68 protein-coding genes and 1 pseudogene (1 of these 69 cut by a window edge) are annotated in these 54,508 nt (G+C 52.2%); 16 read left to right on the top strand and 53 right to left on the bottom strand.

The genetic code is table 11. The features are described 5' to 3' along the window. From rlmN to AAAU26_RS14375, 17 genes are all read right to left on the bottom strand, one after another. A protein-coding gene (gene rlmN, locus AAAU26_RS14455) for a dual-specificity RNA methyltransferase RlmN (protein ID WP_158394543.1) crosses the window boundary here: on the bottom strand, window positions 1–579 show its 5' portion. 462 nt of this gene lie to the left of the window's left edge; the window shows 579 of its 1,041 coding nt (coding positions 1–579); the start codon lies at window positions 577–579; its stop codon lies off the left edge, out of view. A gap of 15 nt (window positions 580–594) precedes the next feature. Beyond that, on the bottom strand, window positions 595–1,923 hold the full coding sequence (gene rsmB / locus AAAU26_RS14450) for a 16S rRNA (cytosine(967)-C(5))-methyltransferase RsmB (RefSeq protein WP_227618535.1): 1,329 nt from the start codon (window positions 1,921–1,923) through the stop codon (window positions 595–597). After that, a complete protein-coding gene (gene fmt / locus AAAU26_RS14445) occupies window positions 1,920–2,840 on the bottom strand; it encodes a methionyl-tRNA formyltransferase (protein ID WP_227618539.1) in 921 nt (306 codons plus the stop codon). Before fmt ends, rsmB begins: the two co-directional genes overlap by 4 nt. After that, the gene (gene def, locus AAAU26_RS14440) at window positions 2,840–3,376 is read right to left on the bottom strand and encodes a peptide deformylase (protein ID WP_149793466.1); all 537 of its coding nucleotides are present in this window, start codon (window positions 3,374–3,376) and stop codon (window positions 2,840–2,842) included. Before def ends, fmt begins: the two co-directional genes overlap by 1 nt. Before the next feature lie 24 nt (window positions 3,377–3,400). After that, a complete protein-coding gene (gene priA / locus AAAU26_RS14435; RefSeq protein ID WP_227618540.1) occupies window positions 3,401–5,662 on the bottom strand; it encodes a replication restart helicase PriA in 2,262 nt (753 codons plus the stop codon). A 13-nt stretch (window positions 5,663–5,675) separates the two neighbouring features. Continuing rightward, a complete protein-coding gene (gene gmk / locus AAAU26_RS14430) occupies window positions 5,676–6,248 on the bottom strand; it encodes a guanylate kinase (RefSeq protein WP_207675960.1) in 573 nt (190 codons plus the stop codon). A gap of 3 nt (window positions 6,249–6,251) precedes the next feature. Then, the gene (locus tag AAAU26_RS14425; RefSeq protein WP_015563972.1) at window positions 6,252–6,515 is read right to left on the bottom strand and encodes a DUF370 domain-containing protein; all 264 of its coding nucleotides are present in this window, start codon (window positions 6,513–6,515) and stop codon (window positions 6,252–6,254) included. Between the two features lie 21 nt (window positions 6,516–6,536). Beyond that, window positions 6,537–7,415 (bottom strand): YicC/YloC family endoribonuclease, encoded by an 879-nt coding sequence (locus AAAU26_RS14420; RefSeq protein ID WP_158397204.1) that lies wholly within the window; start codon window positions 7,413–7,415, stop codon window positions 6,537–6,539. A gap of 382 nt (window positions 7,416–7,797) precedes the next feature. Continuing rightward, window positions 7,798–9,201: an oxaloacetate decarboxylase subunit alpha gene (locus AAAU26_RS14415; RefSeq protein ID WP_158394549.1), complete on the bottom strand. Its 1,404-nt coding sequence runs from the start codon at window positions 9,199–9,201 to the stop codon at window positions 7,798–7,800. Window positions 9,202–9,217: 16 nt separating this feature from the next. Further along, window positions 9,218–9,601, bottom strand: coding sequence for a biotin/lipoyl-containing protein (locus tag AAAU26_RS14410; RefSeq protein WP_149793471.1), 384 nt, complete (start codon window positions 9,599–9,601; stop codon window positions 9,218–9,220). A gap of 46 nt (window positions 9,602–9,647) precedes the next feature. Next, complete coding sequence (locus AAAU26_RS14405; RefSeq protein WP_158401789.1) at window positions 9,648–10,967, bottom strand: carboxyl transferase domain-containing protein; 1,320 nt, start codon at window positions 10,965–10,967, stop codon at window positions 9,648–9,650. Window positions 10,968–11,115: 148 nt separating this feature from the next. Next, window positions 11,116–11,952 carry a pseudouridine synthase gene (locus AAAU26_RS14400; protein ID WP_158401788.1) on the bottom strand — a complete coding sequence of 279 codons (837 nt, stop codon included), beginning with the start codon at window positions 11,950–11,952 and terminating at the stop codon, window positions 11,116–11,118. Between the two features lie 254 nt (window positions 11,953–12,206). Further along, the gene (ytfJ, locus tag AAAU26_RS14395) at window positions 12,207–12,620 is read right to left on the bottom strand and encodes a GerW family sporulation protein (RefSeq protein WP_227618544.1); all 414 of its coding nucleotides are present in this window, start codon (window positions 12,618–12,620) and stop codon (window positions 12,207–12,209) included. An 82-nt stretch (window positions 12,621–12,702) separates the two neighbouring features. Beyond that, entirely contained in the window at window positions 12,703–13,425 is a 723-nt protein-coding gene (locus tag AAAU26_RS14390) for a DUF2953 domain-containing protein (protein ID WP_227618545.1), read from the bottom strand. Then, the gene (scpB, locus tag AAAU26_RS14385) at window positions 13,422–13,955 is read right to left on the bottom strand and encodes an SMC-Scp complex subunit ScpB (RefSeq protein ID WP_223385772.1); all 534 of its coding nucleotides are present in this window, start codon (window positions 13,953–13,955) and stop codon (window positions 13,422–13,424) included. Before scpB ends, AAAU26_RS14390 begins: the two co-directional genes overlap by 4 nt. After that, window positions 13,952–14,683, bottom strand: coding sequence for a segregation and condensation protein A (locus AAAU26_RS14380; RefSeq protein WP_158403292.1), 732 nt, complete (start codon window positions 14,681–14,683; stop codon window positions 13,952–13,954). The genes scpB and AAAU26_RS14380 overlap by 4 nt, the downstream gene beginning before the upstream one ends. Next, on the bottom strand, window positions 14,683–15,357 hold the full coding sequence (locus tag AAAU26_RS14375) for a site-2 protease family protein (RefSeq protein ID WP_227618546.1): 675 nt from the start codon (window positions 15,355–15,357) through the stop codon (window positions 14,683–14,685). The genes AAAU26_RS14380 and AAAU26_RS14375 overlap by 1 nt, the downstream gene beginning before the upstream one ends. Before the next feature lie 194 nt (window positions 15,358–15,551). On the opposite strand from AAAU26_RS14375, the gene rpmB reads away from it, so the two are divergent. The 4 genes from rpmB to AAAU26_RS14355 all read left to right on the top strand — a co-directional run bounded on the left by rpmB (window position 15,552) and on the right by AAAU26_RS14355 (window position 17,620). Next, entirely contained in the window at window positions 15,552–15,740 is a 189-nt protein-coding gene (rpmB, locus tag AAAU26_RS14370; RefSeq protein ID WP_005932647.1) for a 50S ribosomal protein L28, read from the top strand. 76 nt (window positions 15,741–15,816) lie between these two features. Next, window positions 15,817–15,993, top strand: coding sequence for a DUF4250 domain-containing protein (locus AAAU26_RS14365; RefSeq protein ID WP_158394555.1), 177 nt, complete (start codon window positions 15,817–15,819; stop codon window positions 15,991–15,993). A 16-nt stretch (window positions 15,994–16,009) separates the two neighbouring features. Continuing rightward, window positions 16,010–16,768 carry a hypothetical protein gene (locus tag AAAU26_RS14360; protein WP_227618547.1) on the top strand — a complete coding sequence of 253 codons (759 nt, stop codon included), beginning with the start codon at window positions 16,010–16,012 and terminating at the stop codon, window positions 16,766–16,768. An 18-nt stretch (window positions 16,769–16,786) separates the two neighbouring features. Continuing rightward, window positions 16,787–17,620 carry a sugar phosphate isomerase/epimerase family protein gene (locus AAAU26_RS14355; protein WP_227618548.1) on the top strand — a complete coding sequence of 278 codons (834 nt, stop codon included), beginning with the start codon at window positions 16,787–16,789 and terminating at the stop codon, window positions 17,618–17,620. A 130-nt stretch (window positions 17,621–17,750) separates the two neighbouring features. Here AAAU26_RS14355 and AAAU26_RS14350 read toward each other — a convergent pair whose 3' ends face one another. The 13 genes from AAAU26_RS14350 to AAAU26_RS14290 all read right to left on the bottom strand — a co-directional run bounded on the left by AAAU26_RS14350 (window position 17,751) and on the right by AAAU26_RS14290 (window position 28,462). Then, complete coding sequence (locus AAAU26_RS14350; RefSeq protein ID WP_227618549.1) at window positions 17,751–19,460, bottom strand: PASTA domain-containing protein; 1,710 nt, start codon at window positions 19,458–19,460, stop codon at window positions 17,751–17,753. A 159-nt stretch (window positions 19,461–19,619) separates the two neighbouring features. After that, window positions 19,620–20,249, bottom strand: coding sequence for a type I phosphomannose isomerase catalytic subunit (locus AAAU26_RS14345; protein ID WP_227618550.1), 630 nt, complete (start codon window positions 20,247–20,249; stop codon window positions 19,620–19,622). Between the two features lie 19 nt (window positions 20,250–20,268). Next, window positions 20,269–20,928: a cupin domain-containing protein gene (locus tag AAAU26_RS14340; protein ID WP_227618551.1), complete on the bottom strand. Its 660-nt coding sequence runs from the start codon at window positions 20,926–20,928 to the stop codon at window positions 20,269–20,271. Window positions 20,929–20,949: 21 nt separating this feature from the next. Further along, on the bottom strand, window positions 20,950–21,894 hold the full coding sequence (locus AAAU26_RS14335) for a GDP-L-fucose synthase family protein (protein ID WP_158394560.1): 945 nt from the start codon (window positions 21,892–21,894) through the stop codon (window positions 20,950–20,952). Between the two features lie 23 nt (window positions 21,895–21,917). Beyond that, window positions 21,918–22,967 carry a GDP-mannose 4,6-dehydratase gene (gmd, locus tag AAAU26_RS14330; protein ID WP_227618552.1) on the bottom strand — a complete coding sequence of 350 codons (1,050 nt, stop codon included), beginning with the start codon at window positions 22,965–22,967 and terminating at the stop codon, window positions 21,918–21,920. A gap of 143 nt (window positions 22,968–23,110) precedes the next feature. Further along, window positions 23,111–23,365 carry a hypothetical protein gene (locus tag AAAU26_RS14325; RefSeq protein WP_158394562.1) on the bottom strand — a complete coding sequence of 85 codons (255 nt, stop codon included), beginning with the start codon at window positions 23,363–23,365 and terminating at the stop codon, window positions 23,111–23,113. Window positions 23,366–23,831: 466 nt separating this feature from the next. Next, window positions 23,832–24,314 (bottom strand): hypothetical protein, encoded by a 483-nt coding sequence (locus AAAU26_RS14320; protein ID WP_227618553.1) that lies wholly within the window; start codon window positions 24,312–24,314, stop codon window positions 23,832–23,834. A 56-nt stretch (window positions 24,315–24,370) separates the two neighbouring features. After that, window positions 24,371–25,075 carry a hypothetical protein gene (locus tag AAAU26_RS14315; RefSeq protein ID WP_227618554.1) on the bottom strand — a complete coding sequence of 235 codons (705 nt, stop codon included), beginning with the start codon at window positions 25,073–25,075 and terminating at the stop codon, window positions 24,371–24,373. Beyond that, window positions 25,068–25,853, bottom strand: coding sequence for a hypothetical protein (locus AAAU26_RS14310; RefSeq protein ID WP_227618555.1), 786 nt, complete (start codon window positions 25,851–25,853; stop codon window positions 25,068–25,070). The genes AAAU26_RS14315 and AAAU26_RS14310 overlap by 8 nt, the downstream gene beginning before the upstream one ends. A gap of 49 nt (window positions 25,854–25,902) precedes the next feature. Then, window positions 25,903–26,406: a recombinase family protein gene (locus AAAU26_RS14305; protein ID WP_227618556.1), complete on the bottom strand. Its 504-nt coding sequence runs from the start codon at window positions 26,404–26,406 to the stop codon at window positions 25,903–25,905. Window positions 26,407–26,514: 108 nt separating this feature from the next. Beyond that, window positions 26,515–26,898, bottom strand: coding sequence for a recombinase family protein (locus AAAU26_RS14300; protein ID WP_217208916.1), 384 nt, complete (start codon window positions 26,896–26,898; stop codon window positions 26,515–26,517). A gap of 10 nt (window positions 26,899–26,908) precedes the next feature. After that, complete coding sequence (locus tag AAAU26_RS14295) at window positions 26,909–27,886, bottom strand: AAA family ATPase (RefSeq protein ID WP_158394567.1); 978 nt, start codon at window positions 27,884–27,886, stop codon at window positions 26,909–26,911. 378 nt (window positions 27,887–28,264) lie between these two features. Beyond that, complete coding sequence (locus tag AAAU26_RS14290) at window positions 28,265–28,462, bottom strand: hypothetical protein (protein ID WP_217208909.1); 198 nt, start codon at window positions 28,460–28,462, stop codon at window positions 28,265–28,267. A gap of 178 nt (window positions 28,463–28,640) precedes the next feature. Here AAAU26_RS14290 and AAAU26_RS14285 point away from each other — a divergent pair, with 178 nt between their 5' ends. From AAAU26_RS14285 to AAAU26_RS14245, 9 genes are all read left to right on the top strand, one after another. Next, complete coding sequence (locus AAAU26_RS14285; RefSeq protein WP_217208907.1) at window positions 28,641–29,069, top strand: helix-turn-helix domain-containing protein; 429 nt, start codon at window positions 28,641–28,643, stop codon at window positions 29,067–29,069. Window positions 29,070–29,107: 38 nt separating this feature from the next. After that, window positions 29,108–29,644, top strand: a complete 537-nt coding sequence (locus AAAU26_RS14280; RefSeq protein ID WP_217208904.1) for an ImmA/IrrE family metallo-endopeptidase — start codon at window positions 29,108–29,110, stop codon at window positions 29,642–29,644. A 20-nt stretch (window positions 29,645–29,664) separates the two neighbouring features. Next, window positions 29,665–29,955 carry a hypothetical protein gene (locus tag AAAU26_RS14275; protein ID WP_217208901.1) on the top strand — a complete coding sequence of 97 codons (291 nt, stop codon included), beginning with the start codon at window positions 29,665–29,667 and terminating at the stop codon, window positions 29,953–29,955. A gap of 14 nt (window positions 29,956–29,969) precedes the next feature. Continuing rightward, the gene (locus AAAU26_RS14270) at window positions 29,970–30,194 is read left to right on the top strand and encodes a hypothetical protein (protein WP_158394572.1); all 225 of its coding nucleotides are present in this window, start codon (window positions 29,970–29,972) and stop codon (window positions 30,192–30,194) included. Window positions 30,195–30,220: 26 nt separating this feature from the next. Continuing rightward, window positions 30,221–31,693, top strand: a complete 1,473-nt coding sequence (locus AAAU26_RS14265; RefSeq protein WP_217208899.1) for a Y-family DNA polymerase — start codon at window positions 30,221–30,223, stop codon at window positions 31,691–31,693. 11 nt (window positions 31,694–31,704) lie between these two features. Next, window positions 31,705–32,289, top strand: a complete 585-nt coding sequence (locus AAAU26_RS14260; RefSeq protein WP_158394574.1) for an SEC-C metal-binding domain-containing protein — start codon at window positions 31,705–31,707, stop codon at window positions 32,287–32,289. A 17-nt stretch (window positions 32,290–32,306) separates the two neighbouring features. Continuing rightward, complete coding sequence (locus tag AAAU26_RS14255) at window positions 32,307–32,756, top strand: YolD-like family protein (protein WP_160141190.1); 450 nt, start codon at window positions 32,307–32,309, stop codon at window positions 32,754–32,756. A gap of 668 nt (window positions 32,757–33,424) precedes the next feature. After that, the gene (dcd, locus tag AAAU26_RS14250) at window positions 33,425–34,369 is read left to right on the top strand and encodes a dCTP deaminase (RefSeq protein WP_158394576.1); all 945 of its coding nucleotides are present in this window, start codon (window positions 33,425–33,427) and stop codon (window positions 34,367–34,369) included. A gap of 2 nt (window positions 34,370–34,371) precedes the next feature. Continuing rightward, window positions 34,372–34,758 carry a nucleoside 2-deoxyribosyltransferase gene (locus AAAU26_RS14245; RefSeq protein WP_158394577.1) on the top strand — a complete coding sequence of 129 codons (387 nt, stop codon included), beginning with the start codon at window positions 34,372–34,374 and terminating at the stop codon, window positions 34,756–34,758. A 388-nt stretch (window positions 34,759–35,146) separates the two neighbouring features. On the opposite strand, the gene AAAU26_RS14240 is transcribed toward AAAU26_RS14245, so the two are convergent. From AAAU26_RS14240 to AAAU26_RS14180, 13 genes and pseudogenes are all read right to left on the bottom strand, one after another. Further along, window positions 35,147–35,473, bottom strand: coding sequence for a hypothetical protein (locus AAAU26_RS14240; RefSeq protein ID WP_158394578.1), 327 nt, complete (start codon window positions 35,471–35,473; stop codon window positions 35,147–35,149). Window positions 35,474–35,527: 54 nt separating this feature from the next. Next, window positions 35,528–36,994: a hypothetical protein gene (locus tag AAAU26_RS14235; protein WP_227618557.1), complete on the bottom strand. Its 1,467-nt coding sequence runs from the start codon at window positions 36,992–36,994 to the stop codon at window positions 35,528–35,530. A 633-nt stretch (window positions 36,995–37,627) separates the two neighbouring features. Then, complete coding sequence (locus AAAU26_RS14230) at window positions 37,628–39,046, bottom strand: dTDP-4-dehydrorhamnose 3,5-epimerase family protein (protein ID WP_227618558.1); 1,419 nt, start codon at window positions 39,044–39,046, stop codon at window positions 37,628–37,630. A gap of 56 nt (window positions 39,047–39,102) precedes the next feature. Continuing rightward, window positions 39,103–39,438, bottom strand: coding sequence for a hypothetical protein (locus tag AAAU26_RS14225; protein WP_217208875.1), 336 nt, complete (start codon window positions 39,436–39,438; stop codon window positions 39,103–39,105). A 112-nt stretch (window positions 39,439–39,550) separates the two neighbouring features. Continuing rightward, complete coding sequence (locus AAAU26_RS14220; protein ID WP_349181109.1) at window positions 39,551–39,829, bottom strand: hypothetical protein; 279 nt, start codon at window positions 39,827–39,829, stop codon at window positions 39,551–39,553. Beyond that, entirely contained in the window at window positions 39,784–40,353 is a 570-nt protein-coding gene (locus tag AAAU26_RS14215; protein ID WP_227618559.1) for a hypothetical protein, read from the bottom strand. Before AAAU26_RS14215 ends, AAAU26_RS14220 begins: the two co-directional genes overlap by 46 nt. Window positions 40,354–40,429: 76 nt before the next feature. Continuing rightward, window positions 40,430–40,861, bottom strand: coding sequence for a dTDP-4-dehydrorhamnose 3,5-epimerase family protein (locus tag AAAU26_RS14210; RefSeq protein ID WP_227618560.1), 432 nt, complete (start codon window positions 40,859–40,861; stop codon window positions 40,430–40,432). A 74-nt stretch (window positions 40,862–40,935) separates the two neighbouring features. Then, window positions 40,936–41,799 (bottom strand): AraC family transcriptional regulator, encoded by an 864-nt coding sequence (locus AAAU26_RS14205; protein WP_227618561.1) that lies wholly within the window; start codon window positions 41,797–41,799, stop codon window positions 40,936–40,938. 41 nt (window positions 41,800–41,840) lie between these two features. Beyond that, entirely contained in the window at window positions 41,841–42,839 is a 999-nt protein-coding gene (locus tag AAAU26_RS14200) for a caspase family protein (protein ID WP_158394582.1), read from the bottom strand. Between the two features lie 3 nt (window positions 42,840–42,842). Continuing rightward, window positions 42,843–43,577: an AlbA family DNA-binding domain-containing protein gene (locus AAAU26_RS14195; protein WP_217208870.1), complete on the bottom strand. Its 735-nt coding sequence runs from the start codon at window positions 43,575–43,577 to the stop codon at window positions 42,843–42,845. Between the two features lie 165 nt (window positions 43,578–43,742). Then, a complete protein-coding gene (locus AAAU26_RS14190) occupies window positions 43,743–44,186 on the bottom strand; it encodes a BCCT family transporter (protein ID WP_349181108.1) in 444 nt (147 codons plus the stop codon). Between the two features lie 35 nt (window positions 44,187–44,221). After that, the gene (locus AAAU26_RS14185) at window positions 44,222–44,620 is read right to left on the bottom strand and encodes an NAD-dependent epimerase/dehydratase family protein (RefSeq protein WP_349181110.1); all 399 of its coding nucleotides are present in this window, start codon (window positions 44,618–44,620) and stop codon (window positions 44,222–44,224) included. 97 nt (window positions 44,621–44,717) lie between these two features. Continuing rightward, a pseudogene (locus AAAU26_RS14180) lies at window positions 44,718–46,160 on the bottom strand (phage tail tape measure protein); the annotation flags it as partial. Window positions 46,161–46,438: 278 nt separating this feature from the next. Here AAAU26_RS14180 and AAAU26_RS14175 point away from each other — a divergent pair. Beyond that, window positions 46,439–47,362 (top strand): Abi family protein, encoded by a 924-nt coding sequence (locus AAAU26_RS14175; RefSeq protein ID WP_227618562.1) that lies wholly within the window; start codon window positions 46,439–46,441, stop codon window positions 47,360–47,362. A 132-nt stretch (window positions 47,363–47,494) separates the two neighbouring features. Here the strand turns inward: AAAU26_RS14175 and AAAU26_RS14170 are convergent, their stop codons facing one another. The 6 genes from AAAU26_RS14170 to AAAU26_RS14145 all read right to left on the bottom strand — a co-directional run bounded on the left by AAAU26_RS14170 (window position 47,495) and on the right by AAAU26_RS14145 (window position 49,947). Next, a complete protein-coding gene (locus AAAU26_RS14170; protein ID WP_173886593.1) occupies window positions 47,495–47,659 on the bottom strand; it encodes a hypothetical protein in 165 nt (54 codons plus the stop codon). After that, complete coding sequence (locus AAAU26_RS14165; RefSeq protein ID WP_227618563.1) at window positions 47,656–48,036, bottom strand: hypothetical protein; 381 nt, start codon at window positions 48,034–48,036, stop codon at window positions 47,656–47,658. Before AAAU26_RS14165 ends, AAAU26_RS14170 begins: the two co-directional genes overlap by 4 nt. Before the next feature lie 66 nt (window positions 48,037–48,102). Next, entirely contained in the window at window positions 48,103–48,297 is a 195-nt protein-coding gene (locus tag AAAU26_RS14160) for a hypothetical protein (RefSeq protein WP_217208862.1), read from the bottom strand. A 322-nt stretch (window positions 48,298–48,619) separates the two neighbouring features. Beyond that, window positions 48,620–49,234 (bottom strand): major tail protein, encoded by a 615-nt coding sequence (locus AAAU26_RS14155; RefSeq protein WP_217208860.1) that lies wholly within the window; start codon window positions 49,232–49,234, stop codon window positions 48,620–48,622. Window positions 49,235–49,268: 34 nt separating this feature from the next. Continuing rightward, on the bottom strand, window positions 49,269–49,586 hold the full coding sequence (locus AAAU26_RS14150; protein WP_217208854.1) for a hypothetical protein: 318 nt from the start codon (window positions 49,584–49,586) through the stop codon (window positions 49,269–49,271). Window positions 49,587–49,596: 10 nt separating this feature from the next. Continuing rightward, complete coding sequence (locus tag AAAU26_RS14145) at window positions 49,597–49,947, bottom strand: HK97 gp10 family phage protein (RefSeq protein WP_217208852.1); 351 nt, start codon at window positions 49,945–49,947, stop codon at window positions 49,597–49,599. A 27-nt stretch (window positions 49,948–49,974) separates the two neighbouring features. On the opposite strand from AAAU26_RS14145, the gene AAAU26_RS14140 reads away from it, so the two are divergent. Continuing rightward, complete coding sequence (locus AAAU26_RS14140) at window positions 49,975–50,721, top strand: hypothetical protein (RefSeq protein ID WP_217208850.1); 747 nt, start codon at window positions 49,975–49,977, stop codon at window positions 50,719–50,721. Further along, the gene (locus tag AAAU26_RS14135) at window positions 50,705–51,040 is read left to right on the top strand and encodes a ClpX C4-type zinc finger protein (protein ID WP_227618564.1); all 336 of its coding nucleotides are present in this window, start codon (window positions 50,705–50,707) and stop codon (window positions 51,038–51,040) included. Before AAAU26_RS14140 ends, AAAU26_RS14135 begins: the two co-directional genes overlap by 17 nt. Window positions 51,041–51,108: 68 nt before the next feature. On the opposite strand, the gene AAAU26_RS14130 is transcribed toward AAAU26_RS14135, so the two are convergent. The 4 genes from AAAU26_RS14130 to AAAU26_RS14115 all read right to left on the bottom strand — a co-directional run bounded on the left by AAAU26_RS14130 (window position 51,109) and on the right by AAAU26_RS14115 (window position 54,150). After that, window positions 51,109–52,617, bottom strand: coding sequence for a recombinase family protein (locus tag AAAU26_RS14130; protein WP_055302675.1), 1,509 nt, complete (start codon window positions 52,615–52,617; stop codon window positions 51,109–51,111). Between the two features lie 89 nt (window positions 52,618–52,706). Then, the gene (locus AAAU26_RS14125) at window positions 52,707–52,883 is read right to left on the bottom strand and encodes a hypothetical protein (RefSeq protein ID WP_167541534.1); all 177 of its coding nucleotides are present in this window, start codon (window positions 52,881–52,883) and stop codon (window positions 52,707–52,709) included. A 133-nt stretch (window positions 52,884–53,016) separates the two neighbouring features. After that, a complete protein-coding gene (locus AAAU26_RS14120) occupies window positions 53,017–53,286 on the bottom strand; it encodes a hypothetical protein (protein WP_015553873.1) in 270 nt (89 codons plus the stop codon). Window positions 53,287–53,727: 441 nt separating this feature from the next. Then, on the bottom strand, window positions 53,728–54,150 hold the full coding sequence (locus AAAU26_RS14115) for an RNA polymerase sigma factor (protein ID WP_172681238.1): 423 nt from the start codon (window positions 54,148–54,150) through the stop codon (window positions 53,728–53,730). Window positions 54,151–54,508: the final 358 nt, after the last annotated feature.

The following is a 54,508-nucleotide window of genomic DNA, read 5'->3' as shown; positions in this document are numbered from 1 at the left end:
GGTGGAGAGGCTGATGTTCCGCATCCCGATGTTCACGCCCTCGGGGGACGAGATATTCTCGAGAAAGCGCATGACTTCGTCGAAATTATCCAGCGGCTCCCCGATGCCCATCAGCACGATGTGGGAGATGCGCTCCCCGATGTCCTTCTGGGCGGTGTAAATTTCGGAGCATATCTCGCCCGCCTCGAGGTTGCGCACCCGGCCCGCCTGGGTCGAGGCGCAGAAGCGGCAGCCCATCCGGCAGCCCACCTGAGTGGACACGCAGACCGTGTTGCCGTAGTGGTAGCGCATGACGACGGTCTCGATGCAGTTGCCGTCGGCCATCCGCAGCAGGTACTTCACGGTGCCGTCCTTGGCCTCCTGCCGCCGCTCGATGATGGGCGCGGCGATGTAAAATGCCTCCTCGAGCTTTGCCAGCAGGGCTTTGGGCTGGTCGGTCATGGCCGAAAAGTCGGTCACGAGCTTCTGGTGGACCCAGTGGAAGATCTGCTTGGCCCGGAAGCCGGGCTGGCCCATCGCTTTCAGCTCCGCTGTCAGCTGTTCCAGCGTCAGGGAGGATATACAGCGTTTAGTCTCCATGAAAATCTCCTTTTGTCAGGAATCACGTTTCTGCATCGCGCAGAGGAAAAAGCCGTCCATGCCGGTGCGGGTGGGGACGGAAAGCGCACCCCAGTCCCCCACCGTCATCCCGGCCGGGAAGCGGATGTCCGGCGTCACCACCCGGAATTCCGGGTGTCGGCCCACGAAGGCCCGCACCTGCTCTTCGTTCTCGGCAGGGTCGATGGTGCAGGTGGAGTAGACCAGACGCCCGCCCTCTTTCAGGTGGGCGGCGGCTGTATCCAGAATGGCCGACTGGGTGGCCAATAATTCATCGTGACGCGCTTTTTCGAGGGTCTTGTAGCGGATGTCCGGCTTCTTGGCGAGGATGCCGAGGCCGCTGCAGGGGGCGTCCACCAAAATGGCATCCGCCATGGGCAGGTCGGCGTCCGGTCTGGTGCCGTCGGAGACGCGGGGCTCCACGTGGGCAAACCCCATCCGCTCCACGGCCTTTCGGATCAGCTGGACGCGGTTCTCGCTGACGTCGCAGCTCACCAGCCGCCCTTCGTCCTGCATCTCCTCGATGAGGAGCAGGCTCTTGCCGCCGGGGGCGGCGCAGAGGTCGAGGACGGTATCGCCGGGCTTTGCCTCCACGCAGAGGGCGGCAAGCTGGCTGGCCTGCCCCTCCACGTGGAAATATCCGTCCCGGAAAAGCCCGCTCTCCGCCGGACTCCCCTCGAAGCGGGCTAAGACGCTGCCCGGCAGGAGGCCCGGGGCGGCGGTCTTCGCGCCCGAGGCCAGCAGCTTTTCGCAGAGGGCTTCCGGCGTCCCTTTCAGGGGGTTGGCCCGGAGGCTGGTCAGGCCGCCGTCGGCGGTGTGGGTCAGGATGTCCAGCGCCTCGTCGGGGTAGTGTTCGTGGAGGAACGCTGCCACGTCCCGGCCCGCCGAGCCCAGCACCATCAGCCGCTCCACCTCGTCGGCGAAGACGGCAGAGCCGAGGTCATAGCCGATGGCCCGGCGCAGCACGGCGTTCACGAGGCCGGAGGCGCTGGCTTTTCGGAAGGTGCGGGTCAGCTTGACGGCTTCATTGACCGCCGCCGAAGCAGGCACCTGCATATAGCGGGCCTGCGCCAGCGCGGCGCGGAGAATTTCCCGCACCTGCGGGTCGAGCTTGGCAAGCCCTTTGGGCAAAAACTGGCTCAGGATATAGTCCAGCGTCCCCTGATGTTCCAGCACGGTGTAAAATATCGCGCTGGCAAATGCTTTATCGCGGCCTTCCAGCTTCTGGCGGCGCAGCTCTGCGTCGAGGATGAGGTTCGAAAACCCGTCCTGCTCCTGCCGCACCAGCGCCGCCACCGCCGCCGCGCGGGGGTTCGGGCCGCTCACAGGCTGTCCCCCGCCTTGAGGCGAAGACCGGCGGCGAAGGAGGTGCCGTCCATGGGCTTCTTGCCCTCCGGCACGACGTGCAAAAGCTGGACAGCGCCCTCACCGCAGGCCACGGTCAGGGGCTTGGTGGCGAGGACAGTGCCAGCGGCTTCGCCGTGGCTTTCCGCGACGCGGCACTCCATGACCTTGACCTTCTTGCCGCCCGCCGTCACGAACCATGCCCCGGGCCACGGGTTCATGCCCCGCACCCAGTTGTGGATGTGGTCGGCGCTGTCGGTCAGATGGAACTGGGCCATCTCCTTGCTCAGCATGGGGGCGGTGGAAGCGTTCTCGTGGGCCTGAGGCTCTGCCTTGAGCGTACCAGCTGCGATGGCAGGCAGGGTCTCACAGAGCACCCGTGCGCCCACGGCAGTGACCCGGTCGAACAGCTGGCCGCTGGTCTCCTCGGGGTCGATGGCAATCTTCTCGCAGGCCAGCACGTCGCCGGTGTCGAGGCCCTCGTCCATCTGCATGATGGAGACGCCCGTCTCGGCGTCGCCGTTCAGCACCGCCCACTGCACGGGGGCGCTGCCCCGGTATTTCGGCAGCAGGGAGACGTGGAGGTTGATGCAGCCGTATTTCGGCGCTTCCAGCACCGATCTCGGCAGGATGCAGCCGTAGGCCACCACGACGATGAGCTCAGGAGCCAGCGCGCGGATGTTCTCGTCCTCGCCGCCGTCCCGCAGGGTGCGGGGCTGAAAGACGGGGGTGCCGTGGGCCAGCGCCACTTCCTTCACCGGGGGTGCGGTGAGCACCTGCTTGCGGCCCACGGGCTTATCGCGCCGGGTGTAGACCGCGCAGATGTCGTGGCCCGCCTCATACAGGGCTTTCAGGCAGTCCGCCGCAATATCCGGCGTCCCCATGAACAGAATGCGCATCAGTCGTTCTCCTTCTTCTTGGCGGCAGCGGCGCGGCCCTCCTCGGTGTCCTCATAGAAGAACTCGCTGGACTCCATGATGGTGATGCCGTCCAGATGGTCGTTCTCGTGCTGGATGCAGCGGGCCAGCAGGCCCTCGGCTTCCAGCTCGAACCACTCGCCGTTCCGGTCCTGTGCGCGGACCTTGACGGCTGCGGGGCGGGTCACGGCGCCGTTGTGGCCCGGGAAGGACAGGCAGCCCTCGTAGGCAGTCTCCTCGTCCTCAGACACGGCGAGAATTTCCGGGTTGACGAAGTCGATGAACTTGTACTCGTAGTTCTCGGGAATCTCCTCCGGGGCGTCGGTGGTGTCCCACACCACGAAGACGCGGCGCAGCATCCCCACCTGCGGGCCTGCGAGGCCCACGCCGTCGGCGGCGATCATCGTCTCGCGCATATCGTCCAGCAGGGTGGCCAGACGGTCGTCAAAGTTGGTCACGGGGCGGCAGACCTTGTTCAGGATGGGGTCGCCCTCTTTTACAATGTTGCGGATAGCCATGAAGTATACCTCCAAATAATCTTATCAAATATCACCGTCAGAATGCATATCCACCACCACGGTGGCCTTGCTGGGCAGCTTTTCCTGCTCGTAGAGGCCGAGGGTCTGGCGGACAAGGTCGCGGAAGCGTTTGTCGGCGCGGCACTTGATGGTGAGCTTGTAGCGGTAGTTCTCGTTGATCTTTTCGATGTTGCCGGGGGTGGGGCCAAGCACCCGGAGGGGCAAGTCCGGCTGCTGCGCGGCCTGACGGCCTAAGAGGGCCGAGAACCGGGCGGCGGCCCGGGCCACCTCGATCTCCTTCGGGCCAGAGAAGCCCACGACGCAGAGCCCGCAGAAGGGCGGATAGAGGCCCAGTTTGCGGTAGGCGATCTCCTGCTCAAAGAAGGCGTCGTAGTCCTGCGCGGCGGCGAGGTTGAGGACGGGGTTGTCGGGGTCGGTGGTCTGGATGATGGCGAAGCCCGGGTCTTTCGCCCGGCCGGAGCGCCCCACCACCTGGGTGATGAGGCTGAACACCGTCTCGTAGGCCCGGAACCCCTGCGCAAAGAGCAGCGAGTCGATGCCGAGAACGCCCACGAGGGTCACGTCCTCGAAATCGAGGCCCTTGGCCACCATCTGGGTCCCCACCATGATGTCGTACTCATGCCGGGCGAACTTCGCCAGCAGCTTTTCGTGGGCGTCTTTGGCGGCGGTGGAGTCCTGGTCCATCCGCAGCACTCTTGCCTCCGGGAAGAGCTGGGCCAGCTCTTCCTCGGCCTTCTGGGTGCCGAAGCCCCGGTAGAGCAGCTTGCCGCCGCAGGCGGGGCAGGTCTTGGGGGGCGGGTCGAGCTGGGTGCCGCAGTAGTGGCAGAGCAGCTTATGGCCCGCCTTGTGGTAGACCATGGGGACGCTGCACTTGGGGCATTTCAGCACCTCGCGGCAGTCGTCGCACTGGGCCATAGTCTGGTAGCCGCGGCGGTTGAGCAGCAGGATGGTCTGCTTGCCCGCGTCGAGGTTGCGCCGGATGGCGTCCTCCATCGCAAGGCTGATCTCCCTCGGGTTGCCCGAGGCCAGCTCTGCCCGCATATCGACGATCTGGACGCTGGGCAGCGGGTTGCCGCCGTAGCGCTGGGTGAGCCGGACGAGCTGGGTGCGGCCATTCTGGGCGGCGTAAAAGCTCTCGGTGCTGGGGGTGGCGCTGGCCAGAAGGAGCAGGGAGCCGTTCTCTGCCGCCCGCTGCCGGGCCACCTCGTGGGCGGCGTACCGGGGCGCGGACTCGGAGCGGTAGGTGTGTTCCTGCTCCTCGTCGATGATGACGAGGCCGATGTTTTCCAGCGGGGCGAAGACGGCGCTCCGCGTTCCCACCACGATGTCGGCGCCGCCGTCCTGTATCATCTGCCATTGGAGCAGACGCTCGGTGTGATTGAGGGCCGAGTGCTGGACGGCCACCCGCCGCCCGAACTGGCTCTTGAGGCGGAGGATCATCTGAGGCGTCAGGCTTATTTCCGGCACCAGCACGAGGGCGCGGCGGCCCAGCGCCAGACACTGCTCGATGAGCTTTAAGAACACCAGCGTCTTGCCGCTGCCGGTGACGCCGTAGAGCAGCGCCGAGTGGGGGGCGGTGTCTTCGAGGCCGGGCAGCAGGGCGTCATAGGCCGCCTGCTGCTCTGCCGTCAGGGTGATGGGCTCGTTTTTCAGCGGGATAGACGAATACAGGTCGATGGATTTGTTCACCTTGCTGCATTCGACGACGCCCTTGGCGCAGAGGTTGTCCAGCACGGCTTTGGTGATGCCGTGGGCCTCCATCTCGTTCTGGGTGCGCTCTCCCCCGCTCAGCAGGGCCACTGCCGCCAGCTGCTTGGCCGTGGGCCTGGGCTTTTGCTGCAAGCTGCCCACCAGCTTATAGCTGTTCTCGGTGTGGCGGGTGAGCTGCTTTTGGAGCACCGGCGTCACGCCGTCCGCCGCGAGGGCGGGCTTATACTGCGCCCCATAGGGGATGACCGCCTTGACGGCCTCGTAGTAGGTGCAGAAGGTGTGCTCCTTGAGGAAATGCACCAGCCGCAGCAGCTCCGGCGTCAGGCAGGCCGAGGCGGGAGCTACGTCGAAGAGGTACTTGAGCTTTGCGTGTTCCGGCTCTTCGTCGCAGGCCAGCACCACGCCCATCCGGGCCTTGCTCCCCCGCCCGAAGGGCACCAGCACCATGCTGCCGAGGCGGACGGCCTCCTGCTGGTCGGGCATGACGGCGTAGGTATAGAGTTTGTCGAAGTGAAAGGTCGCGTTGCTCACGGCAACGCCTACCGTTTTTGGCATTCGCGGCTCCTTGTTATCTGTCGAGGCCGGCCCGCTGGCGGATGATGCCGTAGAGCTTCTCAGCGCAGGCGTCCACCTCGTCGTTCACGAGGGTGAGGGTGAACTTCTCCTGCTCGGCCAGCTCCTTCTTTGCGGTGTCGAGGCGCTCGAGGATGCTGGCTTCCGTCTCGGTGCCGCGGCCCCGGAGGCGGCGTTCCAGCTCCTCCACGGAGGGCGGCAGCAGGAAGATGGTGGTAGCCCCCGGGAACATCCGGCGGATATTGGCCGCGCCGTGGACGTCGATGACCAGCACCACCAGCTTGCCCGCCTCGAGGCGCTTATCCACCTCTTCGCGGAGGGTGCCGTAGTAGTTGCCGTTGTAGAAGTTGTGCTCCACCACCTGGTCGGTGTCGATGAGGTGCTGGAACTGCTCCCGGGTGCGGTAGTAGTAGTCCACGCCCTCCTGCTCGCCGGGGCGGGGTGCGCGGGTGGTGGCGGAGACGGTCTTTTCGATCTCGGGGTGGGCCTCGCGCAGGGCCTTGACCACACTATCCTTGCCGGTACCGGCGGCACCGGAGACGACAAACAGGTACTTTTCGTTTTCCATTTTTTACTGCTCCTCTGTCGGTTTTCCTTCCGGCTGGCCCGCAGCGCGGCTTGCCACTGTCTCAGGCGTCAGGGCCGAAAGGACTACATGGTCAGAGTCCATGATGAGCACGGCCCGGGTGCTGCGGCCATAGGACGCATCAATGAGCATCCCCCGCTCCCGCGCCTCCTTCACCAGACGCTTGACCGGCGCAGAGTCGGGGCTGACGACGGCCACCACCCGCCCTGCGCTGACCAGATTGCCAAAGCCGATGTTGATGAGCTTCATCTGAACTCCTCCGTACTGTTTTTATTCAAGGTTCTGGATCTGTTCGCGGATCTTCTCGATCTCCGCCTTCATGTCCACCACCGTGCGGGTGATGTCCAGGTCCTGACACTTGGAGCCGATGGTGTTGGTCTCACGGTTCAGCTCCTGAGTCAGGAAGTCCAGCTTGCGGCCCACCGGCTCGTCCAGCTCCAGAATGGAGCGGTACTGGGCGATGTGGCTGCGCAGACGGACGGTCTCCTCGTCCACGGCGGTCTTGTCGCCGAAGATGGCGGCTTCCGTCAGGACGCGGGCGTCGTCGATGCTGCGGTCCTCGAGGATGGTCTTGAGCTTCTCGTAGAGGCGGTTGGTGTAGGCTTCGACGCGGCCTGCGCTCAGGGTCTCCACCCTGCCCACCCGCTCCTCGAGGAAGCACAGGCGGCTCTCCACGTCGGCCTTCATCTTGGCACCCTCGGCGGCGCGCATGGCGATGAAGTTGTCCAGCGCCTGAGCCGTCACGGCGGAGACGTCGGCCCAGAGCTGTTCCTCGTCCACGTCGGCGTGGCGGGTGGCCAGCACGTCCGGGAAGCGGGTCAGCGTCGAGACGGTGACGTCGTTCTTGATGCAGAGCTTCTCCGAAAGGTTCCGCAGGGCCTTCTGGTAGCTGCGGGCCAGCTCCATGTTGACGGTCACTTCTGCGTCGGCGGCCTCCACGTTCTGGATGGTCATGCTCAGCTCGACCTTGCCGCGGGTGACCCGCTCGTTGAGCTGCTTTTTCAGGCGGCTGTCCATGTAGCTGCAGCTGCGGGGGATGCGGGACGAATACTCGAAATACCGGGAGTTGACGCTGCGCAGCTCGACCGTGATCTCGCGGCCATTCAATACAGCAGTCCCCCGGCCAAAACCGGTCATGCTCAGGATCATATGCTCCACGTTTCCTCTCTGTTGATGGGTGGATATGCGGACAAATTACGGTATATGTATCCGCGTTTGGGTATACAGGCCCATGTTACGATACATATGTTATTATTCTACTCTGATGACCGCTTTTTTGCAAGTCAAAAAGCACAGAAATACTCCTCAGGCCTGCCTTCGTACAACCTCTCCGGCACTTCGTGCCACCTCCCCTTGTAGGGGAGGCTTTGGCATTCCGCAAAGCTTTCCCTCTTCGCCAGAGGCTCCCCTACTAGGGGAGCTGTCGAGCGCAGCGAGACTGAGAGGTTGTACTTCGCAGCAGCTTTTGTCCAAGCACGCAAAAAGCCCCCCGCATCTCTGCGGGGGGCCTGAAAAGCCTTATGCTGTTTTATCAGACGGGGTGAGACTTGTTTGCAAAATCTGCATGGTCTGCATCCACGCCCTGAGCCTTGGCGTTGCGCTTCTCAAAGAACTTGGGCGCGACCTGCGGGAACATAGCGTAGGTCAGGACGTCCTCTTCCTGAATCGCCCACTTTGCAGCCTCAGCCTTCAGCTTGTCCATCTCGGGAGCGAGGGTGTCAGCAAAGCGGCAGGTGATGGGCTGCTCGTCGCCCAGGATCTTCTTGGTGAACTCGGCGCTGATGGGAGCGGGAGTCTTGCCGTAGTCGCCGTGGACGAGGCCCTTGAACTCCTTGGTGACCATCTTGTAGCGCTCGCCCAGGATGACGTTGAAGACAGCCTGCGTGCCGACGATCTGGCTGGTGGGGGTGACCAGCGGAGGATAGCCTGCGTCCTCACGAACGCGGGGGATCTCAGCCAGCACTTCGTCCAGCTTGTCTTCCTTGCCGGCATCCTTCAGCTGCTTGAGCATGTTGGAGAACATGCCGCCCGGCACCTGATACAGCAGGGTGTTGGCGTCCACGCCCAGAGACTTGGGGCTGATCTGGCCGTTGGCGATGTACTTCTCGCGCAGCTTTGCAAAGTATGCACGCACGACGTTCAGCTGCTTGAGGTCGAGGCCGGTGTCGTAATCGGTGCCCTGCAGGGCGGCCACGAGGCTCTCGGTAGCCATGTGGCTGGTGCCGCCGCTCAGGGGGCTCATGGCGGTATCGACGATGTCAGCACCGGCCTCGATGCCCTTCAGCAGGGACATGGAAGCCAGACCGGCAGTGTAGTGGCTGTGGATGTCCACAGGGATGGACAGGGTGTTCTTCAGCTCCTTGACCAGCTCGTAGCAGGTGTAGGGAGTCAGCAGACCGGCCATGTCCTTGATGCAGATGGAGTTTGCACCCATCTCTTCCAGAGTCTTTGCGTACTTGACGTAGTACTCGTTGTTGTGGACAGGGCTCAGGGTGTAGCTGATGCAGCCCTGAACGTGTGCGCCTTCCTTGTTGGCAGACTTGATGGCGGTCTGCAGGTTGCGGGCGTCGTTCAGTGCGTCGAAGATGCGGATGACGTCGATGCCGTTTGCAACGGACTTCTTCACGAAGTACTCGACGGCGTCGTCAGCGTAGGGGCGGTAGCCCAGCATGTTCTGGCCGCGGAACAGCATCTGCAGCTTCTGGTGGGGCAGCTCCTTGCGCAGGATGCGCAGACGCTCCCAGGGGTCCTCATCGAGGAAGCGGATGCAGCTGTCGAAGGTCGCACCGCCCCAGCACTCGACGGAGAAGTAAGGGATCTTGTCCATCTCGGGCAGGATGGGACGCATCTCGTCCATCGTCATACGGGTGGCCAGCAGGGACTGGTGGGCATCGCGCAGGACGACTTCCGTGATCTTGATGGGCTTTTTAGCCATTGTTGTCACCTCTCTCTTAGTTCATGGAAACCAGAGTGTCACCGGAGTTGACGGTGTCGCCCTTATGGACATTGATGGAAGCAACGGTGCCGTCCTGAGGAGCAACGATCTCGTTCTCCATCTTCATGGCCTCGAGGATGACCAGCACGTCGCCAGCCTTGACGGAAGCGCCAGCGGCGACCTTCACGTCCAGGATGTTGCCGGGCATCGGAGCCTTGACCTCAACAGCGCCTGCGGAAGCAGGAGCAGCGGGTGCGGCAGGAGCAGCAGCGGCAGCGGGAGCCGGAGCGGCCTTGGGTGCGGGTGCAGCAGCAGGAGCCACGGGTGCAGCGCCGGCAGCGGTCTCCTCGACAGAGACGCTGTAAGCAACGCCATTGACGGAAATATTGTAGTACTTCATGGAAGAGTCCTCCTGAATCAATCTATATCGTTAGATGTACGTTTTCTTACAGAGCCATGTTGCCGTGCTTCTTGGGCAGACGGGCAGCACGCTTGGTGCTCAGCAGCTCGAACGCGGCCACGACGCTTGCGCGGGCGTTGGCAGCCTCGCAGGTCATGTCGGCAGAACCGGCGGCCACAGCAGCGTCAGCGCTGCACACCTCGGCGACGTAGGCAGCAGCCTTGGCCTTGGTAGCGGCGACGATGTTGTCGGAAGCGTCGATCTCGTCCTTGTACAGCACGGAGACGGCAGCGGAAGGCTCGAGAGCGCTGATGGTGCAGCCCTTGACAGCGATCTTCAGATCAGCAGCGGCCAGTGCGGTGTAGACGGGGCCGACAGCCTTACCGGCGATGAGAGCCACCTTGGCGGTGGTAGCGTCGGCATAGGTAGCAGCCAGACGGGCAGCCTCGCGGATGCCGCCGGCGATGTCATCGGAAGTGCTGGGGACGAAGCCCTCGGTGTTCACGATGGTCAGCACGGGGACGCTGAATGCGTCGCACAGGCGGACGAAGCGGGAAGCCTTAGCCACGCAGTTGTGGCACAGCTCCTTGCCGGTGGCCACGACGCCCACGGCGTTGCCGCCGATGGTAGCGAAGGCAGTGTAGACGTTCTTGCCGAAACCGGCGTACATCTCCACGGCGCTGTCCTTATCGATGAGGGCAGCAGCGGCCTTTGCAGGCTCGGCGTTGGCGCTCAGGACAGCGGTGGGCTGCTCGAACTCGAAGATGGCCGGGCCGGTCAGGTTGTTGGCAGGCAGCAGACCCACGATGTGGGCAGCCTTCTCAGCAGCCTCGGCAGCGTCAGCGGCCACGATGGCAGCCACGCCTGCCTTTGCGGCAGCAGCGGCAGAACCGGCGTCAGCGACCTTGTCGCCCTTAGCCGCAGCGGTGAAGGGAGCGGTGAAGAACAGCTCTGCGCCCTCAGCCATGATGCAGACATCTGCGTTGGCAGCGCTCAGAGCGCTGGTGCCGCCGCAGACGCCCAGAACGACGGCTACCTGAGGCACGACGCCGGACACCTTTGCGATGGTGGCGTTGAGCTTTGCAGCTGCATTCAGCACGTCCAGACCCTCAGCCAGCTTTGCGCCGACGGAGTCGTAGAAGGTGACGACCGGGCAGCCCGTCTGGGCAGCCAGCTCGAGGACCTTGATGTTCTTCTCAACGTCCTTGACGGAAACAGCCTCGCCGTTCTGGAAGACGGCGTAAGCCTGCTGACCGGCAGCATAGCCGCTGGCAGCGCTCACCGCACCGTCCGCAAACAGAGCGGTGTATTCCCCGTCATCAAAAAACTTGGCGAGGATTTCTCCTTTGGTACTCTTTGAAGCCATGGTAAGACCTCCTGCTTATCTGTGTGAGTTTCAAAATTAGGTATATTATACCCGATTTTTCCAAGATTCTCAAGCCTTGTTCCATTCCTTTTTTTCAGAGAATGTTACAAATTTGGCAAAAAGAGCGGAAATTTCGGACACATTGTGCTCACTTGTGCTTTTTGCCCGCAGCGGCTTTGTTCCCGCCCACAGGGCCGCGGGGACGGCGGGCAGCAGCCTTGGACTGCAAAGCGGCCGAGCGGGTCTGGGCGCGGCCCTTGGCGGCTGCGGCGCGCAGGCCGTTCACCTCTGCCTTGGTCAGCTCGCGGTACTTGCCGGGCTGGAGCATTCCCAGCTTGACGACGCCCTCGGCGTTCCGCTTCAGACGGATGACCTCGAGGCCCACGGCCTCGCACATCCGGCGGATCTCGCGGTTCTTGCCCTCTTTCAGGGTCATCTCCATGACGGTGCGGCCCGGCTCGTCGGTGACGACGTTGATGGCGCAGGGCATGGTCTTGGTGCCGTCGTCCAGCACGACGCCGGAGCTGAGCTTCAGGATCTGTGCCTCATCGGCCCGGGGCTGGACGGTGACGCGGTAGAGCTTGGAGATGCCGCCGGACGGATGGGTGACAGCCTGTGCGAAAGCGCCGTCGTTGGTCATCAGCAGCAGGCCCTCGCTGTCCTTGTCGAGACGGCCCACGGGGTACAGGCGGGCCGGGATGTCGGCCACCAGCTCCATGACCGTCTTGCGGCCCAGCTCGTCGCTGGCGGTGGTGACATAGCCGCGGGGCTTGTACAGAGCCAGATAGTACATCTGCTGGTTCTTCTGGATATAGATGCGCTCGTCGTCCACATGGAGGACGTCGCGGTTGGGGTCCATCTTGTCGCCCACCTTCACGGGGTGGCCGTTGACCTTCACGCGGCCCTCGGCGATGATCTGCTCGGCGGCGCGGCGGGAGCAGAGGCCCTGCTCGCTCATGATTTTCTGAATGCGTTCTTCTGCCATGATAAAATCTCCTTGTGCGCCTCCCGGCGCTCAAATAGGGCTGCTGATGAACTCAACCTCTCAGTCTCGCTCACGCTCGACAGCTCCCCTACCGAGGGGAGCCTCTGGCGAAACCATTCACTTTGCGAGGACTGCCAAAGCCTCCCCTCGTTAGGGGAGGTGGCATTGCGAAGCAATGACGGAGAGGTTAATTACAGCAGCCTCAGTATCAAAACTGCGGGTCGGAAGTCCACAGTTACGGCGTAGGTTAAAGTTTACTCTGCTGCGGGAGCGGCAGGCGCAGCGGCGCCCTTCTTCTCCTCTTTCTTCAGCAGAGCGCTGACCTTGTCCACCAGCTCGGGCAGCATGGTCAGGGCGCGGTCAATGGTATTGGAGCCGTCGGACAGCTGGATGGTGCGCACGCAGCCGTCCTTCACCACCAGAAAAGCCACCGGCTGGATGTTGACGCCCGCGCCGGAGCCGCCGCCGAACAGGTCCTTGTTGGCGGCGTTCTTGCCGTCGAAGTCGGTGCCTGCGGAAGCAAAGCCGAACGAGATGCGGGACACCGGCAGGATGGTGGTGCCGTCGTCGGTCTTGATGGGCTTGCCGATGATGGTGTTGGAATCTGCCATCTGGCGGATCTTGTCCATCGTGACGTTCATTAAACCTTGAATCGGATGCTCAGCCATAAAATCGGCCTCCTACTATTATTTTCCGGGAAAACTCCCTCTGGATAGGAGTATACACCATACAATATTATTGTAACACACTTTATAGGAAGACGTCCAGCACTTTTTCGCGCCAGAACTCATACAAAACGCGCAGAGCAGCTGCAACGATGAAAAGCAGCCTTGCGCTGAGGTGGAACGACACCCGGTCGGCCACCGTCGGCTCGGCACTGCCGAAGTCCGGCAGGATGCGCAGCTCGTCGAAATCGAGGTAGACGAAGCGGTCGATGACGCCGAGGGACGAGTAGAGCCATGCGTTCAGCCTGCCGTAGGCGCGGGCAGCTTCGGCGGGGTCTTCGCCCCGAACGCCGAGGCAGACCCGAATCTTCGTGACGCGCAGCGAGCCGAAGACGGCTTTCGTCAGCCGCCCGGCACCCCGCAGGATGGTCACGAGGATGTTCAGCGTCAGCTTCGCCTTCCTGCGCGGCGCTGTTTCTTTTTTCGGTCTCTTCGCCTCTTTTGCGGCGGCTTTCTTCCGTTTGCGCTCTTCGCGGCGGGCGCGGAGCTTCGCTTTCAGCTTTCCCCAGAAGCCTTTCGGTTCTTCAGATTCGGCGGGCTTTTCCGGCGCAGGCCACTGGAACACCGGCAGGGTGAGCCCAAGCGCACCGGCCCGGAGGGTCAGGACGCCGCCCTCCCAGCAGACGTCCGCGCACAGCGGGCAGAGCAGGACGAGGGCCAGCAGCACCAATAGGATAAGGAGCAGGACGCCTGCGATCTTCAGCAGGGTCAGCAGCAGCCAGCCCAGAGCCATCAGGACTCCCATCATGTCGCCGCCTCCCCTTCCTGATCTCCGCGCACCGGCGGCAGGTCCGCCAGCGAAGAAAGGCCGAAGCACCGCAGGAAAACATCCGTGGTGCGGAAGCTCACCGGGTGGCCGGGCAGGTCGAGACGGCCCGCCTCCTCGATGAGGCCCTTCTGCAGCAGGCCGCTGACGCTGGACGAGGAGTCCACGCCGCGCACCTGTTCGATGAAGGCGCGGGAGACGGGCTGGTTGTAGGCGATGACCGTCAGCGTCTCCATGGCCGCCGGGCCGAGAGGCACCGAGCGCCGGGCGTCCAGCAGACGGCGGATGCAGTCGGCCCACTCAGTCTTGGTCGCCAGCTGCCAGCGGGTGTCCAGATGGAGCAGGCAGAGGCCGGAGTCCTCCCGGGCGTAACGGACGCGCAGGTCTTCCAGCGCGGTCTCCACCGTGGTCTGGGGCAGCTGGACGGCGGCGGCAAGCTTATCGGCGCTCACCGGGTCGCCCGCCGCAAAAAGCATCGCCTCTACGGCGGCTTTTATCTGTTTCTGGTTCATTCTTCCTCCTTTGCCTTTTCACGGGGCAGGCGTCCGCGCTGCATGGTCAGCTCCCCCTTGGGGCCGAGGGTGACACGTCCGCCGCGCACCAGTTCCAGCAGGGCCAGAAAGGTAGCCACGTTGGTGCTTCGGCTCTGGCTGCGGGCGAAAAGCTGGCTCATCCGGGCCGCACCGCCCGCGATGAGGCGGCGCAGGATGTACACCACCCGGCTGCTCACCGACACCTGCGGGGCTGTCACCAGCGGCTCAAAGACGGCCTGGGTCGGCATCCGCCGGACAGGCGCACGGCCCATCAGGCTCTCCCAGCAGTCGGCCAGCACCTGAGGCAGATGGTTGAGGGCGTAAGTCTCGTCCCGTTCCAGCTGCATCGGCTGTCGGACGAAGGTGGGCGTCGCCTCCGCAGCGGCGCGGAGGGCAGAGGCCATCCGGCGGCACTGGTCGTACTCGATGAGCTGGCCGGTGAGCTCCTGCTTCATCCGCTCGCCCTCGGTGCTCCGGGGCAGCAGCAGATAGCTCTTCATCTCCACGAGGTGAGCTGCCATCTCGATGAAGGAGCTGGAAATGTCGGGGTCTACGGCCTGCGCGGCCTCCACGGTGCGGGTGTACTGGTCGATCAGCTCGAGGATGGGGATGTTGTGCAGGTCCATCTTGTGCTTTGACACCAGCGCCAGCAGCAGTTCCAGCGGGCCTTCGAACTCTTCCAGATGGAAGGTAAGCTCCTCCGCCATCAGATCACCGCCCCTACAGACGCATAGTAGGCCGAGTAGGCGATGGTGTCGATGTACTGAGTGCCATTGTCCAGCAGGTCCCACACCACATTGTTCATCACGCTGAGGGGGCCGTCCAGAAAGCCGCCCCAGACCGCCGCCAGCAGGACGATGAGGATGACCCGCTCATACTTCATCATGCCGAAGTAGATACGCTCGGGCAGCACAGCCAGCAGGATGCGGCTGCCGTCCAGCGGCGGCACCGGGATGAGGTTGAACACGGCGAGGCTCACATCCAGATACACTAAGTATTGCAGGAAGAGCGCCAGAAAAATCGTCGCATCGTTGACGGGCGCCCAATAATAGAGCAGCTTCCAGACCACCATCGCAAGATAGGCCAGGATGAGGTTCGCCACCGGGCCGGCCAGCGCCGTGAGGGCCATGCCCTGCTTCGGGTTTTTGAAGTTGCGGGGGTCGGTGGAGACAGGCTTTGCCCAGCCCACGCCCGCGAACACCATGCAGAGCGTTCCCAGCAGATCGAAGTGGCGGAAGGGGTTCAGCGACAGTCTCCCCTGCTGCTTGGCTGTGGGGTCGCCCAGCAGCCATGCGGCCAGCGCGTGGCCCGCCTCGTGGAAAGGGATGACGGTCAGGGCGGCCAGCACCCGTGCGAGGGTATAAAACATTCTTGGGGTCATGGTGTTCTCCTGTTTTCTATAAGATATACGCGTTTATTGTACTATTTTTTTCGCCTTTAGACAAGCGTTTGGGCTGTAGACGAAAAAAAGCCGCAAAAAAATCGAAAAGGGGCTTGCTTTTTGGCGGCAGTTCTGGTAAAATAGTCAAGCTGATTATTTTGATTCCATACTTCACTGTAGGAGGTGCAAGTACCATGGCTAAGTGTGAATGCTGCGGCAAGGGTGTTACCTTCGGTATCAAGGTCTCCCACTCTCATCGCCGTTCCAACCGTACCTGGAAGCCGAATGTCCGTCGTGTCAAGGCGGTCGTGGAGGGTTCTCCCAAGTATATCTACGCATGCTCCCGTTGCCTGCGCGCTGGCAAAGTCACCCGCGCTGTCTAAGCTGATGCGTATTGCCGGTCACTTTGTCGAGTGGCCGGCTTTTTATTTTATCTCGGAACATGGGAGGAAACAAAAGATGGCTCTGCCGAGCGACCCGATCATGCTTTTGAGCGTGGTCAACCTGAAACTGCGCGATTTTTACCCCAGCCTCGACGCCCTCTGCGACGACATGGACGCCGACAAGGACGCCCTGTGCAAGGCACTTTCCGCCGTGGGCTATGCCTACGACGCGGCACGCAATCAATTCATCTGACAGGAGGAGCATTTTCATGATGGAAGGCACTTATTATAAGGAGTGGAGCGCGGTGCTCGACCGCGAAATGGAGTTCAAGGTCTACGGCCACGGCGGTGTGCCGGTGCTGGCACTGCCCGCCCGGGGCGGCCGCTTCTACGACTGGGAGAACAACGGGATGCCCGACGCAGCGGCCCGTCTGCTGCACGAGGGCAAAATTCAGCTCTTCTGCGCCGACAGCATCGACGGTGAGAGCCTGCTGGCCGGCAATGAGTCTCCCCGCCGCCGGGCCGAGATGCAGGAGAAGTATTTCGTCTACCTCACCAGCGAGCTGGCCGCGCGCATCGCGGAGCTGAATACCCCCGAGAGCAAAGAGAAGCCCCTCATCTGGTGCGTGGGCGTGGACACCGGTGCCTATCAGGCCGTCCAGTGCCGCCTGCGCCGTCCCCGGACCTTTGCGGGTGCAATGGGCCTCTCCGGCCTCTACGATATGGGCCGCTTCCTCGGCAGCGCAGAGGACGACCTCGTCCTCCGCAGCAGCCCCCTCGCCGCTCTGCACAAGAACGGCATCTGCGACAAGAATGTTCTGTCCAAGGCCGAGGAGAACAGTCTGCTGCTCTGCGTGGGTCAGGGCGGCTATGAGGGCGATGCCCTCGCCGACACCCAGGCTCTGGCCGACACCCTGAGCGAAGTCGGCTTCCCCTGCCACCTCGAAGTCTGGGGCGGCGACGTCTCCCACGACTGGTACTGGTGGGGCAAGGAGTTCGGGATGTTTGCCGAGCGTCTGTTCGGCTGAGCATAAGGAGGATGCGGTATGTCTGAATTCATCGTCGGCGCACGGGGCCACGATTTTGGCCGTCGCAGCGTGGAAGAACTGCTCAGCTCCATCGGGGACGCAGGGTTCCGCTGCACCCAGCTGGCCTACACCAAGGCCGTGGAGGGCGTCAAAAGCTATGCAGACGTGACCCCTGAGCTGGTGGCCGCCACCAATGCCGCCGTCCAGAAGAGCGGCGTGTCCATCGCCGTGGACGGCACCTACGTTGAGCTGAGCTATGCGGACGAGGACAAGCGCCGCGCCGAGGTGGCGAAAGCCCTGAGTCAGGTGCCGGTGGCAAAAGCTCTCCGTGCCGGCTGCATGGGCAGCGAGACCACCAACATGGCAAAGCAGCCCACCGTCAGCCGCAGGGAAGCGCAGGAAGCACTGCTTCGCAGCCTGGGCGAGATCCTGCCCGTCTGCGAGGAGCAGGGTGTGCTCTTCGCGGTGGAGTGCGTCTACTACCACGCCATGAACACCCCCGAGGCCGTCAAGATGGTGCTGGACACCATCGCCAGCCCCAACCTGCGGGTCATCTGCGATCTGGCGAACTACGTCGGCCCCGAGAACGCCTCGGTGGACGCACAGCGCCGCCTCTGGGACAAAGTCGGCAGCTGGTACGGCGACAAGATCGTGGCCATCCACTTCAAGGGTCAGAACTTCAAGCCCGACGGCACCCTCTACTCCACCAGCCTCGAGGACTCCTGTGTGGACTACAAGGGCGGCTTCGAGATGCTGCGCACCCTGCCCCAGCCCGTCCTTCCCGTCCTGCGGGAAGAGGCTGTCCCGGCCCGCGCCGCCAGCGATATTGCGTTCATGAAGAGCTTTTTCTGAAGCTTCTGAAATAAAAATAAGAGGCTGTTGGACAACCTCTCAGTCTGCTTCGCAGACCGCTCCCCTACCGAGGGGAGGTGGCACGGCGAAAGCCGTGACGGAGAGGTTGAAGCCAACGGCCTCTTTTTGTTTAATCCGTATCGTATTCCACGCCGCCCTGCGCGGCATCCCCGCCGGCGGGCGTCCCGGTATCCGAAGGCGCTTCCGGTTCCGCCGGGGCATCGGCGGGGACATCGCCTGCGATATAGAGCACGATGGTGGTTCCCACCTCCACCATGCTCCCGGCGTCCTCGCTGGCTGACACGACGCAACCCGCCGCCTCAGAGCCGTCGTTGACCACAGTAAAGCAGGTGGCATTCAGACCCTTGGTGGCCAGCTCCTGCACGGCGCTGTCCTGCGTCTGGCCGATGATGTCGGGCATCTCCATCATCTGGGGGCCTCGGCTGACCACGAGGCTGACGGTGTCCCCCTTCTGGATGACCTCGCCCGCCTCCGGCGACTGCCGGATGATGCGGCCCTTCTCCACCGTGTCGCTGTATTCCAGCGTGACGTAGAAGAGATACTCGTCGATATAGCTGTGGTTGTTGCGCACCTCGGCGTCATAGTCGCGGCCCACGAAATTCGGCGTCAGGGTGACGTTTTCGTTCACCGGCTCACTCGCCGCCTCGCTGACGGACTCCGGAGCGATCACTTCCGGCGGCTTCTCGCTCTGACGGCTCAGCAGACCCCAGAGGATCAGCAGGATGAGGACGCTGAGCAGAATGACGATGCCCGCCAGCAGATTTCGAACGCTCAGCAGCTCAGCCTTCGCGGGCGCTTTCGGCTCCTGCGGCGCGGGGGCGGGCGGGTCCAGCGCTTCCATGCTGCGGGACAATTCCTCCGCATACTCCCGCTCCGAGAGGGCGCGGAAAAGCTGCTGCACCGTCTGGATGCGCTCCACCGGCTTGAGCCGGAGTCCCAGATACAGCGTTTCGGAGACGTAAGCCGGCACCGACGGCGTCACCGTGCGGGCCTTGGGGTTGGAGTCGGAGACGAGGCGCTGTGCCGCCGGGACGGGGCTCAGCCCGCAGACCATCCGGTAGAACACCGCCGCGAGGCTGTATTCGTCGGTGTAGCGGCCCTCGAACTCGGCGGTGGAATACTGCTCCGGGGCGGAATAGCCCTCGTACAGCTGCTCGTGGAGGCCGCTGCCCGCCGTGCGCAGCCCCACTGTCGCGTAGCCGGTGAGCCGGGCGCGGCCATTGTCCATGATGCGGATGTTGGCCGGGCAGATGCCCCGGTGTACGAGGCCCACCTGATGCATGGCCTCCACCCCGTTGAACACCGGTTCCAGCATGGCACAAGCCTGCTGGGGCGTCACGGTGCCGTGCTCCTCCAGCCACTTCTGGAGCGGACGGCCGCCGGGGTTCTCCATGACGGCGTAGACCGTGTTGTTCTCTTCGAAGACGTCCAGCACGGCCTCCAGGCCGTTGGCCGGGGTGATGCGCTGGATGAAGCGGTAGAGGTCGGCAAAATCCATCCGGGTGGTCTTGAACAGCACTTCGCTGCCCGGCTTCGGGCGGAGGATGCAGTCCCTCCCCCGCTCTGCCGCCAGCGTCAGGGGCATATACTCCTTGATGGTCACCCGGAAAGGGCCGTTGTTCTCCACGCCCCGGTAGAGGATGCCCTCGCCGTCCACGCTCTGGATGTCGCCCACAGTATACCGGCCTGCCAGCACAGTGCCTGCCGGAAGACTGCCCGACGGGTTGCGCCCTGCAAGTTCTCGGCCGCAATGGGGACACTGCTCCTCCCCCGCTTCCAGCTCCTGCATACAGTATGGACAAATGCGTCGTTGCTCCATGTCGGCCCCTCCCCGTAATGTTTTGTACTGTTTATTATAGCATAGCCGACGGGAAAATGGTACCCTACCGCCATGAACTTCAGAAGCACGGGATCATCCAGTATATCCACTCTTTTCGTTCATGCACAAGACGATGTATTTTTCAGTTTTCACATTATTTCAAATATTCTTCTGCACTTTTGCAGATCTCTGCTTCGATTTTTTCAGGTTGGAGTTTTCCTGGATCTCTGCCACCAGCGCACCCGCACCGATGGCATGGACTGTTCCGGCCTGAATGAAGAACAGATCATCCTTGTGGATGGGGACTTTTTGCAGATATTTCATCACCGTGCCGTCTGCGATCGCCCTGCGCATCTCGGCCTTTGTGCAGTTTTGCTTGAGTCCGTAGACCAGCTTCGCCTCGCGTCCGGCATCCAGCACATACCACATCTCGGTCTTGCCCAGCTGTCCGTTTTCATTTTCCTGCGCATACTCGTCTGTAGGATGGACCTGAACGGACAAATCTTTCTTGGCGTCGATGAATTTGATAAGGATGGGCAGAGTGTTTTCGCCTTTGTGCCGTTCGCCCAGATATTCTGGATGCGCTCTCAGCACCTCTGCCAGCTCCTGCCCCCCGAACTCACCGCTCACCACATAGCTTGGGCCGTCCGGATGGGTCGAACACTCCCAGGTCTCTGCCAGCGGGTCCATGTCGATGTTCTTTTCAAATTCGTCATTCAAACGGCTGCCACCCCAGAGATAATCCTTGCCGGAGGGTCGGAGCAAAAGAGGCTTGTTCTTGTTTTGCATAGATGCCTCCCACAGCACCTCAGTATTCCAGTTCGAACTTCTGCTTGTCGTTGACATCAATTTCCTTACCAAGCTGGACCTCGATCAGTTTCAGCTCCGTTTCGGCAATAACCGTATGGCGGCAGCCTGCGGACATGGTGATGACATCGCCCGCCTTCACATTCTGCTCCATGCCGTCCACAATGGTCTTGCCCTCGCCTGCAATGACCGTCCAGACCTCGTCCCGGTGCTGGTGGCTATGGTAGTTCATCCGGTGGCCTGCATTCAGGGTCACTTTGATGGTCATGGAAGCCTTGTCGATGTCGATGACCTTGAAGCTGCCCCAGGATTTCTCGGCGAACATGACCCGGTGGTCGAGCGTGTTGACGAAGGGCTTGATGTAGCTGGACTGCTCCTTATCCGAGACCAGAATGCCCTCCGGGCTGGCAGAGACCACCACATCCTTCAGGCCCATGCAGAGGATGGGCACATCCAGCTCGTTGACCACATGGACATTCTCGCACTTCTCGTTAAACAGTGCCTCGCCCACCGCGTGGCTGTCCATTGCCTCTGTCAGAGTGTTCCAGGTACCAAGGTCTTTCCAGGTGCCTGCAAAGCGCATGACCTCGATCTCCGGCTCATGCTCGACCACCGCGTAGTCAAAGCTGATTTTATTGAGGGTGGCCCTGCACGGACACACGACCCTTTCAAATCGTTTATTTTAACGTTCTGCACGCATCGGGTTGTTCAGGAAGTCCTCGTAGGACAGGCGCAGGCCGTCTTCCAGCTCGGTCTTGTAGGTCCAGCCCAGATTGGTGGCCTTGGACACATCCAGCAGCTTGCGGGGCGTACCGTTGGGCTTGGTGGTATCCCACTTGATCTCGCCGGTGTAGCCCACGACCTTGGCGACCAGCTCGGTCAGCTCCTTGATGGTCAGCTCCTTGCCGGTACCGGCGTTGACCGTCTCGTTGCCGGAGTAGTTGTTCATCAGGAAGACGCACAGGTTTGCCAGATCGTCTACATATAGGAACTCACGCAGCGGAGAACCATCGCCCCAGCAGGTAACGCTGGGCAGACCCTGCTCCTTGGCCTCGTGGAAACGGCGGATGAGCGCCGGCACCACATGGCTGTGGGTGGGATGATAGTTGTCGTTAGGACCATAGAGGTTGGTGGGCATGACGGAGATATAGTCCGTGCCATACTGGCGGTTCAGGAACTCGCAGTACTTCAGGCCGCTGATCTTAGCCAGTGCATAGGCTTCGTTGGTCTTTTCCAGTTCGCTGGTCAACAGGCAGTTTTCCTTCATGGGCTGAGGAGCCATGCGGGGGTAGATGCAGGAGGAGCCGAGGAATTCCAGCTTCTTGCAGCCGTTCTTCCATGCAGAGTGAATGGCGTTCATCTCCAGCGTCATGTTGTCATACATGAAATCAGCCAGTGCTTCCTGATTGGCCACGATGCCGCCGACCTTGGCAGCTGCCAGGAACACATACTCCGGCTTCTCCTGCGCGAAGAACTCTTCCACAGCGTCCTGACGGGTCAGGTCCAGCTCCTTGTGAGTGCGGGTGATGATATTGGTGTAGCCCTGACGCTGCAGCTCACGAACGATAGCCGAACCGACCATGCCGCGATGACCTGCAACATAAATCTTAGCATTCTTTTCCATCATAATAAGACTGCCTTCTTTCCAAATTACAGAACTGCCTTGAGTGCCTTTTCGCGCTTTGCACGCTCACGGTCGTGCTTGGCCATGATCTCCACCAGCTGCTCGTAAGTAGTGGACTGCGGGTTCCAGCCCAGAACGGTCTTGGCCTTGGTGGGGTCGCCCCACAGATTGTCCACATCGGTGGGACGGAACCACTGAGGATTCACACAGACCAGCATCTTGCCGGTGGCAACATCGTAGCCCTTCTCATCAATGCCGGTGCCTTCCCAGCGGAGGGTGATGCCGTTGGCGGCAAAAGCTTTCTCGGTGAAGTCACGGACCGTGTGCTGTACGCCGGTAGCAATGACGAAGTCGTCCGGTTTCTCCTGCTGCATGATCAGCCACATGCACTCGACATAATCCTTAGCGTAGCCCCAGTCACGCAGAGAATCCATGTTGCCCAGCTCCAGATGATCCTGCAGGCCCTCGGCAATGCGGCCGGCAGCCAGCGTGATCTTGCGGGTAACGAAGTTCTCACCGCGGCGCTCAGACTCATGGTTGAACAGAATACCGTTGACAGCGAACATGCCATAAGCATCGCGGTACTCCTTGACCATCCAGAAGCCATACTGCTTTGCAACTGCATACGGAGAATAGGGATGGAACGGAGTGGTCTCACGCTGGGGAACTTCCTCTACCTTGCCGTACAGCTCAGAGGTAGAAGCCTGATACACCTTGCAGGTCTTGGTCAGGCCGCAGACACGGACAGCCTCCAGCACACGCAGAACGCCCAATGCATCCACATCGCCGGAGTATTCGGGTGCATCGAAGGAGACTTGAACATGGCTCTGTGCAGCCAGATTGTAGATCTCATCGGGCTTGATCTCGCCTACCAGACGGATGAGGCCGGAGGAATCAGACAGGTCGCCGTCATGCAGATGGATAGCATTTTTCTCGATCAGGTGGTCGATACGAGCGGTGTTGGAGATGGAAGCGCGGCGGACAATGCCGTGGACTTCATACCCCTTCTCCAGCAGGAACTCTGCCAGATAGGAGCCGTCCTGACCCGTGATGCCGGTGATCAGTGCTTTTTTCATGTGTTTTATTCCTCTCTCAAAAAATGATTTATCTTTTGATGTATTGAGTATATTTTTATCGTACAATTATATTTTATAGATTTTGGTGGCTTACCTGAAGTGCTAAAGCAGTGTTCTATTTGCACAATATTGGTTTTTGTCAATCAGCTGGTCGGATTGCTTCTTAGCTCGTCCTGTTTCACTGGCACCTCACTTTGAAAGGCCAACTGCCTTTCAACAACCTTTTCCTTGATTTCAGCGTAGCCTATTGCTATTTTATCACTTTCTAGTTTATTCGCTTCCTGCTCTCGAATCGCCTTCTCGTTTGCAACAATGATTGTGTTGAAATGCTGATTCTCAACATAGTCATTTATACAGCCCAGACCATCATGCCGCCACTGAAAGTTTGAGGTAGACATTCCACCACCTCTAATTCGCCGGAAAAATAGCAACAGGGTGGAGTATAATTTTCATTTTTAGTCTTATGTAGGTACATTTTCGATTTTTCCGTTCATTTTTAGGCAAAAAGGAAAGAGCCACCGACCATCAGATCAGTAGCTCCAAGAGATTCATTTTTCTATTTAATTTTCAAAAAGCTCACTTTTTCGCTTATAAGTGATTTTATTCACTTTTCTGGGTTCATAAGTGATTATGTTCACTTATTTCGTTTTATGTAATTATCATGGGGTGACAGAAAAACTCACTTATTTACCATTTCTATACAAGTGATTATAATCACTTTTTTATTGAGATAAGTGAGAAAAATCACTTATTCTCCTGCCCCGGCGTTTCCCTTCCTGCTGGCTGCGTTTCCGTAGCCGACTGGATTCTAACCAAGCTGGCAGCTTAATCCCCTGCTCTTTGCCTGCCTTGCCCACACGCCCCTCAGACAGCCCCTCTGTTGGCATTTACTGCCGAACTGGGATTGTTTTGCGATGGGCTGGCTTCTGCCTGACGTGGGGCAACTGTGGGGCTTACAGCCGCCTCCAGTATTTTTCCGTTTTCTATCGGAATCGCATCCAAAATGGGAAAACTCACAAGGTTCTGTTCCGGGAATAATTTTCCGTCCAGTCTGTATGATCTTTTCATATTCCAATGGGCATCCTGATAGATCATTCTGGAAAAGGCCACACACTTGATCTCACAGCTGTTGGTTTCATTCAGTCTTGTCACTCGATGCGCCCCTGCATTCTCTGCCTTACATGCCTGGACTGCAATCTGCCCCATCTTCCAGTTGTACAAAAATCGGTAATACGTTGGCCATCCAAGTGCCTCCAGCATGCTGCGAAAGATAGTGATTCTTCCTTCATTCGCATTGAATGTCACTCCCAGCATCCCGGAATACCATTTTTGTTCTCTTTCCTGCAATCTTCTCACCTCCAAAAAAGGGCGTACTTTCCCCCTTGATATTATAAAATTATTTTTTAGTCAAGCCCGGTATCGGGGACTGTCCTTCCTGTCAAAACTCCCATTGATACATAACCATCCATCTGTCGGACTTCTGATTCTCTTAGGTGTTCTTCTACAGGCACGCCAAAAGTACCCGCAATATCATCCGGGTAAAATCCCTTCCGAGTATCCACAGGCTTAGTCTCCTGGTCTGCTGGCTGTTCTGCTACAGTTTCTTCCTTTCGCTTTTGCCTCTCATGGAAGATTTCTGGCACAAGCAGGTCAAAAACGTACAGAGTTTCCCCTTCAAAAGTAATCCTATACCCCAGCACCTTATATCTACATTCACTGTCCCAGTCCATTTCCTTATAGACCAACTCCGCAAAAGGCTTGCAACTCATCTTTCGGCTCTTACGCTTATCCGGCTTTGCAATACACCAGCGCAGAGCATCCTTATCATTTTCATCGCAGCCACGCACAACAATGCGCTTCAAATCATTATTGAACATAACATGCACATAAACCACATCCTCCAGACCTGTGATACAAGCCGTGTTGAATGTGATACTGTCCTTACGGATTACGATCGCAGGGTCACGAAGATGTGCAAACAGTTCCTTTCGCACGACCTGGTATCCGTCATATGAAAAAGTGTTCTGCCGTTCTTCTGTTCGTGCATCCCTCTCATTTTCTACTGTCTGCTCCGTCAGTGTGGTCGTACTTGTGTATTCCTCATTCATTCGTGTCAGTCCATCCTTCCATTATTTCTTCCGCCTCATGGAGCAGTTTATTCAAACCATCTGCGGTAAATGTATTCATTTCTTTAATTTCTGCTGCCGGCCGGAGTACATCCCAATTTCCTGCATAATGCTCCTGCTGCAAAATGCCAACCTGTGCAATACTTGTGATTGGCTGTCCAAAAGTTCCCGCCCATTCTGGTGGAAAAATGTAAATCATCTGTTTGACCGTTTTGCCCTCGGCTTCCTCTTCTTTCGATGGCAGAACGATTTCCTCTATTTTGATCATCTCCGGCTCATCCAGTTCAAAAAGCATCAGCTTATTGTCCCCTTGTTCCACAAACTGCCCCCGGAAACGATACTTCAAACCCTCTTCCCATTCCATAATGTCGAAAAGTGTCTTAGCCAGGCCACGACAGCCAAGTGTACTTGCACACCAGCGTCCCTCTTTCAGCCTTCCCCAGTGAATAGCATTCGGATTGCCCTTTTCGCATGGCCGAATCGCAACACAGCGGTCAACCGAGTTCAGAAGCAGTTCCACATACTCCACATCCTCAAACTTTTTCAGACAGGAAGTATTGAACCGCAGCTTACCATTGGAGATTGTCATTGCCGGGTTCTGTAGTGTAGAAAAATACTGAGCCCGTACTACCTCATATCCCGATAGATTCAGTCGGTTCATGACCTCTGCGTTATTCTCTTGCTCTTCCTGCATTACACTTTCAGAAGCCTCCCGGTATTCCTCTGCCGAGAAACCAGTCCAGTCCTTATCAAAAGGCACATATCCTCGAAGAATACCATCATCCACCACACTCAGAACCGACAACGGCCTATTTTTTTGTATAGTTGCAGGATGCCCTCAGATGATTGGCTGCATTATAAACCTCTCTGGATACAATCGCCTCATGGTGATCCCTCTGTCGATACTGCGTCCGGTCATTGTTATTTTTCTTTGACTTATGTGTAAGAAAGTTCGGCGTGAAAGTCTTTCTTGCCAGCACATCCCCACAGTGGCGTTCATTTGCAATAACGCCAACTATGGTACCCGGATTCCATTCTGTATTACCCAGCTTGGTTTTACGGCCGTACTCGGTCAAAAGTTCTGCAATCTCAGTATATGAAAAGCCATTCAGGTACAGATAATAAATGACCCTAACCGTCTGTGCCTCACTTTCATTTACCACAAGATTGCCATCCTCGTTCTGATCATATCCCAGCAATGCCGGTGTCAAAAACAGACCTCGGCTGAACCGCCGGTCAATAGACCAGTTCATAATAATTGATTTGGAATGAGATTCTTCCTCCGCCACAGATGCCAGAATGGTCAGGATCATGCGGCCATTGCTGTCCAGCGTATAGATATTGTCTGCCTCGAATTTTACACCCACGGGCGGATCAAGATTTTTCAGCGTCTCAATAACTGAAAGACAGTCAACAATGTTTCAGGCAAAACGAGCGATGGATTTTGTAAGAACCAGGTCTATCTTTCCCGCCTTACAGTCCTCGATCAACTGCTGCATTCCTTTGCGATGCTCCAGTGAAGTGCCATTGATGCCCTCATCGTCATAGATGCCGACAAATTCCCATCCGGGCTGTGCCTTTATATACTCTGTATAGTAATTTTTCTGAAGTTCATAGGAAGAAGTCTGCTCATCATTGTCAGTGGAAACACGGACATAAGCCGCAACACGCCGAACAGAGGTGCTTTCTCCAAACCCCTCCACCGCCTTTGCCGGGATAACTTCCAATTCAGAAGCATCCACCCCCTTATATCTGTCTCTGATTTTCTGCTTGCGGTCTACCGCCTCTACTCCACTGCTTCCCATGTACTTCCTCTCATTCTTCCGGCCTTATGCTCCAATACCACTGGCGCATCTTCCGATAACTTCGGATACCGAACTCTTTTTTTGTATTTTCTGCTGTCCTGCGACTGATACCTTCATCGCTCATCCGCATATAGATTTCTCTGGATCTCATATCTCCATCGGAAAGCAGTTTCTTGATCAGATACGCTGCCTTCTCAGATTTTGATTCAAACTTCGGAGGCTCCGACTCTGCTTCCGGGTCAGTTGGAATCCTACACTCTAGCCATCGAAAGCCCTCCTCGGCCGTTATTGAGAAACGAATCTCTCCATCAGATGGAGCCAGATTGTTCTTAATCTGTCGCACAATGCGAATGTCTTTGTTTTCCGGAGCATGCTCCATTTGCAGAACACTTCTGGCTGCTGCCACAACATCCACACTACCAATGCTCCGGTACAAATCTTTTGTCCCCTCTTTCTTGTTGAGGTGACCAATCAATACAACTGCACAGTCATACGCAGATGCCCACATTCCAAGACGCTGCATCAGCTTTCTCGCCCTGCCTGCAATCTGAAGGTCAGAATCACTCCCCAGATATGCCTGTATCGGGTCAATGACCACCAACTTTGGACGAAATTGTATAATCGCCTTTCTGATACGTTCATCATCAAGCGTCAAGCCACTATTCATTTCTTCATTTATAAAAGCCACATTCCTACAATCTGTGCCACATGTTTCCAGCCTTGGCTTGATGGTATCCGAAGCATCATCTTCCGAACACTGGTAAATGACCTTCTGCGGTATCCCGACTTGCTTACCGTCCGGCATTGTTCCACCTTTTGACAACTCCGCAATCAGATTCATCATCATGGTAGACTTTCCGTCACCGGGGTCGCCTTGCAGCAATGTGATCTTCCCGACTGCAATGAACGGATACCACAACCAACGAACAGCTGTTGCTTCTACATCACTATATAATGTGAAAATTCCTGTTTCCTCTTTACCTGTCATTCCCTTTGCCTTTCATTTGCAGTCTTTTTCTACATTTATATTATAAGAGCTGTATGATGTTTTGACCGCTACCTATCATGTAGCATGATTCACATTTTGCTACCTATTATGTAGCAAAACAGCCTTAGACCACATAACAGATAGGGGGATAACACTTTGCGATCTTAAAACTCTCTATATATTCAGTTCCCCCCTGAAAAACTGACACGGTAGACCGCCTGAAAACAAAAAAGCCGAGGTAGACTTTGGACAACCTTATATAAGGTCATCTAAAAGTCTACCTCGGCTTACTACGTATTCGAGCAGCACCTACAGGCAGTATCGAAAAAGTCATGCTGGCTCACACATCCTGAGGTGAGTCAAGCTCGTACATTGTTGTCAGATGCGTTTTCCCTTTGACGAATCTGTAAAATTCATTCGCGGCCCAGAATAGAATTGGAATGCAAAATCATCCATATAGGCATAGGATTGCAAACGTCCATTCTTCACATAGGCTATCGCATCTCTCCCATTCACCGTGGCTCGGTTTCCCAGCAGCACCTTTTTACCTTGGGTCGTATAAATTCCGTAATCCATAGCCGTCCTCCAATCCACAACTTTTCATTGTTTATTCTACATCTCGCTCTTGACAAGTTGCGCTCCATGCGTTAATATAAATATGCAAGTTGCGTTTGTGAACACATTATACGATTCAACTTGCGTCATGTCAAGCGCAACATGAAAAGAATTTGCAATCATCATGGAGGTCATCATTATGAAATTCGGGGAAAAGGTTCGAGCTGCGCGCCTAGCAGCCCACTATTCTCAGCGTCAGCTTGCCGATATGACCGGCATCGCTTTACGCACCATCCAGAACTACGAAAGCGGCGAACGCCTTCCGAAGCAGAAGGAAAGCTATGAGCTGCTGGCCGCTGCACTTAACGTGGAACTGGAATCCCTGAAAGATGACAACGCAGACTTTGTGATCAAGGCTACCGAGAAATACGGTTCCCGCGGACATGAGCAGGCTGAACGACTTATTAAAGAAGTATCTGGCCTTTACGCTGGCGGTGAACTCGCCGAAGAGGACATGGATGCCATGATGAAAGCGATTCAGGAGGCTTACTGGATTGCAAAAGAAAAGAACCGGAAGTTCGTGCCCAAAAAGTACAGAAGCACTTCCGACAGCAATTCCGATTCATAAGGGCATCTCACATATATAATGGGGAGTGAACCGCAACAATGATCAGTAAGCAGGCATCTACCCTGCCACGTCGATTGCTTCGACGTTATGGCACCAGTGACCCATTTGAACTCGCAGATTGTCTCGGCATCACCATTCTGGAATGCCATGACTTCAAACTTCAGAAAGGCGCATTCAAAGTCATTCTAAACAACTGCTTCATTTTCATCAATGCCAACTTGTCCACTGAGATGAAGAAGCTCGTATGTGCGCACGAGCTGGGACACGCTCTTCTCCACCGCCCTCTTGGCAAGACCGATACCGGACTTATGGAGTTTGAGCTGTTCGACATCACGAATACCACAGAGTATGAGGCGAATCTGTTCGCAGCCAACCTTCTGTTGGACGAAGAAGAGATTGATTCACTCGCTCGTGAAGGGTTCGACATTGTTCAAATAGCTCACAACCTCGGAACCAATGTCAATCTCCCGCTTCTTAAGCTCCAACAGATAAACAGTGATAATCACTTGCATCTTCCTGATATGCCTAGCCGCAATTTTCTAGGTACGATCTCGGATGATGCCGGACATTTATAATAGGAAGGATGACCTATGCAATGGCAATTCAGCATCGAGCAAAGACTGAGCGCGTCTATGTGAAGGTCGATTCGTCCTTCGACCCAACCGGTTTTATGCAGCCGACATCGATCACATGGTCGGATGGCCGTACCTTCCCCATCGAAATAGTGCGCGACTTCCGCCCCGCCGGGACTGCCGATAACGGTTACTCTGGTGATTGCTTCACCGTACTCATCCAGGAGCAGGAGAAGCACCTGTTCTTTGAACACCTCGATCCACGCTTCAATGGCCGGTTAGGCCGGTGGTTCGTTGAACGGACGGCTCAATAAATAGGAGGAGCATCATGACTTTGATAGAAAAACTTAGCAATCTCGGTGGTATCGTTGACCGGGATGAAATGGCGAAAGCATGTTCAGAAATTCCAGATGAAGATCTTCGTCTGGCTCTGATGACACTCGCACTAACCTATAATCAGAACATCAAGATAAACGAAGAAATCTTCCAAAAGCAACACCGCGAGATTGAACGACTTCAGAAAGAGATAGATAAACTGAAAAAAGCAAAATAACGCACCGCAAAGGAGGGGATCACGCGATGCAACGCATATATCTTGCAATAGATCTTAAAAGCTATTACGCGAGTGCAGAATGCGCCGCTCGACACCTCGACCCGCTTACCACAAATCTGGTCGTGGCAGATTCCTCCCGCACTGAGAAAACCATCTGTCTCGCTGTGTCTCCTTCCCTGAAAGCCTATGGGATTTCGGGGCGCGCCAGACTATTTGAAGTCATGCAAAAGGTCAAAGAGGTCAATGCGAATCGGTTAAGGGAAGCGGTACGATTAAGAAAGGCTGTGTATAAGGACGGCAAACCATCCTTCTCCTCTGCCTCCTATGATTCCTTATCGCTTGCCGCCGACCCGTCACTCGAACTCTCTTATCTTGTTGCACCACCCCGGATGGCATATTATGAAAAGGTGTCGCGGCAGATTTATGGCATCTACCTCAAGTATATTGCCCCGGAGGACATCGTGGTTTACAGTATCGATGAGGTGTTCATCGATGCCACCTCGTACTTATCCCACTACAATATGACAGCACACGACCTTGCCATGACAATAATCCGGGAAGTGCTTTATACGACTGGCATCACCGCCACTGCCGGGATCGGTACGAATCTATATCTGGCGAAACTGGCAATGGACATCACCGCCAAACACGCCGCGCCAGACAAGGACGGGGTCCGCATCGCTGAACTGGATGAAGAGAGCTTCCGCTATCTCCTCTGGGATTACAAGCCGCTCACAGACTTCTGGATGACCGGTCCCGGCACCGTCAAGCGGCTAGAAAAGCATGGCATCCATACGATGGGCGAGCTGGCATATTTCAGCACCGTCAATCAGGATATCTTATATAGGGAATTCGGTGTTGATGCCGAACTGCTGATCGACCATGCTTGGGGGCTGGAACCCTGCAGCATAAAAGAGATCAAAGCCTACAAACCCAGCACCAACAGTATCTCCGAAGGACTGGTTCTCTCCTGCCCTTACCCATATGACAAAGCCAGAATTATTATCATGGAGATGGCTGACAGCTTAGTATTGCAACTAACAGATAAAGGACTGGTTACGGATAGCCTGACATTGGATGTGGGCTATGACCGGGAAAACTGCGACAGCGGAAAGTACAGAGGTCCGGTACACATTGATCACTACGGCCGCACTGTTCCGAAGGGTGCTCACGGCAGTACGAAGCTGGATAACCCGACCAACCTCGGCAGCCAACTCATCAAGGTGGCCGCCACCCTATTCGACCAAATTGCTGACAAAACCCTAACCGTGCGACGGATCACCATCGCGGCTAACCGTGTGGTCAAGGACGAAGGAATCTTCCAAGTCAATCTATTCACAGACACAACCAAGATGGAAAAGGAAAAGCAGCTCCAAGAGGTCATGCTGGGGCTGAAAAAGAAGTTCGGCAAGAACGCCGTGCTGAAAGGCACAAACTATTTAGACGGAGCCACCATGAAAGAACGGAATAAGCAAATCGGTGGCCATCGTGCCGAGTAAAGGAGATTCGTATGATAAGAGAAACTACTCCTGCAAGAATCACACAGGTTATTATAGATTTCTGTGCTTCTATCACATCTGATTCGTCACCGGAATACATCGATGTTTGTCCAGCATCTTGGGCCACTCCTAATGAGTGCTTTAATAATGTTCCTCGGATGGTCAAACAATATGGTGGCTCGATGATTTCTGGTTGGGCGGTATGGCAACGCGGAAACATGCTCCTTGATGCCGAGGCCCACGCCATTTGGAGAACACCTGATGGCAAACTTATTGATATAACCCCACATAGTTATAACGAAAAGCGAATTCTCTTCTTGTTTGATTCTTCCGTTTGCTATCATGGAATTACCATTCCGAGTCACCGACAAGCTCTTACTAATTCTCCTTTGGTGGCAGAACTCATTCGCCTCTGCACTGTAAGGGATCACGCCATGCAGACATCTATATTTGGAGACAGATACACTTTGCCTGTTGATTGGTATGATCAAGTCAGGGCATTAGAGTTTATATTTGCACAAGAGGTTGGCCGTAATGATCCTTGTCCATGTGGCTCCGGTCTGAAATACAAGAAGTGCTGCGGACAGTTTCAATAATGAGCGGAGGGAGTACAATGGACTACAAGAACACGCCAGAAGGCAGAGCGGTTCAATCTAAATACGCCGACCTACTCTCCCTCTCCCGGCCGGCTCCCATCAAATCACGCATGACTATCCAAAACCGAGCCAAGATTTTCAGCCCGTTTGCTGCTCTGCGCGGTTATGAGGATGAGATTGCGTCTGAGGGGAAGGACCACTTGAAAGTCCAGCGGATAGAACTATCTGAAGAAGAAAAGGCCAAACTGTCCGACACACTCTGCCGTCTCAGGAAAGGCCAGCCAATTTCTGTCCGTTATTTTATCGGCGGCTACTATGAGAATATTTCCGGCACTGTCGAGGTCATCGACCCAGTTGCCAGCGAACTGCGAATCTCGACTGGCACAAAGACTTCTCTTGGCAAAGACCTATCGACCATCATCCCGTTTGGTGATATACTTACTTTGACGGAGGTAACTCCCTCATGAACTACTTTTACTGCGATGCCTGCCACTACTGCTTTGAGGCAAACACACTGCCAGACCGCTGTCCAGACTGCGGAGCAGTCACTCGCAATGATAAGCCAGCAGTGCGACCGGCGAGTAACAATGAAATAGATGAACTGCTCCGCATCCGGGCAGAAGACAATGATTGATTTGGGAGGTACTACTACGCTTACACGTCAATTATACGATGAAATCACACGATGCAAAGACCGCATCATGGGCTGTTCTTCTCACAAGGAAGCCACTCCATACTTAAATCGTCTTCAGTTTTTGAGCAACTGTCTGACCAGGCCTGCAAGGAATGTCGCTTCTTCCCTGTATTCCATGTTGAACGAATACTGCAAGCAGGGCAGTGACAAAGAAAGGTATTCACAGTTCGTCCTGCAGGACATCAGCAAACTCAAAGATTTCATAGAAGGCAAATATTGAAGGCGTTCCGTCTGTGTTTTTATTGTAACCCTATAACATCGCTAGGCTTGTTCTATTAATTTCACTTGATGCTACTACTTTATCATGCTATACTAGAATTATAGTTATAATGTATTTTTGTTCATTCTCAATATGTCAGTTCACAAAGCGAAAGAATCTGTGATTATTTTTTAACCTCACAACATGAATTAAAATAATACCCGGAAGGAGTAAAGCCGAGAATGTCCGATATTTTATATGATAGCGGCGTATTGTCAGATGTTGACATAAGAGAATTTTGGGGAAAAGGTATAGAAATTGATACATATCAAAAAGGCGATTGGGCATTTGATTTAGATAAACAACTTCAACTCGGTTCAATCGATTTACGCTTTCGTCCTGACTATAAGAAGTTCAATTTAAACGAAAAGGATACTATCAAATATGATAGTATCCTTCAAAAGAGATATACTACTCCATACGACCTAGATGTTGACGAAAACCTAGTTCTCAATCCTGGGGATGTTGTATTAACAACAACACTAGAAACTGTCAGGCTATCCGAAGAATTTGCAGGAATTCTTACTGGACGCAGCAGCATTGCCCGTCTAGGAATCATGGTTCATTGTTGCCAAGAATTCATCAATCCGGGGCATGGACAGCCAATTCCCTTGCAGTTAATCAACCTATCTCCACGGACAGTCGAATTGGATCGTAGAATTCCTATTTGTCAACTGGTCATCCTCAAGCTCCGAACACCATCATCCGGTCGATACAAAGAAAGTATCCGTGCGAAATACTCAGAAGAAACCGACGCTCAAGAATCCAAAGTATATGAAGATATTCCCTGTCCAATACATAACAAAGATGGGTCTTTAACGCAAGCCAAAATGGAACCATCTAAAGCTGTACATAAAGAGAATGATCTCACTTCTCAAAAAGAGGACATCGAAAACTCTTCTCAGAAAATTTTCGCAAACAACATAAAACTTAAAACACTCTTAAATCATTATTTAACACCATTTTTGCCATCATTAATTATGGGTTTATTTATAACACCTTTTTTCATTTCTTTTGTCAACAAAATGACATTACTAGATTTTCTCACACAAATGCAAAGTGCCCCCTTATCTATAATAATCGCCATTTTACTTTTTATATTATACATTTTTCTAAAGAAGGAATAGTTATGAAAGTTTATATCGCATCAAAGTATATTGCACATAAAAAAATAAATAACGAGATATACCAAGCTCTAAAGAACAATGGCATTGATGCATTTCTCCCTGAAACCATCAATAATAATGCAACGGACAAAGAGAATATGCTTCTTGTTTCAGAGAAATGTTTCTCTGAAATCGAAATTTGTGACATCATATTAGCGGTTTGTCCTTTCGGAAAAAGTGTATCATGTGAAATCGGATATGCGATTGCACTAAAGAAAAAATATTTTCCCAACAAGAAAATAATCGCGTTAAATATAGATTTCAAAGAGGAAGCAATGTTGTATCCTTATATTGATATTAGCGTGAATGGAATTTCCGAATTAATTTCCGTACTAAAGTCAATTGTTTAAAAAATATGCGATGAAAATTGTAAAGTAGTACGCAGTCATAAGCCTTCTGTTGAAAGGTAACGCCGTTTAGTGCGTTAATAGATTCTAGGAAATTTCAAAAAAAATGAAAAAATCGCAGAAATTAAGATGTGGTAAGATCCTAACAGAAGAACCTCTTGAATGTTTCTTTCTGCGACCAAACTCTATTCTTACATATTGTCATATAACTTAAACCCTTTTGAGCATTTTGGTTTCGAGGTTCTCATTTTTGGGGGAGGGGATCAACGGGTGCTTATTGACTGCTTATGTATTTTTGTGCTCGCAAGTTTTATTTCCGTTACAAATTATATATCCGTAATGCAAAAAGCCGTGCGACTGTCCCCCGAGAGATAGCCACGCGGCAATTCATTTATTTCAGTTTTTCGAGAATCTCATCTGCACTCATTCCGCTGGCCAACAGCTTCTTCACGAGGTTTTCTGCTTCGTTCTTCTTCGCCACTTCGGCGGCCTTCTGATCGGCGGTTGCTTTCTTGGATTCCAGCTTCGTCAGTTCTTTCTGGGCAGACTTGAGAGCAGTCTTCTTCTTTTTCAGGTCAACTTTCAGTGTGTCGATGTTGGCGGTAATGGAAGTGATTTCGGCAGTCAGAGAAGCGATGGATTCCTGCTTTTCTGCGATTTGGGATGTGAAGTCGGTGGTGATCTTCGGTTTATTCTTGCCGCCTTTGGTTCTGGGCATAAGTGTGTCCTTCTTTCATTTATAATTTACGAGTCAATAAAGTCTAATGAGCAATTAACCCATAATACGATTTTTTATTCTACTTTTTAAATCTTTTTCATACTTAGAATACAAAGGTATTTTCCCATTTTCAATAGTCGCATTTGTATATGTGTAATCATACCATCTTTCTGGCTTGCTAAGCTGCTCTATCAGTTCTGGTAATAAACTTGTATTCTGCAAAATCATGCATTCAATTGCTCGAAGGGGAAGCACTTTTATATGGCTACAAATATAGTTTTTTTCTTCGGTATCTAAGGTTTCTGTTTTTTCAAGTATTTCATATACTTTTTCATACACCTTTTTTCTGGAAACAACGGCATCTTCTAGGACAACTACAATACCGAATATTTTATCTTTTAAATATTGTTTATCCAATTGAAAACATCCCTGCAAATAATTGTTAATTTGATTATAAATTTGTATTACATCTTCTGCATAAATCTCAATATCCGCTTCGATTTCCGCAACATCAAATTTTCTCAACTTTAAGCTTGGTGTAATTGCCTTTGTATCATAGAAAATCACATTGTCTCCCTCAGCTGCAATAACATCAGAAGTCAAGAGTTTATCTTTTCCCTTTTTGTATAGCAGTTCTGGTGATATCCATGTAACTGTATCAAGTTGTCTTACAATATTATAAAGATAGCTTTCGATTACTTCTTTTCCTATAGCTCGCCGCAACTTATTATCTCTAAATGTCACCCGATTTAACATTGACTCAGTCACTGCATTCACTACAAGATATGGCGATGGAATGTATGTAAAATCTTTTCCTGATATAAATGGATAAAGATACTGAATTTTCAATCCATAATATTGATCAATTATATTATCCTTATACAGCGAAAATAGTTCCTTTTTATAATCATCTTTTTCGATAGAAAGTAATCTCACAGCATCTGTATCAGAAAAAGCTTTCTCAAGTATCTTCTGAATTGTAGACTCTTCAAGTTTATCCTGAACTTCTTGGCTAAACCCATAAAACACAAGAAAGGCAAGTTCTTCTAGTTGCTCATAAGCAACTCCCATTTTATCAAAAAGCACCTTTCTCATATCTAAATTACTATTTTGGAAAGTAAAAAAATAATGATACCTATATAGTTTTTGAATAAAAACTCCCTGAACCGGAAACTGCTGCAATGCAGAGATCATCATAAAAAACTCCGGATAATCTCCGCTTTCTTCCGCTGCGGTTAAACCTTCATGCCAGTAATTCCTTATCAAAGTAATCGTTTCTGCAAATGTTTTTCCGTCTAGTTCTTCTGATGCACAATCATTATCATAAACTATTGAATAAGCCGCAAATGCCTCAATTTCCCAGGGCATGATATTTTCTTCACAAGCCTTGTTCAAATCAACCATCGAGCGGCTCATAATTCTACTTGAGTATTTTTGGCAAACTAACATCTTGCTATCTAATGTATATCTCCCAAGAATCTTCAAAAAATCCAAGTTATGGTGAACAAGATTTTCTTCCACCAAGATTCCTCCTTCACATTGTATCCAATGATTTGCATGTTATAGTATCAATTAATACCTTGTCTTATCTCTATAAACATATTTTAGACATTACTTAACTTCTTTGCATCTTAGCCACATTCTCATGTGTTGCCTGCTGCTCACCACGGAGAGGTATGCAAAGTTTCGAGCAGCAATGGGAGCTCACGCTCCCACAATTCATGTGATAGATCCATAGCGCTTCCACAACGTGGACACCTTGGAAATTCCGCGCCCTACTTATAGGAACACACCTCATTCACCTTCCTCGGCCACCGGTAAGTAGGGGAAAGCAGAAGCTCATGCAGTACTCGTGTGGACCGTACATCCCAATTCCAGTTATCATCGAACCAATCTAATTTATTTTTCATGTGATTTACACCTCCAATGAGTATTGTAGAATCGTGGGTATCAACGCTTTTGCGACCGCTGTGGACAAAGGTTGAACTGGAGTGGTTTTGATGATGTAGAAGTACGGTACATAGGGTGGGACGGAGTCGAGGATAAAGATTAGTTTTATGATTTAATTAAACCACACTTCACCAGTTCTTACAAGGACTTGGCACTTTTATCTTTTTCGGAGAGGATATATTCCATTACTGGCCACGGATTCGTTTACCAGTTGAATTCCGAATCGTACCTCACGGCTTTAGCCGCAGCAGCACAGAAATCGTTATCCACACACCACTGCATCAGGGTGTCATCTTCCAAGGTCAGATATCCGTGGGCGAAGCCTCTCGGAATGTACATCTGTTTCTGGTTTTCAAAGGACAGAATCTCTCCATACGCATGACCGTAGTTTTCTCCGGGTCTCAAATCCACAGCCACATTAAATATGCTCCCGTGCAGACAAGATACCAGCTTTGCCTGCACGTATTCACCCTCTTGAAAGTGTAGTCCACGCAGCGTTCCAGCTTTTTTGCTGAATCCTTGGTTGATTTGAAGCACATGGAATCCCTCTGCTGACACAGACATCCATCCCCGGAAGTCTTCAAAACGCCGTGTTTCAATTATTATTGGCTTTCTGTACTCCCTTGGACTGATGCCTTCTACTTTTCGGAACATCCGGCTGAAGTAGTTTGCATCCGCCATTCCTACTGCCGCACCGATTTCATCCACAGTCATGTCCGTAAATCGGAGCAGCTGCTTGGCTCTGGTGATCCGCTTTGAGATCAGATAGTTGTTGACCGTCGTTCCATATGTTTCTCTAAAGATTTTGGACAAGTAGAACTTATTGATAAAGAAGTGTTCAGACAGATCATCCAGTGCGATTTTTTCCGTGTAATGCTCGTCCAGATACTCCTTCACGGCTGCTAATTCCAGCCGCTTTCGGCTCACCGTCATGCTCTCTGGATGCCATGACTGTTCCATCAGGAGAGTTAACAGAGTACCCAACTTCTCATTGATCCGCACGTCTCGTATGTAATCGGAAGATAATGCCAAATCGTAGATATCCGTCAGAAGTGTAGTGAACGGTTCAATATCCGCCGGGTGGAACACAGGTCGGCCGCCTCGCTCTTTGTACTTTTCATATACAGCTGGAAGAGATGGTGCATAGAAGTGGCACCACTGGAGCGACCAAAGGTCATCCGAGGTGGAATGGCTATAGGCTTTTCGGCAGTCAATGAACACACAGTCTCCTGCTCCCAGTTCATAATCCACACCTTCGTATTTCAGACTGCCTTTTCCAGATAGAACCACAAAACACAAAAAGGACACCAGGTCGGTTCGGGTCGAGGTATAGCCGAATAAGAGTGTGTTTTCATAAATACCGCTTTTTGCGCCTTGCGGAAGAGTCTCAAATTCTTCGATTTCGCAAACATAACAGCATTTGTACCCCTCCGAGAATTTTCCAATAAAATCCGCCATGGACATCATTCCCTGAAGAAGTTTGACATAACCTTGATTCGATGGCTGAGAGGAGTTCTTGCTCAATCGAATGTTGAAATCGACATACTGGTCAAACCCACTGCCTTTCGTCTGCACATTGGCACGGTTTTCAATACTCTGAAGACCACACTGATAGCTATACATACATCACAGTGAGGGATTTTTTATTTCCATTGCAACCTATATGGAACGAATCGCACTTACGTCATAGCTTCCATCATGAGCCTGATTCCGACTTTCATGCCTTCCTCAAAAGCAGTCTTCTCCCATGCACAGCACACCGTTCCCTGCTGGTCCATGATTTTTTCCCAAAGTGGAATCTTATCTCCAACATAGTCATCTACCAACCTATCCATACCATCCAAGCCACGCATCCACTCTTCCAGTTCCTTTTCTTTTTCCTTTGCGACTTTTCCGGCAACTGTGTTTTTCTCTACTGGGTTGTTTTCCGTGTAATGCTCGTAGATCAGATCCAGCAGATTTTCTACAGGCGGATAATACTCTGGTTCCGTTTTCTTCAAATACTCTTCCAGCATCTCTTTCAGTTTTTCTATAATGCTACCTACCTTCCTAACCGTGAGCCATACATTCTGCTCCCTGGTTAGGATGGATATTACCTCACAGTTCTATACATAGCAGCTGAATTTTTCATTGCTTACCAATATTTTGCTTCGGGTGCTTCATCTTCTCCTTCACCTCATCTGGCACATCGATCAGCCCGAACCGGTAGAACATTCCGAATATGTAAGTTACGCCCCGGATATCGCCCAGAGCTTTCGGGCGATCTACCACTTCTCCTTTTATATTCCCCAGTGCAAGCAATACCGAACTCCACGTCAGGCTCTTGCTACCTTCTCGACGATCGATCCACAGTTCTTTGGTCAGTTCCCCATTCCGCCCGGTCTTGATCTTATAGGAAAACGGCAATCCGGATATCGTCTTGAACCGGTATCCTTGAAAAGCAACCACACACTTCCAGAGATGCTGTTCATCATGACCGCTCTGCAACGCTTCAACTGCTTTCTTCCTCTGCCGCATTCGTCGAAGCCCCTCTGCCATAACGCTGATCTGGTCTCGATCACAAAATCCTCTCTGAAATACACGCCTTTCTTATAAGGTAAATAAGAAGTCACCGATGCCTTTGACAGATTTAGCTCTGCTGCCACCGCTTCCAACGCTTCTTTATAAGGTATTCCCCGTTTTCCCTCAAAAGCAGAATTCACCGCATCTGCAATTTCAGATTCATAAACACCGGCTGTGATCAATAGCTTTCGCACCTTGATGGGATTGAGAGATAGTATGTCTGCGATTGTCTGAAGGGAATTATTGGTATAGAGAGCCACAGCCGCTTCCATCTGTTCCTGCAGGATAGCTGCCGCATCATAGCTCGGCTTCAACGGTTTCCGGCCGGCACCGGGTTTTCTTGGTTTATATGGTCTTTTATCTCCCACAAAAATTCTCCAATCTCACAGCATTCCGATCTTTTTCCGATATTATATACTCAGCTCCCGGCCACGTATCACCTTCTCAGACAAAATCCGAATCATACCGCACAGCCTTGGCAGCTTCACCGCAGAAATCATTATCCACACACCACTGCATCAAGGTATCATCTTCCAACGTCAGATACCCATGAGCGAAACCACGCGGTATGTACATCTGCTTTCGATTTTCAAAAGACAGCACCGCACTGTAAGCATGACCATAGGTTTCCCCCGGGCGCAGATCCACAGCCACATTGAAAATCGAACCATGCAGGCAGGACACCAGCTTCGCCTGTGCGTGTTCCCCTTCCTGAAAATGCATACCACGCAGCGTGAACGCTTTCTTGCTGTATCCCTGGTTGATCTGTCGAACAGTGAAATTTATAGATTGGTCGTATGGCACGGCAAGATATCCTCTGAAGTCTTCAAAGGCCGGGGCTGTGAGTATTATTGGCTTCGCCTGTCTTGTATTCATCGTTGCACCTCTTTTTTTATTTTCGTTTCAAACTATATGCTTTTTAGGAAAACACAGGGTGTTCTCCCCTGTGTTCACCACTGCTTCCGATATTCTCTTGGACTGATTCCCTCTACTTTTCGGAACATCCGACTAAAATAGTTTGCATCTCCCATGCCGACCGCAACACCAACTTCATCCACAGTCATATCTGTGAAGCGAAGCAGCTGCTTGGCTCTGGTGATCCGCTTTGAGATCAGATAGTTATTGACTGTTGTTCCGTAAGTCTCTTTGAAGATTTTGGATAGATAGAACTTGTTAATAAAGAACTTTTCTGCCAACTCTTCCAGCATAATTTTCTCTGTAAAGTGTTCGTCCAGATATTCCTTCACGGCTGCCAGTTCCATTCTCTTCCGGCTCACCGTCACGCTCTCTGGATGCCAGGACTGTTCCACTAGGAGAGTCAATAGACTTCCCAGCTTCTCATTGATCCGCATATCCCGGATGTAATCAGATGAGGAAGCTAAGTTATAGCGGTCTGTTAGGAGTAATGTGAAGGGTGTTAGATCATCTGGGTGGAACACAGGGCGACCACTACGCTCTTTATATTTCTCATACACAGCTGGAAGGGATGGTGCGTAGAAGTGGCACCATTGGAGCGACCAGAGATCATTGGATGTGGAATGGCTGTAAGCCTTTCGACAATCGATGAACACACAGTCTCCCTCACTCAGCTGATATGTTTGCTCCTCATAGGAAAGCTCTCCCTTGCCAGACAGAACGATAAAGCAAAGAAACGACACCAAATCCTCTCTCTGGGATACATGTGGGTGAACAGCCTGCAAAGAGCCGACCTCTTGCAAATGGAGCAAGGATGTTCTGGCAAAGGTTGATGGCGTGTAAATGATTCGGGAGGAACTTACGGAAGAAGACTGTGGGTTGAATAATTCTTGATCCATATTACGTCTCCTTATCCTTTCCTGCCAACTCGTATAATTTCTTAACTCTTTGATGCAAAACTTGATGTGTGATAAAATTCTCCCATTACTACCGGATTTCCTTTATACTTCCATCTATAATCATCAAATGTAAAGCCTAAATTCAACACCTGTCTCAAAATAAACTTTTCAAACTCATCATCGCTATTAAAGTATATTCCACCAGGTTTTTCACTTTTTTGTCTATTATATATTCTCATAACATCGGAGATACTACAGTTGATTTTAATACTCAAATCAATTAAAGTCTCTGCAGAATATGCATTTCTCACAGTTTTATAAATCCAGTCATCGATCTGATCTCTTGTCATTATATTAAAATAGAAATCATTTTTTAGAGATGTATTTTCCCATGGTATTTGAGCACCTTTTGTTAGAGCAATTACATCTTTCCTTACTTCTTTAAACATATCTTCTATTTTTATGTTCGGCTGCTCGATATGACGCAATAAGCATTCTGTATAGAATCCGTTTCCATTTTCATCAGCCGCACAACCAGCGGTCTTATTGGGAGCTGTTGCAAAAGCAACAAACGTTCCACTACCTGCTTTCATTTCTGCCAGTCCCGTTCCAACAATATCACGAGCAAAACCCGGCTCAGAACGACACGCATCCAAAATCATAATATTGTTCTTTTCCGGATGAGCATCCATATAATCTTGTACAACTCTCATTCCCACAAGTTGCGTTGCCACAAAAATTGCTTTAATTGGATTATATGTACAGTCAATAGGAACAAAATAATTCTCTCCATCTATTTGTACACCATGTCCCGTATAATAAAGCAACACTGTCGAATATAGGTCTGCATTCTTAAGAAATTCAGAAATAATATTGAACAATTCCGCTCTATTTTGATTTTCTGCAAAAAAGACATCGAAATTCAACCGTTCTAGGGCACCGCGCATATCCTCTCCGTCTTTCTTACATGACTTCAATTTAGGCTGCGTAATGTACGCAGAATTGGCAATTACCAATGCCACACCTTTTTTATTTATCATTCTTCAATTCCCCGTATCGTTTAAAAAATATATTAAAGACGTTTGCTCCATGCCATCCACATTTGGAACCGCACGGTCATAAATCATGCCATTAAACAAATCATCGAAATTCAACTTTCCTTCTCTGTACAGATCATACATCGGAACGCAATCACTTCTAAATGTGGCTGGAATCAACTGTACAAGTGCAAATAGTTTCTTCATTTCTGTAATGTGTTCTTCCAGTCGTTCTTTTCTAAAGCTCTTGATATCTTCTGACAGCATTGCCTGCTTTTTGTTCCCATGCCTTATGTAGAAATGAAACTGTCCTTCTGGTTCTTCTGTAATATATGGTTTGTACAGTCCTCGTTGAATATGAAGTACCACAATATATTTGTCATCTTGTAATGAAATGAACGAAAAGGTCACATCCGGCACAGTTGGGCGAATCGCCTGTAGTTCATTCCGGCGATCCAATTCAAAGTGATCAATATTAGGAATCGAAATCCCCGCTAATATACTGGCTACTCCAGAAGTTTCTCCGATTCCATAAAATATGTATCCTCCATCTGCATTCGCAAAGGAACAAACATCATTTCTAAATTCAGCTTGTTTTTCTTTCTTATTATTCTTATCTAAAAGCGGTGCAAAATTTACCTTATAATCAATAAAATTATTCTCTCGATAGGCATCATTACTAAGAAGAACCTGAAGATCGTCCGCAGTCCATTCTCCAAATTCTTTATTATTTATCCTCATTTGGTTTATTCCTCCTATCCAGAGTTGCATCTTCACATCTCAGCCAGTCATAAGACCGTTGCCTGCTGCTCACCTCGTAGCGGTGTGCATTTCCGAGCAGCTACCGTGTGGGATAACCACACGGTCTTTTATCCAATTATACTACCGACTCACATATTTCTCCAGTTATTTCTCCCTTTTTTCTTTTGCCGACTTTTCCAAATTTTCCATGTATTTTTTAGCATCCTTCATAAAGCTCACTGCAATCATCACAATTACAGCACCTATCGGGAATGCTGCCACAATACTCACTGATTGAAGATTATTCATGGAACTTTCTGCAAACAGCAAAGCAATCGGAAGCAAAATAAGCAGAACACACCACATCAACTGAATGCCTTTATTCGGTTGTTCGCCATCCTCCAGTGTGTGATAGCTATAGCAGGATGCTGTCAAAGCAATCGAATCAAACGAGGTCGCATAGAAAGCAACCATCGTCAGCAACACAACTACCATGATAACAGGTGCACCCGGCATTGTTTTGATGATAGACACAATCATGCCATACAGATCTCCGCTTTCCAGATACTGTGCAATAAAGTCAGCCTTTCCAGTGACTTGCATTCCCATAGAATAGTTTTCCTCCCTTCATTTACTGCAACATTTTATTTTAATGCACCTGTCGGCTTAAACTCCGTTCCCATTTTTTCGTGTTCATAAATTTTTGCATCGACAAGGAACCTATCATAGTCAATAAAATCAAACTGGTTCTGCCCCATTGTAAACGGAAACTCCGTTTTGCCTTCTTTTTCTGCTGCCGTGATTTTAGAGAAAATAGAGCAGCCAAACTCAGAATGACCTACAATGTAATAGCCACGCAGCCACTGCCAGTTCGTGTGTTTACCGTTAGTCATCATCGCTACACAATTACGAAGTGCATCCTTACCAATGCCATAAAGACTCATGGGATGGCAGGGAGTATTTTCATTGATACTGCCCTCAAAGAAGCCAATCTCGTGCATTGTGCCCATAACGCTAATCTTAGCGATACCCGCATCAACCATTTGCTTCAAGAAATGGTAATGCTTCGGCAAATCCGCAATATGATTCTCCGAGTAGTGGACAAAACCATCTCTCCATGCCAGATGAAGAAGGACATTCCCTGGTACTTTCATCCATGCTGTTGAGCTTGTCCACGAACTGCTGCACGGCAGATACGATCTTGCGGATGGTTGGCATCAGGATATCGCCAAAAGAAATAGCCAGCTCCTCCAGCTGAGATTTCAGGATGGTGAGCTGACCATTTAAGTTGTCCTGCATGGTTTCTGCCATGCTCTCGGATGCGCCGTCACAGTTTTCAATGGCACCACGCAGTTTGTTGATGTCCGTCTCGCTGGAATTCATCAGGGCAAGGAAGCCGGACATGGCATTCTTGCCGACCAGTGCCTCTGCGTTGGCGGCCTTCTCAGATTCCGACAGCCCAGAAAATGCCACACGGCAATCCGCAAGGATGTCGTTCAGGCTTCTCATGCTGCCATCCGCGTTGCTGGTCGCAATCGTGACCTCACCGATGTTCTTGCCCACAAAGGTCACTTCACCGGAAAGGCTGTTCATGATGGTACGAAGGGAAGTACCAGCCTGAGAAGCCTTGATACCACTGTTTGCCATCAGACCGATGGCTTCTGCGGTATCCTCTGCCGAGAACCCAAGCGCACCGGCGATAGGCGCACAGTACTTGAACGTCTCGCCCATCATGCTGACATTGGTGTTCGCATTGGAGGAAGCGGCTGCAAGGATATCTGCAAAATGCCCGGAATCCGCCGCAGACAAACCGAAAGCGGTAAGGGCATCGGTGACAATATCCGAAGTCGTAGCGAGGTCTTCACCCGAAGCCGCCGCGAGGTTCATGATACCTTCGATACCATTCAGCATATCCCCCGTTTTCCATCCGGCCATGGCCATGTACTCCATCGCCGAGGCCGCCTCGGATGCAGAGAACTTTGTCTTTGCACCCATTTCACGGGCTTTTGCACGAAGCTGGTCGAAGTCATCCCCTGTCGCACCGGAAATGGCAGAAACCTTACTCATTTCGGAATCGAAATCGGCTGCGGTCTTCACTGCGGCAGTGCCAAGACCCGTTACAGCGGCAGTCACCGGCAGGAACTTCTTACCGACATTTTCTACAGAAGATCCGATGTCCTGTAGCTTTTCTCCGGCTTCATCGATCTTAGCAAGAGTCGCATTCGTGGTCGCCGCCTGGTCCTGTAAGGATCGCAGATTCTGTTCGGTCTCCACGATCTCACGCTGGAGGGCATCGTACTGCTGCTGGGTGATCTCACCGTTGGCAAGCTGCTCATTGGCCTGCTGTGCGGCAGTCTTCAGAGTTGCCAGTTTTTCCTTGGTAGCTTCAATGGCATCCTTCAGCATCTTCTGCTTCTGGACGACCAGTTCTGTATTGGAGGGGTCCAGTTTCAGGAGTTTGTTGACATCCTTCAGTCCGGACTGCGTCCCCTTGATTGACTTGTTTACACTTTCCAGTGCTTTGGAGAGCTTCGTGGTATCGCCGCCGATCTCAACGGTGATGCCCTGGATTCTGGATGCCATGCGGATGACCACCTCCTCGTTTTGGGCATAAGAAAAGCCCATCTGCGTAAAACAGACAGGCAAATACTGTGTATCAATTCAAATTGTTCAGCATATAATAAACACGAAGCAACGTTGCGGTTTTTCTCTTCAAAGTCTTGACTTTTTAGATGCAAACTGCTATACTATGCCTCAGTGATCAGGTTTCAGATACTCGCGAGGACTGAGACCGGGGGGAGGACCTGTTGGCCCTCCTCTTTTCTTTTTATCACGAGTTTACCGAATGCGAGGCAAAGGAGATGCCTAATCAATTACAGAATGATCGCTTTAGAACATACGATCAGCAAATAGATATTCTTAAGAATCAAAAGGGACTCATTATTTCTGATGAAACCATCACCAAGGAGTCTTTAATTAACATCGGCTATTTTTCCCTTATTGGTGGTTATAAATATCCATTTAAGAACCCCATGACTCGGAAATACATTAATACTACTTTTGAGGATATCTATGCTCTCTATAAGTTTGACAGAGAACTCCGAGAACTTACTTTTAAATACCTGTGCGAAGTAGAAATGAAAATTCGTCAGGTTATTTCCTATTGTTTTTGTCAGCATCACGGGGATAGTCAAACTCACTACATATCAACTGCAAGCTACCGTTCTAAGCCGAAATATGCTCGCGATATCGCAGTGTTAACGAATATTCTCAGTAAAATAGCCATTCGAGATACAGATCATTCGTATCTCGTCCATCAGCGAAATGCACATCAAAATGTTCCGCTTTGGGTTGCTGTGAATGCATTGACTTTTGGGCAAATATCTAAAATGTATTCGCTTTTGCCCTTCTCCCTGCAAAGTGCTGTTGCCCAAGAATATCCTCATGTAAACGAAAAGGAACTGGAACAGTTCTTAAGATGTTTAACCTTTTACAGAAACGTATGCGCACACAATGAGTGTCTTTATTGTTTCTCTTCTCGCCGTGATATTCCGGACACCAATCTTCATCGCAAACTCAATATTCCCAAAACTGGAACACAGTACACTCAGGGAAAACGAGATTATTTCGCTTTAGTTATAGCCTTCCGCTATCTTCTCTCTGACGATAGCTTTAAGAAATTCAAAAAAGCCTTGTTAGCCTCATTCGCACATATCAAAAAGAAAGCTCCCGACTCACGCAGCAGCAACTGTATGATAAGCTTGGCTTTCCAAGTAATTGGATGAAACTGACTCAATACAAACGATAAAGACTTTCCCGCCCAGTCATCAACGGCTGAGCGGGATTTTTCTTTACGCTCACTCGACGAACGTGCTTATTTCATTTGCGATATAAGCACGTTCGTCTGTTTTTTCGCCTTAGAACCGGTCAAAGTCCTCCTGCGATGCCAGTTCCTTATACGGATACTCGTCGTTCTGCCGCTCCGTAAACATATCATTGACCAACCCGATGGTCAGCAGGTCGAGGTCGGCGATGCTGATACCGAGCTGTACACAGCGCAGCAGAAAGAGCGGGGTGGTCATTTCCCGCTCACTTTTTCGAGGTTTTTTCTGGATTCCACCTCCGTCTGCACGTTCAGACCCCACAGTTCGATCAGCTGGGGCAGGATCTGGTAGATGGAGAAGGTGTTGAACTGGTCCAGAAACTCCTCCGGGCTGTCCGGCACCTTTGCCGGGTCCGCATGACGAGCCATCAGCCATGTCAGGTCCTCGAACATCTCCAGACTGAACAGGTCGAGGTTGGAATTGTCCTCATCGTTCTCCCCCACGCTCTTTTCCAGCTGGCGCAGGTCTTTATAAATGTCACGGCCAAACTTGATGCGGTACAGGCGCGGCACGGCGGCACTTGCCTTAAAAGTGACTTCCTTGCCATCGATCTCGATTTTCTTCGTAACTGCCATAATCGTAATCCTCCAAAATTTCATGTAAAATTGGCAGAGCCGAAGCCCTGCCGTATATCGTGTTTCTTACTCTGCCGGGTCAATGCTCACCAGTGCATTACCGCCGCTCACAGTAGGCAGCTTACCATCCCACTTCTGGATCTTCTGGTACTCGATCAGCGTATCGGACAGGCTTTCTGCCAGTTTGCGGTTTGCCTCTGCCTGTGCTTCTGCGGCAATGGAAGTCTTCTGGGCTTCCGCCTCTGCATTGGTGATTGCCACCTGCTTATCCGCTTCTGCCTTGGCAATGGCGGCTTCACTCTCGATCTTCTGCTTATCTGCATTCTGCTGTGCAATGGACTTCTGCTGGATGGCTTCGTTATAAGCATGCAGAAGTTGAGCTTGCCGCTCTGAATGGTGGTTTTCTGGATCTGACCGAAGCTGGTCTTCACGCCCGTGTAACCGGTGGGGATGATGTGGAACGAGCAGACAGCCAGCACCAGAACGATGATCACTGCGAACAAAGGAAAAAACTTCTTCATAATCGTATACCTCTTTATAATAATGTAAGCAGAGCCGAAGCCCTGCAGTGTGTGTCGGTCACTTAGCCCTGCGGCTCCTCGGTGTGACTGGTGTCTTCGGTGTCCACAGCTTCTGCCTGCGGCTCGTAGACCGCATCGTACCATTTGTTATAGACATCATCGGTGGTGTTGGTGCCGGTCTTTGCCTTGACATAACCGTTTGCCAGAGGGGTTGCCTGCAGGTTCAGGGTGTCCGTCTTGACTTCCTTGCTGTCCTCATTGGTCTCACCCTCGATGGACGGACGGCTTGCCACACAGTTGTACGGCACATGACGGATGTGACGCTGATCGCCATCAAACTCGAACAGGAATGCGAAATGCTCCAGTTCCACATTGGCGTTTTCCGCAAGCACACCGTTGCCATCCAGCTCCTCGTGCATGATGTCCGTGAGGAAGCTCTCCGGAATCAGCGCGATTTCCAGATCCCCCTCATAGCCGGAGTTGTTATTCACGACATAGTAGGCGATATTGTCCGCATAGAACGGCTCGATCTCGCCATTGGCATCCATAGAAAGACTGACTGCACCAGGGATGCGGACCGGCTTTGCGTAGGTGACGCTGCCATCTTCGTCAAAGGTCGCCTTGGCATAATGGCAGTTTTTCAGGCCAAATTTGACCTTATTGCTTTTCTTCGACATAGTGTTCCTCCCATAAAAATATCCTGCATGAGCATCACACAGTCAGCTCATACAGGACTTCATACATCTTTTCGGTTTCGATCCAGACCTCACTTTTCTCATAATAGAGTTCATGCAAAGTCAGGACTTCTTCAATAGTTGCTTCCATATCCGGGTCTTTGTAATCGGTGTACACCTCGATGTCCAGCCGGTTGAAGTGGTGATACACAAGGTTATCCGCACCGAAATTCTCGGCTTTCGGATACAGGAAGCAGATAAACGGTGGATCAGGGCTCTCCCCTTCTGCGAAATGGTCATACGCATAAGGAAGCCCCATCTCCTCCACCAGAGCTTTTACTTCTTCGTGGGTCATTGGTTTCTCCTCACTTTAGTGCCTTTTCGATGAGGGACTGGAGCTGCTCGATACCTGCTTGTTCAGCCGGGGCAATATGCGGTCTTCCTGCCACACGGCCGCCGCCGCGCTTGGCATGTCCCTTTTCCAACAGATGTGCCAGCTGGTAGCGGTTCTTGGAATGCACCACCATCTGAAGGCTCTGGCTGGATTCGGACTGTTTGGTCGCCACCCAGCTTCCCTTGTACGCGCCCGTCCTGGACGGTGCATTGGCCGAGATCTGGTCTTTGACCGTTTTGGCAGATTTGCGGACTGCCTTCTTGACTTCGGTGGAGGCAAGGGTCGCATATTCTTTTAATCCCTCGTTGATGGCGTCAGCCATATTCACGGAGAAAAGAACAGCGCAATCTTGATTCGTCAGAACTTACTGCCGGATAACGATAAACAGTCCTTTTACTGGTTTCTCTGGCACGAACTTGGGCATTGGTATACTAGAAACACTGAACCAGATGATTTGCGCCGCTATAGTAATCCGAATCTTCTTGATGCTGTCACGCTCAGTGATCGCCTTCGCGGTGTCAATACCACTATCACACAACTCAAACAAGATGGGTACTGGTTCTGGCAGGAATTTATTGCTGAGGCAATCTCACAGTATGTTTCCGGAGAATATGATGCACAGCAATTCGACACTTCTCAGCCAATTGAATGGCGTTCTAGCGCCTATCTTCCCATTATACTTTATCTCGATTCAATGCTTGATGCGGCATTTTCTCCTGATGATTTGGTAGACGAATATGCTCTCACTCATTATTTTGCCAACCTTCTCATGCGCGATGTAATTGTCCTGTTCGAAAAAGCGGCTGAAGCCGGAGAGCTTATACCTGATACCATCGATGGTTTTGAAATTCCAGATGTTCCGGATGCTTCGATGGACCCGACAAGGATTTCTGATATTGAATTTGAAGAATTTCAGCCTGCTATGCGGGAGTTACATAAATTATTAAAGTACCAAGTACAAAAGGAACGCTTCTGGGAAGTTGATGAAAACTTCCTGTTAGAACTCGGAAGGCACATCAAGAAACTTCGGGATATTAAAATTCAGATTATTGCCACTATCGAGTTGGAGAATCAGTACGATGACACCAGTGTATAAAACAACTGACGACCTACTTTCCGACTACAACAGCCTACCGGAAATCGAACAGAACCGTGTCGGAAAGTACCTCAAGAATCTGGTTCGGATTCATAAGGCTATAGCATCACTCAACTTTGCCGATAGGCAGGTAAACTGGGAACTGAGCAAGCAGCGAATCGAGCCTTACACTGAAGCTGAAGAAATCAAATGCAGCTTCTGCGGCAAGTCCAGTAATGAAGTTGAGAAGATGATTGTTGCTTCGGATGATGTCTGTATCTGCAATGAGTGTGTTGGCCTATGCAGCGAGGTGCTGCAAGAGGAAATTGACAAAAAATAAAGTAAACATCGGTGTACAAGGGGTACAAACGAGATAAAATAGAAATGAGGGGCGATAGAGCGGAAATATCAGATTTTCCACTCTATCTGAACACGGTCGCTGGTGGCCTTGATTGTAGAGATCAAACCATCGGCGGCTTTTCTTTTGTCGTCAAAATCTATGCTGTCCCAGTTGTCGAGATAATAGGATAACTTCTTTATCTGCTGGGGAGATATGGTTTCAACGCTCAATTCAGCGATTGCCTTTGAAATGGTCTGGCGTCGGGTGTCCAGTTCTTCAATTTTTTTGTTAGCGTAGGCAAGCAAGGTCGCATTGGCTCCGGTTAGCGTATCCAGCAGCTTTTCAATTTCTGCCTCCACCTGTGCCAGCTCCACTTGATAGGCGGTCAGTTTCGGATTGACTTTTTCCTCTCTGCCGTGGAGTATCTGAAAGTCTTTGAACTTTTCCTGCATGGCCGAGAAAATGAATTGCTCAAATTCTTCTTTGCGGATTTTTCCGCAGCCCGGACAGCCTTTGTTTTCCGTCCGTTTGGTACAGCGGAAATATCCGGTGCTGTTTGGTACATGGGTGGCTTTCAGAGCATACCCACAATGCCCGCATTTGATTTTTCCGGCCAACCAAGTATTTTTCGGTTTCCGTCCCTGCTGGAAGGTGGTATTTGCCATAAGTTTTTTCCGGCATTTAAGCCATGTGTCAGAGGAAATGAGTGCTTCGTGTGGAGCGATAACAAGTATCTGGTCTTTTAAGCACCTGTCCTTGTCCTCCTTCACATCCCGCCCCTGATAGAGATAGCAGCCGTTTGTTCCGGCAAAGTCGGAAGCGTCATTGACAATCGCTGCGCCCTGGCTCTTGAAAAATTCGTACAGCTCCAAATCGGCCTGTGCGTAAACGGGGTTTCTTAAAAGCTGGGAAAGAAATGTACGGAACATGGATTTGCCATAAATTTTTATGTCATGTTCCTCGAAGTATCGGGTAATATCTCCGAAGGAGGTTTCCGGTTCAGCGTACATTTCAAACATCAGCCGAACATGGTCGGCGGCTACGGGGTCGGCAACCATTTTCTTTGTGCGGATACCCTCTACCACAGTAGGCTCCAACTGATAACCGTATGGTGCCTGTCCGCTCATGTGAAAGCCTTTCAGGCACCGTGAATAGTAGGCGTCTGTGACACGCTTCTGAATTGTTTCACGTTCAAGCTGGGCGAATACAATGCAGATATTCAGCATGGCCCGGCCCATCGGGGTCGAAGTATCAAACTTTTCCGTGGAGGATATAAACTCCACATCGTACTCTTGAAACAGCTCCATCATCGTTGCAAAGTCCAGAATAGAGCGGCTTATACGGTCCAGCTTGTACACGATGACCCGCCGAACCTTTCCCTTGCGGATCTCGCCCAGCAGCTTTTGAAACTCCGGCCTGTCCGTGTTCTTACCGGAATAGCCTTTGTCCTTGAATACCCGGCAGCTCCCACCTTTCAATTCATACTTGCAAAAGTCGATCTGACTTTCAATGCTGATACTGTCCTTGCGATCTACTGACTGTCTTGCGTAAATACAATCTTCTCTGATAAATTCCATATTGGGCTCCTTTCCTTGTTGGAATGGAGCTACCAACCTTACAACTATATTATACCATCAGCAGCCCCGGACAACAATGTTGCGAATGATTAGGGAAACCTGTCCCCATATTTGCTGAACACCTCAAAAAGGCAGCGCTCAATTTCTTTTTTGCGCTGTTCTTTCTCCTTCGGTGGAAGCACCGGCGTGAGGCTTTCCAGCACAATGATCTTCCCTTGAAATGCGACAGACTTTGTTTCTCGTTCATAAGTGACAGCTTGCGTCATTGAAAACCTCCTTTGCGAAAGTGCGTGTATATGCCAGCCTTTCCCACTTGTCCCGTGGGGAAATGTCAAAAGACGGCACCCAGCAGGTGCCGCCCTTTGAGCTTTCTCCACTTCGGGTCAATGTGGCCCGAGGTCAGTAAGGACTGGAAAGGTACTTTTCTTTGGCATCCTCCACGCTGTTGAGGTCGAATACTTCATAAAGCTGCCCCACAACACGCCGTATATCCTTCTTTGAAAATCCGCAGTTCTCCATTGCCATAATGACATAACCACGGCAGGCGCCATTGCTCCATTCGTCCGGTTCCAAGCCGGGGATCATTCCAAACGCATTTCCCATAAAGTGCTCCTTTTTTGAAAAGATGGGGAGCCGCGCCGGATCGGTTGGCCTATCATCAGACAGCATTGCCGGGGGCTCCCCATAGGTTTTCACTTCATTTCAGACACACCGGACGGGCATAGGCTTCATGCCCCATAGTATTTCAACTCTCCCCATTCTGATGGCAAGGCGTTCTCATTGCCTGCGACGGCTCACGGCTTGCAAGACCGCTTCAACGCTCGGACTGTGACTAAACGCAAGTATCCGGGTTCTGCGCCTGTTCCGGTGGAGCCAGCCTTGCCCCACCTATGGCATGGACCTGTTCGCTCGCTCAGTTTTACAAAGACTGTATTCTTTGAAATCCGAGGTCATGGCGGGTCTGTCACACAGCGCGTTCCCCTTCGTATCCGGGTGTCTTTTTATTCAATTTTCAATCTGCATGAGGCTTGTCTGAACCTCGGGCCATTGTGACCCGAAGTGTTTTGCCTCTCATAAGCCATTTCATTTTCCGGCCTAAATCGGTACGCCTTACAAAGAATTTTTCAAAATTTTTTCTAAGTGCCGCAGACCTCGCTCGATTGCGACACGAACCACTTTTTCATGGACGCCCTCTGCCCGGGCAATGTCCTGTTTGGTCATGCCGAGAATGAAATGGGCGTAAATCCGTTTTGCCTGTTTGTCTGGCAGACTGGTAATCGCTGCGTGAAGTTCCTGCATGGTCACTTTCCGCTCATACAGTTCATGGGGAGATAAAGCGACAAAGACAGCCTCATGTTCCAGCCCGTCATCCCGATCAAGGGAATAGTAGGCTTTGTGGCGGTATGTACGCAGCCGATAAGCAGCCTCTTTACGATCAAACTCTTTGAACATTTCTGCAACTTCTTCCGATACTTCCATGAAGCAATCCGATGTATAGAATGGGTAATAGTCCCGCAAATTGATAATAGCCATATTGACCTCCGTTTCGGTTGTTGGTTGACGAGTGACCGAAACGAAGGCGGCGGGGAGCGGCACCGGGGAATGACTTCGGGCCAACATGACCCGAAGCAGCCCCATAAGAACGCAAAAGCGCCCGGGCGGCATGAAGCCACACGGACGCATGAAATGACATAATAGTTAAGGTTCCAACAAATTTCGCATACATAGCCGGAATAACCCGGAGGCGGGGCTATGCTTTTTTTAACTGATGTAGGTCATGGGCACTGTGAAAAAAGGCAAAGATAGACACGGCGGCAATCCTCCTATATGCCGCCGTGGATTTACACGGTGTTAGGTCGTCGTTGGTTTAGCGTAGACGAAAAGAAACGGC

Source organism: Faecalibacterium longum (genome assembly GCF_040094125.1).
Classification (GTDB): domain Bacteria; phylum Bacillota; class Clostridia; order Oscillospirales; family Ruminococcaceae; genus Faecalibacterium; species Faecalibacterium longum.
Note: the sequence above shows the minus strand (reverse complement) of the source record. Positions and strands in the feature narration are given on the sequence as shown.

Bases quoted from the DNA above. Each gene is read 5' to 3' on its own strand.
- fmt (WP_227618539.1), bottom strand. From the start codon at position 2,840: ATGCGCATTCTGTTCATGGGGACGCCGGATATTGCGGCGGACTGCCTG.
- def (WP_149793466.1), bottom strand. From the start codon at position 3,376: ATGGCTATCCGCAACATTGTAAAAGAGGGCGACCCCATCCTGAACAAG.
- priA (WP_227618540.1), bottom strand. From the start codon at position 5,662: ATGCCAAAAACGGTAGGCGTTGCCGTGAGCAACGCGACCTTTCACTTC.
- gmk (WP_207675960.1), bottom strand. From the start codon at position 6,248: ATGGAAAACGAAAAGTACCTGTTTGTCGTCTCCGGTGCCGCCGGTACC.
- AAAU26_RS14425 (WP_015563972.1), bottom strand. From the start codon at position 6,515: ATGAAGCTCATCAACATCGGCTTTGGCAATCTGGTCAGCGCAGGGCGG.
- AAAU26_RS14420 (WP_158397204.1), bottom strand. From the start codon at position 7,415: ATGATCCTGAGCATGACCGGTTTTGGCCGGGGGACTGCTGTATTGAAT.
- AAAU26_RS14415 (WP_158394549.1), bottom strand. From the start codon at position 9,201: ATGGCTAAAAAGCCCATCAAGATCACGGAAGTCGTCCTGCGCGATGCC.
- AAAU26_RS14410 (WP_149793471.1), bottom strand. From the start codon at position 9,601: ATGAAGTACTACAATATTTCCGTCAATGGCGTTGCTTACAGCGTCTCT.
- AAAU26_RS14405 (WP_158401789.1), bottom strand. From the start codon at position 10,967: ATGGCTTCAAAGAGTACCAAAGGAGAAATCCTCGCCAAGTTTTTTGAT.
- AAAU26_RS14400 (WP_158401788.1), bottom strand. From the start codon at position 11,952: ATGGCAGAAGAACGCATTCAGAAAATCATGAGCGAGCAGGGCCTCTGC.
- ytfJ (WP_227618544.1), bottom strand. From the start codon at position 12,620: ATGGCTGAGCATCCGATTCAAGGTTTAATGAACGTCACGATGGACAAG.
- AAAU26_RS14390 (WP_227618545.1), bottom strand. From the start codon at position 13,425: ATGATGGGAGTCCTGATGGCTCTGGGCTGGCTGCTGCTGACCCTGCTG.
- scpB (WP_223385772.1), bottom strand. From the start codon at position 13,955: ATGAACCAGAAACAGATAAAAGCCGCCGTAGAGGCGATGCTTTTTGCG.
- AAAU26_RS14380 (WP_158403292.1), bottom strand. From the start codon at position 14,683: ATGGCGGAGGAGCTTACCTTCCATCTGGAAGAGTTCGAAGGCCCGCTG.
- AAAU26_RS14375 (WP_227618546.1), bottom strand. From the start codon at position 15,357: ATGACCCCAAGAATGTTTTATACCCTCGCACGGGTGCTGGCCGCCCTG.
- rpmB (WP_005932647.1), top strand. From the start codon at position 15,552: ATGGCTAAGTGTGAATGCTGCGGCAAGGGTGTTACCTTCGGTATCAAG.
- AAAU26_RS14365 (WP_158394555.1), top strand. From the start codon at position 15,817: ATGGCTCTGCCGAGCGACCCGATCATGCTTTTGAGCGTGGTCAACCTG.
- AAAU26_RS14360 (WP_227618547.1), top strand. From the start codon at position 16,010: ATGATGGAAGGCACTTATTATAAGGAGTGGAGCGCGGTGCTCGACCGC.
- AAAU26_RS14355 (WP_227618548.1), top strand. From the start codon at position 16,787: ATGTCTGAATTCATCGTCGGCGCACGGGGCCACGATTTTGGCCGTCGC.
- AAAU26_RS14350 (WP_227618549.1), bottom strand. From the start codon at position 19,460: ATGGAGCAACGACGCATTTGTCCATACTGTATGCAGGAGCTGGAAGCG.
- AAAU26_RS14345 (WP_227618550.1), bottom strand. From the start codon at position 20,249: ATGCAAAACAAGAACAAGCCTCTTTTGCTCCGACCCTCCGGCAAGGAT.
- AAAU26_RS14335 (WP_158394560.1), bottom strand. From the start codon at position 21,894: ATGATGGAAAAGAATGCTAAGATTTATGTTGCAGGTCATCGCGGCATG.
- gmd (WP_227618552.1), bottom strand. From the start codon at position 22,967: ATGAAAAAAGCACTGATCACCGGCATCACGGGTCAGGACGGCTCCTAT.
- AAAU26_RS14325 (WP_158394562.1), bottom strand. From the start codon at position 23,365: ATGTCTACCTCAAACTTTCAGTGGCGGCATGATGGTCTGGGCTGTATA.
- AAAU26_RS14315 (WP_227618554.1), bottom strand. From the start codon at position 25,075: ATGAATGAGGAATACACAAGTACGACCACACTGACGGAGCAGACAGTA.
- AAAU26_RS14305 (WP_227618556.1), bottom strand. From the start codon at position 26,406: ATGATCCTGACCATTCTGGCATCTGTGGCGGAGGAAGAATCTCATTCC.
- AAAU26_RS14300 (WP_217208916.1), bottom strand. From the start codon at position 26,898: ATGGGAAGCAGTGGAGTAGAGGCGGTAGACCGCAAGCAGAAAATCAGA.
- AAAU26_RS14295 (WP_158394567.1), bottom strand. From the start codon at position 27,886: ATGACAGGTAAAGAGGAAACAGGAATTTTCACATTATATAGTGATGTA.
- AAAU26_RS14290 (WP_217208909.1), bottom strand. From the start codon at position 28,462: ATGGATTACGGAATTTATACGACCCAAGGTAAAAAGGTGCTGCTGGGA.
- AAAU26_RS14285 (WP_217208907.1), top strand. From the start codon at position 28,641: ATGAAATTCGGGGAAAAGGTTCGAGCTGCGCGCCTAGCAGCCCACTAT.
- AAAU26_RS14280 (WP_217208904.1), top strand. From the start codon at position 29,108: ATGATCAGTAAGCAGGCATCTACCCTGCCACGTCGATTGCTTCGACGT.
- AAAU26_RS14275 (WP_217208901.1), top strand. From the start codon at position 29,665: ATGGCAATTCAGCATCGAGCAAAGACTGAGCGCGTCTATGTGAAGGTC.
- AAAU26_RS14270 (WP_158394572.1), top strand. From the start codon at position 29,970: ATGACTTTGATAGAAAAACTTAGCAATCTCGGTGGTATCGTTGACCGG.
- AAAU26_RS14265 (WP_217208899.1), top strand. From the start codon at position 30,221: ATGCAACGCATATATCTTGCAATAGATCTTAAAAGCTATTACGCGAGT.
- AAAU26_RS14260 (WP_158394574.1), top strand. From the start codon at position 31,705: ATGATAAGAGAAACTACTCCTGCAAGAATCACACAGGTTATTATAGAT.
- AAAU26_RS14255 (WP_160141190.1), top strand. From the start codon at position 32,307: ATGGACTACAAGAACACGCCAGAAGGCAGAGCGGTTCAATCTAAATAC.
- dcd (WP_158394576.1), top strand. From the start codon at position 33,425: ATGTCCGATATTTTATATGATAGCGGCGTATTGTCAGATGTTGACATA.
- AAAU26_RS14245 (WP_158394577.1), top strand. From the start codon at position 34,372: ATGAAAGTTTATATCGCATCAAAGTATATTGCACATAAAAAAATAAAT.
- AAAU26_RS14240 (WP_158394578.1), bottom strand. From the start codon at position 35,473: ATGCCCAGAACCAAAGGCGGCAAGAATAAACCGAAGATCACCACCGAC.
- AAAU26_RS14230 (WP_227618558.1), bottom strand. From the start codon at position 39,046: ATGTATAGCTATCAGTGTGGTCTTCAGAGTATTGAAAACCGTGCCAAT.
- AAAU26_RS14225 (WP_217208875.1), bottom strand. From the start codon at position 39,438: ATGCTGGAAGAGTATTTGAAGAAAACGGAACCAGAGTATTATCCGCCT.
- AAAU26_RS14210 (WP_227618560.1), bottom strand. From the start codon at position 40,861: ATGAATACAAGACAGGCGAAGCCAATAATACTCACAGCCCCGGCCTTT.
- AAAU26_RS14205 (WP_227618561.1), bottom strand. From the start codon at position 41,799: ATGGATCAAGAATTATTCAACCCACAGTCTTCTTCCGTAAGTTCCTCC.
- AAAU26_RS14200 (WP_158394582.1), bottom strand. From the start codon at position 42,839: ATGATAAATAAAAAAGGTGTGGCATTGGTAATTGCCAATTCTGCGTAC.
- AAAU26_RS14195 (WP_217208870.1), bottom strand. From the start codon at position 43,577: ATGAGGATAAATAATAAAGAATTTGGAGAATGGACTGCGGACGATCTT.
- AAAU26_RS14190 (WP_349181108.1), bottom strand. From the start codon at position 44,186: ATGGGAATGCAAGTCACTGGAAAGGCTGACTTTATTGCACAGTATCTG.
- AAAU26_RS14185 (WP_349181110.1), bottom strand. From the start codon at position 44,620: ATGGTTGATGCGGGTATCGCTAAGATTAGCGTTATGGGCACAATGCAC.
- AAAU26_RS14175 (WP_227618562.1), top strand. From the start codon at position 46,439: ATGCCTAATCAATTACAGAATGATCGCTTTAGAACATACGATCAGCAA.
- AAAU26_RS14170 (WP_173886593.1), bottom strand. From the start codon at position 47,659: ATGACCACCCCGCTCTTTCTGCTGCGCTGTGTACAGCTCGGTATCAGC.
- AAAU26_RS14165 (WP_227618563.1), bottom strand. From the start codon at position 48,036: ATGGCAGTTACGAAGAAAATCGAGATCGATGGCAAGGAAGTCACTTTT.
- AAAU26_RS14155 (WP_217208860.1), bottom strand. From the start codon at position 49,234: ATGTCGAAGAAAAGCAATAAGGTCAAATTTGGCCTGAAAAACTGCCAT.
- AAAU26_RS14150 (WP_217208854.1), bottom strand. From the start codon at position 49,586: ATGACCCACGAAGAAGTAAAAGCTCTGGTGGAGGAGATGGGGCTTCCT.
- AAAU26_RS14145 (WP_217208852.1), bottom strand. From the start codon at position 49,947: ATGGCTGACGCCATCAACGAGGGATTAAAAGAATATGCGACCCTTGCC.
- AAAU26_RS14135 (WP_227618564.1), top strand. From the start codon at position 50,705: ATGACACCAGTGTATAAAACAACTGACGACCTACTTTCCGACTACAAC.
- AAAU26_RS14130 (WP_055302675.1), bottom strand. From the start codon at position 52,617: ATGGAATTTATCAGAGAAGATTGTATTTACGCAAGACAGTCAGTAGAT.
- AAAU26_RS14125 (WP_167541534.1), bottom strand. From the start codon at position 52,883: ATGACGCAAGCTGTCACTTATGAACGAGAAACAAAGTCTGTCGCATTT.
- AAAU26_RS14120 (WP_015553873.1), bottom strand. From the start codon at position 53,286: ATGCTGTCTGATGATAGGCCAACCGATCCGGCGCGGCTCCCCATCTTT.
- AAAU26_RS14115 (WP_172681238.1), bottom strand. From the start codon at position 54,150: ATGGCTATTATCAATTTGCGGGACTATTACCCATTCTATACATCGGAT.